This window comes from Treponema vincentii, assembly GCF_010365865.1.
Lineage (GTDB): Bacteria > Spirochaetota > Spirochaetia > Treponematales > Treponemataceae > Treponema.
In genome coordinates, this window is the sequence record NZ_CP048020.1 from 115,344 (window position 1) to 173,014 (window position 57,671).

Annotated in this window: 44 protein-coding genes, 2 tRNA genes and 1 pseudogene (2 of these 47 cut by a window edge); 24 read left to right on the forward strand and 23 right to left on the reverse strand. The window is 45.3% G+C overall.

The window, feature by feature from the left end:
• From GWP43_RS00530 to GWP43_RS00540, 3 genes are all read right to left on the reverse strand, one after another.
• A protein-coding gene (locus tag GWP43_RS00530) for a UvrD-helicase domain-containing protein (protein ID WP_162662004.1) crosses the window boundary here: on the reverse strand, positions 1–2,981 show its 5' portion. Its footprint begins 517 nt before the window's first position; the window shows 2,981 of its 3,498 coding nt (coding positions 1–2,981); the start codon lies at positions 2,979–2,981; its stop codon lies off the left edge, out of view.
• A gap of 127 nt (positions 2,982–3,108) precedes the next feature.
• The gene (gene dcm / locus GWP43_RS00535; RefSeq protein ID WP_203232424.1) at positions 3,109–4,401 is read right to left on the reverse strand and encodes a DNA (cytosine-5-)-methyltransferase; all 1,293 of its coding nucleotides are present in this window, start codon (positions 4,399–4,401) and stop codon (positions 3,109–3,111) included.
• A 68-nt stretch (positions 4,402–4,469) separates the two neighbouring features.
• Positions 4,470–5,189, reverse strand: a complete 720-nt coding sequence (locus GWP43_RS00540; protein ID WP_203232425.1) for a PmeII family type II restriction endonuclease — start codon at positions 5,187–5,189, stop codon at positions 4,470–4,472.
• Positions 5,190–5,380: 191 nt separating this feature from the next.
• Between GWP43_RS00540 and GWP43_RS00545 the strand changes: the two genes are divergently transcribed.
• Positions 5,381–6,055: a B3/B4 domain-containing protein gene (locus GWP43_RS00545; RefSeq protein ID WP_162662006.1), complete on the forward strand. Its 675-nt coding sequence runs from the start codon at positions 5,381–5,383 to the stop codon at positions 6,053–6,055.
• Between the two features lie 13 nt (positions 6,056–6,068).
• Here the strand turns inward: GWP43_RS00545 and GWP43_RS00550 are convergent, their stop codons facing one another.
• Genes GWP43_RS00550 through GWP43_RS00560 form a run of 3 tightly spaced genes read right to left on the reverse strand, consistent with a single transcriptional unit; the run spans position 6,069 to position 9,222 of the window.
• Positions 6,069–6,764: a DNA alkylation repair protein gene (locus tag GWP43_RS00550; protein ID WP_162662007.1), complete on the reverse strand. Its 696-nt coding sequence runs from the start codon at positions 6,762–6,764 to the stop codon at positions 6,069–6,071.
• Positions 6,765–6,798: 34 nt separating this feature from the next.
• Positions 6,799–7,974, reverse strand: coding sequence for a TraB/GumN family protein (locus GWP43_RS00555; RefSeq protein WP_162662008.1), 1,176 nt, complete (start codon positions 7,972–7,974; stop codon positions 6,799–6,801).
• A 9-nt stretch (positions 7,975–7,983) separates the two neighbouring features.
• The gene (locus tag GWP43_RS00560) at positions 7,984–9,222 is read right to left on the reverse strand and encodes a tetratricopeptide repeat protein (protein WP_230977792.1); all 1,239 of its coding nucleotides are present in this window, start codon (positions 9,220–9,222) and stop codon (positions 7,984–7,986) included.
• A gap of 445 nt (positions 9,223–9,667) precedes the next feature.
• On the opposite strand from GWP43_RS00560, the gene GWP43_RS00565 reads away from it, so the two are divergent.
• Positions 9,668–11,665 carry a hypothetical protein gene (locus tag GWP43_RS00565; RefSeq protein WP_162662009.1) on the forward strand — a complete coding sequence of 666 codons (1,998 nt, stop codon included), beginning with the start codon at positions 9,668–9,670 and terminating at the stop codon, positions 11,663–11,665.
• Positions 11,666–11,708: 43 nt separating this feature from the next.
• Here GWP43_RS00565 and GWP43_RS00570 read toward each other — a convergent pair whose 3' ends face one another.
• The 3 genes from GWP43_RS00570 to fusA form a co-directional block, all read right to left on the reverse strand.
• The gene (locus GWP43_RS00570) at positions 11,709–12,767 is read right to left on the reverse strand and encodes a hypothetical protein (RefSeq protein WP_162661900.1); all 1,059 of its coding nucleotides are present in this window, start codon (positions 12,765–12,767) and stop codon (positions 11,709–11,711) included.
• A 291-nt stretch (positions 12,768–13,058) separates the two neighbouring features.
• Entirely contained in the window at positions 13,059–13,742 is a 684-nt protein-coding gene (locus GWP43_RS00575) for a hypothetical protein (protein WP_162662010.1), read from the reverse strand.
• Positions 13,743–13,752: 10 nt separating this feature from the next.
• Positions 13,753–15,843: an elongation factor G gene (gene fusA / locus GWP43_RS00580; protein ID WP_162662011.1), complete on the reverse strand. Its 2,091-nt coding sequence runs from the start codon at positions 15,841–15,843 to the stop codon at positions 13,753–13,755.
• Between the two features lie 201 nt (positions 15,844–16,044).
• On the opposite strand from fusA, the gene GWP43_RS00585 reads away from it, so the two are divergent.
• The 10 genes and pseudogenes from GWP43_RS00585 to GWP43_RS00630 all read left to right on the forward strand — a co-directional run bounded on the left by GWP43_RS00585 (position 16,045) and on the right by GWP43_RS00630 (position 33,642).
• On the forward strand, positions 16,045–17,022 hold the full coding sequence (locus tag GWP43_RS00585) for a helix-turn-helix domain-containing protein (RefSeq protein WP_162662012.1): 978 nt from the start codon (positions 16,045–16,047) through the stop codon (positions 17,020–17,022).
• 626 nt (positions 17,023–17,648) lie between these two features.
• A complete protein-coding gene (locus GWP43_RS00590) occupies positions 17,649–18,266 on the forward strand; it encodes an MptD family putative ECF transporter S component (protein ID WP_162662013.1) in 618 nt (205 codons plus the stop codon).
• A 5-nt stretch (positions 18,267–18,271) separates the two neighbouring features.
• Positions 18,272–18,937: an energy-coupling factor transporter transmembrane component T family protein gene (locus tag GWP43_RS00595; RefSeq protein ID WP_162662014.1), complete on the forward strand. Its 666-nt coding sequence runs from the start codon at positions 18,272–18,274 to the stop codon at positions 18,935–18,937.
• Positions 18,938–18,949: 12 nt separating this feature from the next.
• On the forward strand, positions 18,950–20,557 hold the full coding sequence (locus GWP43_RS00600; protein WP_230977805.1) for an ABC transporter ATP-binding protein: 1,608 nt from the start codon (positions 18,950–18,952) through the stop codon (positions 20,555–20,557).
• Positions 20,558–20,791: 234 nt separating this feature from the next.
• A complete protein-coding gene (locus GWP43_RS00605; RefSeq protein WP_162662015.1) occupies positions 20,792–21,019 on the forward strand; it encodes a NifU family protein in 228 nt (75 codons plus the stop codon).
• Positions 21,020–21,213: 194 nt separating this feature from the next.
• Positions 21,214–25,863, forward strand: a complete 4,650-nt coding sequence (locus GWP43_RS00610; protein WP_230977819.1) for an Ig-like domain-containing protein — start codon at positions 21,214–21,216, stop codon at positions 25,861–25,863.
• A gap of 251 nt (positions 25,864–26,114) precedes the next feature.
• Positions 26,115–27,986, forward strand: a complete 1,872-nt coding sequence (locus tag GWP43_RS00615) for an MFS transporter (RefSeq protein ID WP_162662016.1) — start codon at positions 26,115–26,117, stop codon at positions 27,984–27,986.
• 96 nt (positions 27,987–28,082) lie between these two features.
• Positions 28,083–29,851: pseudogene (gene malQ, locus GWP43_RS00620) on the forward strand (4-alpha-glucanotransferase).
• Positions 29,852–29,927: 76 nt separating this feature from the next.
• Entirely contained in the window at positions 29,928–31,706 is a 1,779-nt protein-coding gene (locus GWP43_RS00625) for an ABC transporter ATP-binding protein (RefSeq protein WP_162662017.1), read from the forward strand.
• Positions 31,699–33,642 (forward strand): ABC transporter ATP-binding protein, encoded by a 1,944-nt coding sequence (locus GWP43_RS00630; protein WP_162662018.1) that lies wholly within the window; start codon positions 31,699–31,701, stop codon positions 33,640–33,642. The genes GWP43_RS00625 and GWP43_RS00630 overlap by 8 nt, the downstream gene beginning before the upstream one ends.
• 1,032 nt (positions 33,643–34,674) lie before the next feature.
• Here the strand turns inward: GWP43_RS00630 and GWP43_RS00635 are convergent.
• Both GWP43_RS00635 and GWP43_RS00640 read right to left on the reverse strand, forming a co-directional pair.
• Positions 34,675–37,002 (reverse strand): heavy metal translocating P-type ATPase, encoded by a 2,328-nt coding sequence (locus GWP43_RS00635; RefSeq protein ID WP_162662019.1) that lies wholly within the window; start codon positions 37,000–37,002, stop codon positions 34,675–34,677.
• A 165-nt stretch (positions 37,003–37,167) separates the two neighbouring features.
• On the reverse strand, positions 37,168–37,539 hold the full coding sequence (locus GWP43_RS00640) for an ArsR/SmtB family transcription factor (protein WP_162662020.1): 372 nt from the start codon (positions 37,537–37,539) through the stop codon (positions 37,168–37,170).
• 277 nt (positions 37,540–37,816) lie between these two features.
• On the opposite strand from GWP43_RS00640, the gene GWP43_RS00645 reads away from it, so the two are divergent.
• Positions 37,817–38,692, forward strand: coding sequence for an AEC family transporter (locus tag GWP43_RS00645; protein ID WP_162662021.1), 876 nt, complete (start codon positions 37,817–37,819; stop codon positions 38,690–38,692).
• Positions 38,693–38,741: 49 nt separating this feature from the next.
• Here the strand turns inward: GWP43_RS00645 and GWP43_RS00650 are convergent, their stop codons facing one another.
• The 3 genes from GWP43_RS00650 to GWP43_RS00660 are packed head-to-tail and all read right to left on the reverse strand — an operon-like array spanning position 38,742 to position 41,398.
• Positions 38,742–39,065: an HMA2 domain-containing protein gene (locus GWP43_RS00650; RefSeq protein WP_162662022.1), complete on the reverse strand. Its 324-nt coding sequence runs from the start codon at positions 39,063–39,065 to the stop codon at positions 38,742–38,744.
• Entirely contained in the window at positions 39,062–41,158 is a 2,097-nt protein-coding gene (locus GWP43_RS00655; RefSeq protein WP_162662023.1) for a heavy metal translocating P-type ATPase, read from the reverse strand. Before GWP43_RS00655 ends, GWP43_RS00650 begins: the two co-directional genes overlap by 4 nt.
• A 21-nt stretch (positions 41,159–41,179) precedes the next feature.
• The gene (locus tag GWP43_RS00660) at positions 41,180–41,398 is read right to left on the reverse strand and encodes a hypothetical protein (protein ID WP_162662024.1); all 219 of its coding nucleotides are present in this window, start codon (positions 41,396–41,398) and stop codon (positions 41,180–41,182) included.
• A gap of 219 nt (positions 41,399–41,617) precedes the next feature.
• Here GWP43_RS00660 and GWP43_RS00665 point away from each other — a divergent pair.
• From GWP43_RS00665 to ptsP, 3 genes are all read left to right on the forward strand, one after another.
• Positions 41,618–41,688, forward strand: a tRNA-Gln gene (locus GWP43_RS00665).
• A 72-nt stretch (positions 41,689–41,760) separates the two neighbouring features.
• Positions 41,761–41,831 (forward strand) — tRNA-Glu (locus GWP43_RS00670).
• Positions 41,832–41,907: 76 nt separating this feature from the next.
• Positions 41,908–43,665, forward strand: coding sequence for a phosphoenolpyruvate--protein phosphotransferase (gene ptsP, locus GWP43_RS00675; RefSeq protein ID WP_162662025.1), 1,758 nt, complete (start codon positions 41,908–41,910; stop codon positions 43,663–43,665).
• A 61-nt stretch (positions 43,666–43,726) separates the two neighbouring features.
• Here ptsP and GWP43_RS00680 read toward each other — a convergent pair whose 3' ends face one another.
• Together GWP43_RS00680 and relB are read right to left on the reverse strand one after the other, a co-directional pair.
• Positions 43,727–43,993 carry a type II toxin-antitoxin system RelE family toxin gene (locus tag GWP43_RS00680; protein ID WP_162662026.1) on the reverse strand — a complete coding sequence of 89 codons (267 nt, stop codon included), beginning with the start codon at positions 43,991–43,993 and terminating at the stop codon, positions 43,727–43,729.
• The gene (relB, locus tag GWP43_RS00685) at positions 43,993–44,214 is read right to left on the reverse strand and encodes a type II toxin-antitoxin system RelB family antitoxin (RefSeq protein WP_162662027.1); all 222 of its coding nucleotides are present in this window, start codon (positions 44,212–44,214) and stop codon (positions 43,993–43,995) included. The genes GWP43_RS00680 and relB overlap by 1 nt, the downstream gene beginning before the upstream one ends.
• A gap of 255 nt (positions 44,215–44,469) precedes the next feature.
• Here relB and der point away from each other — a divergent pair, with 255 nt between their 5' ends.
• From der to GWP43_RS00725, 8 genes are all read left to right on the forward strand, one after another.
• Positions 44,470–45,888 (forward strand): ribosome biogenesis GTPase Der, encoded by a 1,419-nt coding sequence (gene der, locus GWP43_RS00690; protein ID WP_203232455.1) that lies wholly within the window; start codon positions 44,470–44,472, stop codon positions 45,886–45,888.
• On the forward strand, positions 45,864–46,229 hold the full coding sequence (locus tag GWP43_RS00695) for a MerR family transcriptional regulator (protein ID WP_230977822.1): 366 nt from the start codon (positions 45,864–45,866) through the stop codon (positions 46,227–46,229). The genes der and GWP43_RS00695 overlap by 25 nt, the downstream gene beginning before the upstream one ends.
• A 70-nt stretch (positions 46,230–46,299) precedes the next feature.
• Positions 46,300–46,956: a hypothetical protein gene (locus GWP43_RS00700; RefSeq protein WP_162662029.1), complete on the forward strand. Its 657-nt coding sequence runs from the start codon at positions 46,300–46,302 to the stop codon at positions 46,954–46,956.
• Positions 46,957–46,976: 20 nt separating this feature from the next.
• Positions 46,977–47,765, forward strand: a complete 789-nt coding sequence (gene whiG, locus GWP43_RS00705; protein WP_162662030.1) for an RNA polymerase sigma factor WhiG — start codon at positions 46,977–46,979, stop codon at positions 47,763–47,765.
• A 10-nt stretch (positions 47,766–47,775) separates the two neighbouring features.
• The gene (locus GWP43_RS00710; protein WP_162662031.1) at positions 47,776–49,749 is read left to right on the forward strand and encodes a FapA family protein; all 1,974 of its coding nucleotides are present in this window, start codon (positions 47,776–47,778) and stop codon (positions 49,747–49,749) included.
• A complete protein-coding gene (locus GWP43_RS00715) occupies positions 49,730–50,065 on the forward strand; it encodes a hypothetical protein (protein WP_044015000.1) in 336 nt (111 codons plus the stop codon). The genes GWP43_RS00710 and GWP43_RS00715 overlap by 20 nt, the downstream gene beginning before the upstream one ends.
• 5 nt (positions 50,066–50,070) lie before the next feature.
• Positions 50,071–50,592, forward strand: coding sequence for a DUF2802 domain-containing protein (locus tag GWP43_RS00720; RefSeq protein ID WP_162662032.1), 522 nt, complete (start codon positions 50,071–50,073; stop codon positions 50,590–50,592).
• A gap of 56 nt (positions 50,593–50,648) precedes the next feature.
• Entirely contained in the window at positions 50,649–52,076 is a 1,428-nt protein-coding gene (locus GWP43_RS00725; RefSeq protein ID WP_162664702.1) for a nicotinate phosphoribosyltransferase, read from the forward strand.
• Between the two features lie 54 nt (positions 52,077–52,130).
• Here GWP43_RS00725 and GWP43_RS00730 read toward each other — a convergent pair whose 3' ends face one another.
• The 7 genes from GWP43_RS00730 to GWP43_RS00755 form a co-directional block, all read right to left on the reverse strand.
• Entirely contained in the window at positions 52,131–52,892 is a 762-nt protein-coding gene (locus GWP43_RS00730; protein WP_162662033.1) for a hypothetical protein, read from the reverse strand.
• 24 nt (positions 52,893–52,916) lie between these two features.
• Entirely contained in the window at positions 52,917–54,245 is a 1,329-nt protein-coding gene (locus tag GWP43_RS00735) for a PQQ-binding-like beta-propeller repeat protein (RefSeq protein WP_162662034.1), read from the reverse strand.
• A 63-nt stretch (positions 54,246–54,308) separates the two neighbouring features.
• The gene (locus GWP43_RS00740; protein ID WP_162662035.1) at positions 54,309–55,190 is read right to left on the reverse strand and encodes a hypothetical protein; all 882 of its coding nucleotides are present in this window, start codon (positions 55,188–55,190) and stop codon (positions 54,309–54,311) included.
• A complete protein-coding gene (locus GWP43_RS00745) occupies positions 55,141–55,869 on the reverse strand; it encodes a hypothetical protein (protein WP_162662036.1) in 729 nt (242 codons plus the stop codon). The genes GWP43_RS00740 and GWP43_RS00745 overlap by 50 nt, the downstream gene beginning before the upstream one ends.
• Positions 55,870–55,885: 16 nt before the next feature.
• The gene (locus GWP43_RS15125) at positions 55,886–56,020 is read right to left on the reverse strand and encodes a hypothetical protein (RefSeq protein ID WP_256481807.1); all 135 of its coding nucleotides are present in this window, start codon (positions 56,018–56,020) and stop codon (positions 55,886–55,888) included.
• Between the two features lie 335 nt (positions 56,021–56,355).
• Positions 56,356–57,222 (reverse strand): helix-turn-helix transcriptional regulator, encoded by an 867-nt coding sequence (locus GWP43_RS00750; RefSeq protein WP_230977824.1) that lies wholly within the window; start codon positions 57,220–57,222, stop codon positions 56,356–56,358.
• A 22-nt stretch (positions 57,223–57,244) separates the two neighbouring features.
• On the reverse strand, positions 57,245–57,671 hold the 3' portion of the coding sequence (locus tag GWP43_RS00755; RefSeq protein WP_162662037.1) for an endonuclease/exonuclease/phosphatase family protein. 623 nt of this gene lie beyond the right edge of the window; the window shows 427 of its 1,050 coding nt (coding positions 624–1,050); its start codon lies beyond the right edge, outside the window — the gene reads right to left on this strand; it ends in the stop codon at positions 57,245–57,247.

Sequence of the window (57,671 nt, forward strand, 5' to 3'; positions counted from 1 at the left end):
ATAGTTTTAGATTGAGCCATCGTTTGCGAATATTCCATACTTTGCGCTTCCTTACTTTGAAGCATTGCAAGCGGTGCTTCGCTTAAATGAAGCCACTGCCGGTCTTTTTCAAATTGAGTTGCCGGTATGACGCGCGGTTCCGCAAGCGGAAAGTTTTTTTCCGCAGCCTGCCGGTATAGGGCACGGGTTTCATCAAGATTGAAGCGCTGCCGGTCTTCTGCGGTGTGCTGTACTGCCGTGGCGGAGAGCGGTAACACTTCCGTAAAATGCACGCAGTTGATATCTCCGGATAGCGCCGGTAATAAGAGCTGAAAAAAACTTCGGTTATTTTCTTCCTTCTGAGGTTGTACAAGCTGTTGGCGGATTTCCTCCAAAGTGCGGGGCATTTCCGGTAGTTCCTCAATATCGCCGTCGGTTTCTTGCACACCGCTCATCAGCAGCCGAACCTTAGCCCGCGTAACGGCGACGTAAAGGAGCCGCTTTGTTTCGGCGAGGTGTTTAGCATTCGCTTCCTGCCGCAGTTCCTCAAAAAAGATATTGACGGAAGGATCGTTTTTTGTTTCCGGCGGCAAATGGATAACCGGCCCTAAATCCTTGTGCAAAAAGACCATGCCTTCCTTTTTTTCAGACTTTCCCGCATTGCCGCAGTCGGGAATACAGACAATCGGGAACTCCAAGCCCTTGCTCTTATGTACCGTCATAATTTTAACCGCGTCGCCGCCGTGTTCGAGCGGAATTTCCATATCTTCGACCCGCTCTTCCGCGTGAATATACGAAATCAGTGTGTCGATAAAAGCCGAAAGACTCTGCCCCGTGGCATCCGCTTTTACCGCAAGCGCAAACAGGTAATCATATAGTTCCAGATAGCGGTGGTAGCGCGGCTCCGTAAGCAATATGTACCGGTACCCTTCATCATACCACAGTGCGGTAATCAATTCGGCATTACTCTTTTTTTTGATAGAGCCTTGGAGCCGCTCAAAAAGAGCGCAGGCATTTAAGAAATACTGCCGGTCCTCCGCATCCAGTTCTTCGGCAGCGGAGGGAGTAAAAGGTTGGGATTCATGCTCAAGGCTGTGCAACATCAATCGGGTAAAAGAGCGGTCGCTGAGGCGGACAAACGGTGAGCGGAGTACTTGCGCATACACGGCTCTGTCATGCGGGTACACCGTTAAGCGGAGCAAGGCGCAGATATCGTTGAGCGGCGCGTCGTGGAACAATCCTTTTTGCTGTACGGAAATGTACGGGATTTTAAATGCACGGAAAAACCGCTCGTAGACTGCTTGATGTGTCGAAGCGCGCAGCAGCACGGCAAAATCCGACCATGTACAGGGACGGGTAGACTGTGCGGCATCGTCGTATACAAGGTAGCGTTCGTCATGGAGCGCGGCTATTTTTTGCGCAAGCGTATACGCCTCGCATTCAATCGGTTTGAGGAAGGCGGTATCGGTGTCGGCTCCTTTCGGGAAGCGTTTTTTGTCGATAAATAAAATATCCGTCTGAGGCGCTAAATTGGGAATCTCCTCCCTGCTGAGAATGGGGATAAATTCCGCTTCAAATGCAGGCACGGTGCCGATAAGGGGCCGATTGGTTTCCGAATAAAAGACCCGCATAAATACACTGTTAAAAAAGTTGAGCAATTCCGGTTCGGTACGGTAATTTGTTTGCAGGTTAATAGAAGCGGAACCGCCTCCTTGCCGTAAGTCCTGCGATAGCGTACGGAACACCGAAACATCGGCACCCCGAAACGCATAGATCGATTGTTTTTCGTCCCCGACAAAGAAAAGTTTATCCGGCACTAGTTCATCCGGCTTCGGTATTGATTGGTCGGTACGTTCTTCTTTTTCCGCAAGCAGGAACAAGAGGTCGCGTTGCAGGCTGTTATTATCCTGAAATTCATCGATCATAATCCGATGGGTTTGTTTTTTATAAAAAAGCCGCAAGTCGGGATCGATGATGAGCGCGTCAACAGCAAGCTGCGCAATATCGCCGAAGTGCAGTATGCTTCTCCGCTTTTTTTCGGCAATGAACCGTTCCTGCAAAATACTGCAAAGCGCGTATATCTTTTGCATTTGCTCTTTGTGTGCATAAAAATGATACAGACTTTGCAAGCGGCCGGAGCTTTCGTTCAGTTCACCGCAGAGCGCCTTGCACGCTTTTACGTCCTCATCCTTTTTTGAACCCATCGTTTTTTTAACGCTGCAAATTGCTTTCAGCCGTTCAAGAAAGAACGGTAACTGCGGATCGTTTAGTGTAAACGGGAATTCAGGGAGTTGCACGTATGCTTCTTTTACTGCGCTGATGTAGTTATCGGTTCCTTCAAGATGAGCGGCAATATCTCCGAGAATGCGTTCGGCTTGTTTGCGATAGCCGGTAAATAATGGTTCGGCAGCGGCCAGCTGATTCTGCAAGGCCTCAGAAAAATCAATCGGGCGGGAGACCGTAACGTAATCGTTTAATATTTTGACAAAGAAGTCGTTGATAAAATCGGTAATCGGTTTATCACCGAGCAGATATTGCAGGTTTGTGTCCGCGCGGTGCTCAAGGAAAAAATCAAGCGAAAGGTTATAGGCGAGCCGTTTCGATTCGGTAAGGTCGATGGTGAAATCGGGACTGATACCGAAGCGCCGGCATGCGGTTACGGCAATCTTATGACAAAATGCGTCGATAGTCATAATTTGCGCTTTAAAAAAAGAATCCAATGCAGCGCCGGCGCGGCTCCGCTGTACCGCATCATCGGTTCCCGCATACATCTTTTGCAGCTCCCGATAGATACGCCGGTGCATTTCCGCCGCCGCCTTGTCCGTAAAGGTGAGGGCAAGGATATTTTCAACCTGATAGTTTTTTTCGGTAATCAGGTACACATAGCGGCTTGCCAGAACTTTCGTCTTGCCCGAACCGGCTCCCGCCGCCACAACGGCATTCTCATCCGTTTTTACCGCCTGTTTTTGATGTTCGTTTAAATCTTTGCAAATATCTATCATATTTTCTGCTCACGTACTTAGGTGCCCTTTTGCTGAAATTTTTTTGTTTTTATATCATTAAAAATGTACCTCATTGTATACTGTTAATGGCAAAATGTTATGTTTTCGAGGCTAATATTCTACATAATTAGATAGCAGTTTTTTCTGTCTTGTATTCAATATTTTTACGCATTGTTTGTTTTTGTTGACTTTGATAATAACGATTTAAAAAATCTACAACAGAGTAGCCAACTTCTTTTGCTAAATTTACAGGAACAGCATTTCCAATTTGTTTGTATTGGTTTGTCATTGAACCTGTAAATTCCCAATGGTCAGGAAATGTTTGAATACGAGCATATTCTCTTACAGTAAAGGGACGCGTTTCATTGGGGTGGCAGCGTTCTGTCTGTTTTTGAGCTGGTGCACATGTTAATGTTAAACAGGGTTCATTCCAAGAAATCCTTCGCGCCATACCTGTTTTTCCACCGCCTAAGTAGTAACTACCTTTCATGTATTCTTTTTGAATTCCTATAGGCAAATCTCTCCAGTAACCTCCGGGAGGAACTAATTCTAAAACTTTTCTTTTCTTTTCAGGATATTTTTCTCCTTCCGATTCCGGGACATCACAATCAAATAAGGATCCTTTTTTTAAGGCATCTTTTAGTGTATAGATGTGTCTACTTGGTTTTGGATAAAAAAATTCGGTTGAAATATCATTTCTTATGCCAACTAAAATCATTCGTTCTCTTTTTTGAGGAACTTTATAATAAATCGCTTTTAAAATTTGGGGGGGTAAAACTGTGTAACCCAGTTCAGTAAGAACATCCGTCATTCCTTTAATTGTTTTTCCATTGTCATGAGAAAGTAGCCCCCGAACATTTTCTCCAATACAAATTTTAGGTTGAATTTCTTTTACCGCTCGCGCCCATTCAAAAAATAGAGTTCCCCGAGTATCTTCAAAACCTAATTTTTTACCCGCATAGCTAAAGGCTTGACAAGGGAACCCTCCTGTTACCACATCTGCTTTTCCATGGTATATCGAAAAATCTATATCATGAATATCGCCTTCAATAACATTCCAATGAGGGCGGTTTTTTCGCAAAGTTTCACAAGCGGCATGATCAACTTCATTTAGCATGATATGATGCAACCCTGCTTCCTCTAGTCCAAGTGCGAGCCCTCCCGCTCCTGCAAAAAGTTCTATAGATGTATAATGCTTATTCGGAATTACTGTATTATCAGCATCTCTTACATCCGGTAAATACAATTCTAATTGTTCACAAATTTTCAGTTCTTTTTCCGTATAAAATCTATATCCGGAAATTCCATTTCTCCTAGCTTTTAGTTTTCCTGAGTTATCCCAACGCCTCAGTGTGTCTTTGGAAACAGATAGTAAATCTGCAAATTGTTTAAGGGAATATACCTCTAATTCTCTTTTCATAGTAACCATCTTATGAAACATTATGTATGGTTATTTTATCTTGTCAAGAGATAAATGCTATAAGAAACTTATGATTCGGAAAGAGCTATAATTTCTTGTGTCTGTGCTAATTGTTGTATAACTTCATCTAGTTCGTCTTTGAAGTTGCTTGCAGAAACAACAGAATCAATAGTCTTTATTAATTCAAAATAAAAATTTTCTTCGCCAGTCAAATGATACCAGAAATCTTTACCGACAAGAACCGAAATGTCATGGTCTTTTGTGAGGCTTTTATAGTGCGTACTCAATTCTTCAGGGGATCCATAAATAACTCCTACAATTAAATCATCAAATCCGATTTTTAAAGAATTTGTTCTCGCTAAATGTTTTACTTTTTTAAAATGATTTGCAATCGTTTCCACATCATCCTTATTTATTGTATTTGGACCTGCTTTTAATTGACAATATTTATGAGAACCGTCTATTGCATCGTCAAATTCAATATCCATTCCGCTTGCCGTACTTGCAAAAGAGGAAAGTACCTCCGTTGTAAATTTTTGAATACCTGTGCCAAACGTTGTATTTATTGAAGTTCCAAGCACACGGGGATAAATTAAAGCTTTTGCAAGGCTTTCCGGTTTTCCATTACCGGTAAGAAAATGAGCCAAATAGGATGCAAGAAACGGATTCACATTAAATTTTTTAATTGAAGTTAGTTTTTGTGTGTTTACTTGGTGTTGCTCCATTATACTGGTTTTAAACCACTCTTTTGATTTTTCTAGGATCTCCGCTTTCTTATTGATATCCATAAAAGTCTCCTTCTCTGAAAAATTGAATTTATTGTATCAAAAAATCTATTTATTGTCTGTTCTAGTATGCCGTGCGGTTACTTTAAAAAACTTAAAGTCAATGGTATAATAATTCGGTTCGATCACTTCGTTGTCGAATAGGTTTAATCAATTCACTTATACCGAGCAGAAAATATGGAGGTACAACTGCTATGAAATTTATTATGGACGAAAGTATGTCAGCACTGGGAATTAAAAGCATTGTGGTCGGCATTGCAAAAAATGTAGATCCACAGGCGACGTTATCCGATGCATTTTTAAAAAAGCAAAAAGAAATGGAAGAATGGGCATTAAAGTGCGATATTGATGAAATATTTAATCATCCTGTCATTCAGGGATACACCGATATGCTGCAAAGTGTCGGGCGCAGCATCAAAAAATATATGCCGACCGTGCCGGCTCTTATCCGAAACATTCAACACCGTGGTTCTATCCCGCATATCAATAGTGTTATCGACATTTATAATGTCGAATCATTGCGTTCGCTTTTGGCAATAGGCGGGCATGATCTTGGAAAGGTAGACGGACAGATAGAATTTGCCGTCAGTAAAAATGAAGATGTGTTCTTGCCTATCCTATCGACGGAAAAGCATGTCGCAAAGACCGATTATATGTACCGCGACCTCAAAGGAATTATGGCGTGGTTGGATGTCCGCGATGGGGAAAACTATAAATTTGATGACAAAACAAAAAACGCAATCTTTATTATTCAGGGAAATGCCAACACTTCCGTAGAAATGCGTGTAGAAGCGCTCAAACGGATTCAAAGCGATTTAGCGGAGTGTATGCCTCAGCTGGAATTTGATATACAGGTTATCGAAGGTTAATACGGCACTACTGTTACACTTTCAACGTCCGTAAGTAGTCCTTTGTTTCCGGAGAAATCCGGCGGCTCTCTATCGCTTTTTGGATGGTTTTGTTGTGGGTAAAGGGGGCAAGCGTTTGCTTTTTGATATAGGGGAGCGCGGCGTCGTACTGTTTAATTAGCGCAAAACTGAAATACCACGCAATCATCATATTGATGTAATACTCATCCGATTTGACGCTGGCAACGAGTTTGAGCATTTCCGGTTTAAATCGGTCATCAAGGTAATTCGACAACAAGAGATTGATGGCATAGCGGACGGTATAAGTACGGGGCGACCGTATCCATATCAAAATTTTTTGATATACCTCATTAGAATATTTTTTAAAGAGGCGCGGTGCAAAACTGTCGCAGGTTGCCCAGTTGTCGATAAACGGTAAAAACCGTTCCGTTTCGGTTATGGCGGTATCAAAGTCTTTGATATTTTCGATGAGGAATGCGTGAAGATTGTTTTCTTCAAAATACCGATGCGGAAGGGTTTGCATAAAAGCGGCAGCCTGCTTCGGTTCCGTCTTAAACAGGTCTTTCGCAAATTTCCGTAAAAGAGGCGTCCGTATCCCAATCATGAGTTTCGGATCAACGGTGGGAATAAGTTTTGCATTAAAATCCCTATATGCCGTATCTTGCATCGCTAAAAGCTTATGTTGTATGGCCTCTATCTGTGTTCGCATTATTCTCTCCACGGCAATCGTACCGGACGCTTCCTTATAATAAGCCGCTTACCAGTGCGGGGACTGCGATAAAGTTACCGATTGCTCCGCCGAGGCTGGATAAAAGGAAGATCAGCAGGATGTGCGCTATTTTGTTTTTATACCATCCCTTGATGCTCGTTACATCGGTGGTTAGGTTCTCCATGTCGGCGACCTGCGGTTTCCGCACCCATGCTTGAACAATGCCGGTAAATAAGCCGACTCCGATAAACGGGTTAAGGGTTGCGAGCGGGGCGCCTAAGAAGCCGGTGATGATGCTTAACGGATGACCAAGCGCGAGCAGTGTTCCGAGTGCGGCAAGGCTTCCGTTCCAGAGCAGCCAGCGTACCAGCAACGCGCTTGACGCTGCGACGCCGCCTTTCATAAATCCCGCTGCAATAAGCAGTACAATCAGCGCCGGTAATATCCAGCCGGAAATTTTTGCAAAACCGCTTTTCGGCGGTACATCCGCAATATCGCTTACATCGTTCGGCGCTGTTCCGCTTTGCAGTTTTTCAAGATAGGCGGCGGTGCCTTCGAGGTGTCCCGCGCCTAAAACCGCAACGGTTTTCTTTCCCGCCGCATTCCATATTTTTGTCGCCAAATAGCGATCGCGCTCGTCGATGAGGGCTTCCTTTACCTGCGGCAAATATTCCGCCATTTCCGTCATCATGCTGTCCATTTCGCTTTTGTCTTTCAGCGCTTCAATTTCATCCGCGCTGAGTTTTTCGGTAGAAAAAGCGCTGCTAAGCAGCGTTGCCAAAAGCTTCGACTTACCCCACAAGTTGTTCTTTGCCCATGCCCGTTTGAGCGTGATGTGAATCGGACGGTCAACAAGCTCCGTTTTAATCGAAAGTTCTTTTGCGGCGGTAATAGCCGCCTTCATTTCATCCCCCGGCTTAACCCCGACATCGGCGCCGATCCGTTTCTGAAAAGCAGCAAGCACGAGATTAGCAAGCAGCAAAAAACCTTTTCCGGTTTTCAGCACTTCGACAATATCGAGTTCCTGCCACCGCTTTTCATCGGTAAGCGCTTTGTATCGCTGTTCATCCAATTCTACACAAACGCAGTCGGGGTGTTCATCGCGAATACATCGCTCAACATCATCGATGCTTTCTTTTGAAATATGCGCCGTTCCAAGTAGGATGATTTCTTTATCATTTAAAGTAATGCGTTTCAATGTTTGATTCATAGACTTATCCTATTTTTTTGTAGAGGTATCAGGATTTGTAGTGAGTTCACTTATTGCAAGTCGATATTCAAAAAAGGTCGGGGTTGGGGTAGTCTTAATTTCGAGCAGGAACTTTTCGGCAAGATGACCTTTTCCTGCAAGTCGGTAGAATTCGGCTAAATAGAAGAACTTGCGTAAGCGCTCCGTTTCGTCCTTTTCTTTTGTAATACGATTATTGGCATCGCTATCGCCGGCAAAGTCGACAAAAAGGCGGCAAAGATAGTAATCGGTTTCGCGCTTTGTACGGTCTATCGTTTTAAGATATTTTGACATAAAGTCTTTTGCTTCCGCTTTTTTATTCAGTTTATAGCTGCATACCGTTGCGGATAACGCATAATAGGTATTCGTAGGAGCATAGCGCAGGGCATTCACAAAGGCCGCGCGAGCGCCTTCCCAATCGTTTTTTTCAAACAATAAAATCCCGAGTCCTTCATACGCATAATAATATTGCGGGTAGAGTTCGGTTACTTTTTTGTAGTGCTTTATCGCGTCTTCTTTGTTGCCGAGGTCGTCATTTAATCCTGCAAGGTAAATATGAACAAAATAGGAATCGGGGACAAGTTCGATTGCACGCTTAAAAGCCGCACGGGCTTCTTCTTTTCTCCCTATTTGTAGATTATAAGAACCGAGATCCGTCCAATGCGGAGCGGCATCGGGTTCCAATTCGGTTGCTTTTTGTATATCCGCAATAGCTTCCGCCATACGATTTGTCTCCGATTTTATCCGCGCCAATTCGGCAATTGCAAGGCTGTTCTTCGGCTGATACTTCAAGACTGTTGTGTAGCATTGCTCCGCCTCCGGCATCTTGTTATCTAAATAATAAACCTTTCCACACCAAATAAGCGCTTGAATATCATTCGGATGTTTTTGCAAAATTTTGTTGAATATCTTTCCTGCTTCTTTATAGCTTCTCTGATCGTATAAATCGACGCCCTCTTCTTGTAATGCCTGTATGTTATCGGGATCGAGTTTTAATATCTTTTTTAAATATGTTCTTCGCATTTTTTTGTCGTTTTTTGCTTGAGCAACCATTGTCATGGTATACAGTACATTGAGGTCGCTGGGATATTGCTTTTCCAATGCTTTTGCCGTTGCTTCCGCATCCTTTATCCGTCCGGTTGAAATGAGTACGGCTACCTTTAAATTCCGTATGGAAAGAGAAGCTCTGTCTTCTTCGGGTAAAGTGTCAAAAAAGTGCGATAGCTTCATCCCATTTTTGCTCGCTTAACAATGCACTTAATTGTTGTCCGAATATGACTCGCGGTGGAATTTCCTCCTTAGCTTCCGCCTTATTGTCGGAGCGTGCGGATTTTTCGGTCCCTTGCCGATTGGATTGTGTATGAGGCTTTGCTCCCTGTGCGCTCAAACAGAAAAGCATACCGATTATAAGGTAGATACATACGGTTTTTTTTTTGAAATACTTCTATACAAATGTTTCATGAAGACTCCTACGGAACGGTGATTAACTAAAACTAAAGAAACTGCTCAAAGCCTTTCGCTTTTGCATAACCCCGCTAGTCTACCCAAGTTTTCCAATCTGGTCTAGCGGTTATGTTAAACGGTTTCAACAGCAGTATATCATAAGAAAACTTTCCGTCAGCCGTGGCGGTTTTACTGTTGCAATTATTATCCCCTTTTATTAGACTAACAGCGTATGAAGCATATTGCAGGTAGAATAGTTGCATATACCGTCCTTTATTGTAGTGTTATTTTCGGTATTTTTGTTCTTCAGTTTACCAAAGGGCAAACTTTTTCTTTAACGTTAGGGTCTATGACCGTTACGGGCAGGCAGGAACGTGCCGAGTCGGGCAAAATGATTCCTCTTTTACCCCTTCATGTCGTCTCGAATGGGCTGAATTTATATATCAGTGAGCAAAATCCCGTGTATGCCGTGGACGAAGGGGATATCACTTCTGCGTTGCGCGTTTTGGCATATCAATTTTATGAGGCGGAAGCGCGATTTTCGGTACATTGTTCGGATGATGTTGTTATTTCATTTTTTTCAGAAAGACGCGGCGATGTTGACAGCCTCATGGTCGAAGCTGTACTTCCCGAAGGAATAAAAAGAATATTGCTCCCATGGAAGATTACTCAAAATGCCGGTATTGAACGTGCAGACGGTAAGATTTTTGTGCGTTCCGGTAAAAAACAGTATACGTTTACCGGCAGTTTCGGTTTTGACACGGATGGAGAGGATACGGCGGCACAGTTCGAAGAACCTCATTTGGTGCTTGCCAAGGGGCAACCGTTTGCCTCTTACAAAACCTATTTGCCGCTTGAAGAATTGGATATCACAACCATCCCATCGATGGTACAGGCTTCTGCGGAATCTTATACGGCAGCGCTTAATAGTTTTTCCTCGGCGGTTGTTCATGCAGGGACGCAGGCACTTTCGTCTAAACGGATAACGGAGAAAACGTTGATAGCATATATTGCCGAGATGGGGCAGCGCGGTAAATTTGCCGGAACGATGGAAACAGCCCCTGCTCAAACGCTTGCACGAAACGTACGGACATACCTTTCAAATCCTTTTTATGATAATGTGCAGGAAACTCATGTAGGATTGATTGCCGACGATGCAAAAAAAAGGGAACGGTACGCCGCGCTTATCACGGATAATTCGCTTGAAATTTTTGAACAAGACGGCTTAATACCGTTTTTAACCGACCGCGGCTCTAAGCGCAGCATAGAAGGTTTATTCCGGTTGATAGAGAAGATGGATGTTGCACAACTTAATGCACGGCAGGCTGCGGGCGTGTTGGAAGTATGGCTCGATTGTACGCATTACTACCCCGAACGGAAAACGTTGTTTGAAGATTTGCTGCCAGTGTGCGAGAAAAAAATTACCGATGCTCTGTTGTTGATCGATGAAGGGTTGTACTTGAGTAATGACGGTACGTATATCGACAGCGTTGCCGCTTTAGCTTCTGCACGGATATTGATGCGATACGGAACGGAGCAATCTTCGGTATGGCAATCCGTTGCACGAATGCTGGTAACTTCTTTATTAAGATACTCAGGTGAATCGGCCGGGTTGCCCGTAGGACTTACCGTAACCGGCAGTAAATCGACACAGTTGGTAATTACGGCCGATGACAGTGATGTACTGGATGTCGGCACGCTCTATCCTCTGCTGAAGCCGGATAACAGTTGGTATCCCCATGCCCAGTCACTTGCTTTACAGGCGGAGGCCGGTATTTGGGCATGGACATGCGCACAGAACATCGAGGTTTTAGAAAACACTTCAAAAACCTTAGTATTACGAATCCGATTCCCGGAAGGGCAATCTCACTATCTTACCTTGCACGGTATTAGGCCTTTCTACCGGATAGAAATGTATGGCATCCCCTTTAGAAGCGATGCTCGCTTCGAGATGTATAATTCTTCGGGCTATGCGTACAATGCCGGCAGCAAAACGTTATACTTAAAGATGAGACATAAAAGCGAATACGAAACCATACGCCTTTTGCTCGGTTCGGCTCCGCAGGAGTCTGCTTCCGTGCGGCCGGCACCGCCTGCTACCGTTTCAAATACAAGCACCGGCGCCGCTCCTTCTACGGAGGCAGCATCCTCTAACCAAGCGGCGGGCACAACCGGGACTGCTTCGGTACCACAACCGGAAAATCCCGCTCAACCGGATAATGCAGAGTAAACCTGTTCCGAGACTTCCGTTTCGGAACAGACAACCTAGGGCTTTATTCCGTCCATGTATATGAAGCAACAGAGCTAAAGGCGCTTGTATTATCATCTGTTTTATTGCCGTCGGCGCTTTTTACCCAGAAATAATACGTTGTACCGGAAACAAGCTTGTGGATATCTGCATACACTTTTTTTGAATTGCTGTCCACAGAGTCAAGTTTTTTTGCCGCCGCCTTATCGTTTGTGGTTCCCCAGTATACATGATACCAAGCGCTTCCGGTGGAATTCCACGTAAGTTTTATTCCTGAATATTCTCCGGCGCCCTCTTTTGAAGCGGTAAGATTTGCCGGTACCGGTAAATCTTGGTGCGTTAACGTACAACTGACACCATTGCTGAAGTCGCTTGTCTGGTCGGTATTGTTATAACCGTCGGCGCTTTTCACCCAGAAATAATATGTACCGGAAGCCGAAAAACTCTTAGAATAACTTGTTGATGAAACCGTATCGCTTAATAATATGGCAGATGCCGTGTTATTGGTTGTCCCATAATAAACCCAGTAGTATTTTGCTCCGGTTGTAGTCCAGCTCACCGTAATCGTATTGAGCTTTTCCGTGGAAAGCTCCGCTTGTACGTTCGCCGGTACTTGAAGTGTCGTGTAGGTAAACGATAATGAGGCAACATTACTGAAGCTGCTCAAACTGCTTGAGGATGTAAAATCGTCGGCAGCCCTTAGCCAAAAATAGTAGGTACCTGTCTCCGATAACGTGGTGGAATACTTTGATGAAAACGTATAATCAGTCAAAACTTTTGCTGTAGATGAATCGTTACTTGTGTTGTAATACACCCAGTAAGTTTTTGCGCCGGTATCTGTCCACGAAATAGTTATGCCATTAACCGTGTTACTGTCAAGTTCAGCCTTTACATCCGTCGGCGCATACACCCCTTTTGCAGTTGGTGTTCGTGTTGGATTATTAACGGGTCCGTTACATCCAATAACGGCACAGAGTAATAAAATAGCGCTTATAATGGAGATGTATTTTTTTACTCTGTTATTGGCAGTTTGGATATCCGCAGGATGATTTTTTCCTGCCGGACGTTTTGTCGTATTCGGCATTTTTGCCCTCCTCTTTTGTTAAGGTGTTCCAAACGATGGAGTTGGTTCATGTTTAGAACTTCTCTTCCATAATACCCCAAAAAAAAAAGAGTCAAGAGGAAAACAAAAATGGACGGGGCAAACGCATCAGACATTTTTTAACAACCCCGCAGCAGAAGAGAGGCTGCTCAACCAGAGTTGAACTGTTGGTTCAAATGGTCACTGCATAAAAAAAGCCCTGCCGATATAATCGACAGGGCTTTTCGATAGCCTTTATGGCCTCGGTGCGCTTAGCTGGAGCTATAAGGAAAATTATTTTTCCGCTAACAACATCGTTTTGGTATCAAGCTTGCAGCCGGTATCAAAGTCTGCTTTGCCACGGGCTTTTAGCGCATAGATTTTAACTGCTTCCGGTGCGGGTTCCAAATACAGGATAACATCAAGATCATTAGCATACGGTTTCAGATCAGGGTGGATAACCTTTTCGCGTACGTCTGCGGAAGCTGTATACCAAACGAACATGCCGGTCTCTTTTGCAAAAGCTTTTATTTGCTGGATCGCTTCAGGTACCGCTTTTGAAAAATCAAAATCGTCGATCATCAGTGCGGAAGGTTTGGAACCGATTTCAAATAGTGCTTTTACGGTTTTGATAATCTGGGTTGTACGCACGATATCTTGGTTAAAATTCAGCACGATGCGCCGTGCGATAACCTCAGATTTTAATTCGGCAGCTTTTTCAAGGTGTTTTTTCTCAGCTGTTTCGTCGAACATATTGTTATACCATGTAATGGCATAATCGGTTTGCTGACTGAACGAGATATGTACAATCGGTTTACCTTGCAGCAACTGATCCAATCCGAGCTGAACCAGCATGGAAGTTTTTCCAACGCCTCTTTTAGCCGTTACAATGCCGATTTCTCCCGGCTGTAACGCCCCTCCGAGCGCTTTTTCAAAATTACGAACAGCGCTGCGTTCGATTAAATCCTCTTTAACCATTTCCCGCCTCCTATTTTTGTTGTTCCGCTTTGCGTTTTTCTTCATACGCTTTAATTAATGCTTCCGTAACACTCTGGGGAGCTTTGCCGTACTTCGCAAATTCCATTGAGTATTCAGCTTTACCCTGCGTTGAAGAGCGCAAAATGGTTGAAAAACCGAACATTTCGCTTAACGGGACTTCCGCATCGACACGGGTAAACTGTTCATCCTCAGTGGATGCTAATATTATACCACGACGTTGGTTAATAAGTCCAAAGATATTTCCTTGGAATTCCTGCGGGCCTTCAATAGAAACCTTCATAATCGGTTCAAGCACAATCGGATTGGCTTTTTTATACGCTTCGCGGAAAGCGCCGATAGCTGCAGCTTGGAATGCCATATCGGAAGAGTCTACCGGGTGTGTTTGACCGTCGTTGATGGTAACCCGCACGCCGACAATCGGGAAGCCAATCAGCGTGCCCTTCTTAACGGCCGCTCTAAAGCCCTTATCGCAAGACGGAATAAATTCCGAAGGAATGGCGCCGCCCTTAATCTGATCGACAAACTCGTAGTCTTGCTCGGAGGTAGGTTCGATAAAGCCTGCAACACGGCCGAACTGACCGGAACCGCCCGTCTGCTTTTTATGGGTGTAGTTAAAGTCCGCACGCTGGCTGATCGCTTCGCGGTAGGCAACCTGCGGCATACCGGTTTCTACCTCGCACTTGTATTCGCGGCGCATTCGTTCAATGTATACATCCAAGTGGAGTTCGCCCATACCCTGAATAATCGTTTCGTTCGATTCGGGGTCTACATACGTGCGGAACGTGGGGTCTTCTTTGGTAAAGCGGTTCAACGCCTTGCCCATTTGGTCGGCGGATTTCTTATCTTTGGGGGTAACCGACAGCGAAATAACCGGATCCGGCACAAACATAGAGCTCATCGCGTAGTTAAGGTCTCCGCCGCAGAACGTATCGCCTGATGCGCATTCGATACCGAAGAGCGCGACGATGTCTCCCGGGCCGCCTTCGGTAATATCTTCCATTTCGGCGGAGTTCATACGGACAAGACGTCCGACCTTAAACTTTTTACGTGAACGGGTATTGTACAGTTCGCCGCCCTTTTTTAGCGTTCCCTGATAGATACGCACATACGTCAACTGACCGTATTTTCCGTCTTCCAGCTTAAAGCCGAGTGAAACAACCGGATCGTCAGGGTTGGAAGTCAATACAACCGGCTCTTCGTTTTTATCCAAATTGAGTGCCTTGTTGGTAATCTCCGTCGGATTGGGCAAGTAGTACGTTACAGCATCGAGCAATGGCTGGATACCTTTGTTTTTATAGGCTGAACCGAGGAACACCGGTACAAAAGCTTCTTTTAACGTACCGGCGCGTACCGCTGCACGGATCATCTCTTCCGTTTCGGCTCCTTCGAGGTATGCTTCCGCAAGCTCATCGGAGAACATGGAAGCTGCATCAATCATTTCTTCGCGGTACTTTTTTGCTTCATCCAAAAGATGAGCAGGAATTTCGGCAACACGGAGTTCGGTACCGCTGTCTCCTTCAAAATACAGCGCTTTCATCGTTACGAGGTCGATAACGCCTTCAAGTTTATCTTCAAGTCCGATCGGGAGCTGCATCATATAGGCGTTCAAGCCGAGCTTTTCGCGCAGCTGCATCCGTACCTTTAACGGGTTGGCGCCGGTTCTATCGCACTTGTTGACAAAGGCGATACGCGGGACATGGTAGCGTTTCAACTGGCGGTCAACGGTGATAGATTGAGACTGTACGCCGGCAACGGAACACAGTACCAAAATAGCACCATCCAAAACGCGCAGGGAACGCTCAACCTCGATGGTAAAGTCGACGTGTCCGGGAGTGTCGATAACGTTAATGGTGTGATCTTTCCATTTTACCTGTGTCGATGCGGACTGAATGGTGATACCGCGCTCCCGTTCCAATTCCATATTGTCCATAACGGCGCCGACACCGTCTTTTCCGCGTACCTCATGAATGGTATGAATACGGTCGCAATAAAACAAGATACGCTCTGAAAGGGTTGTTTTTCCCGAATCGATATGCGCACTTATACCGATATTTCTCATTTTTGAAATATCACTACTCATAATTCTTCTACCTCATTTCTATAGATTTCTACGTCAAAAAACCGGCAGTTAAAAAATATCAATTTTCGTAAACTGCCTATAAGCAAGATTATAAATTATACAGGAAACGGTTTTTGATTGCAAGAGTAAAGTTTTTTAAATTCATTTTTTATTGACATATATAGAGATTGTATATACTCTTAAAAAAATTGAAGGCCTAATATGAACTCTTGTGTACACGCAAACGAATGGCACGGGACACGCGCCGCTATTGTATCTAATACCAACTCGGTAACGGAATACGCTATTGCCTGCGATACACCGAACGGGCGTATGAAAACCTTTCATTTATTCCCGGGGATCGATTATGCACTTACAACTTTTGAAGCGACCTCATGTGATTACCGAAAAGAGCCGGTGTCGAATATTCTGGAAATAGCCTATTGCAAATCAGGCAGGTTTGAATGCGAATATAAAAGCGGTTACTTTACATATATCGGGGAAGGTGATTTTGCCATCGGTGTTTTGGAAGCTCAAACGGAAAAGCCTTATTTCCCGTTAGGATATTACACCGGCTGTACAATCATTATCGATGTCAAAAAGACAGGCACGGTTTTTCAGAATACTATCGAAGGCATATCCATTGACCTAGTGGCACTACTGCAAAACTATTGTCCCGACAATAAATGCGCGGTTATTAAAACACCGCCAATGCTGCTCCGTATATTCAATGAATTATATGAAGCATCTCAAGAGTGCCGCTTTCCCTCTGATACAACAAACGGCTACCTGCGGCTGAAAGTTTTAGAGCTGTTGTTTTTATTGCAGCACTATAAACCGCAAAAGCAGTCTGCGGCACACACCTGTTTTTCAGGAGTATATATAAAAAAGATAAAAGCGATTAAAGCTGATATTACGGAACACTGGAGCGAAAATCCGCGGTTAAAAGATTTGTCGCAAAAATACGGCATCGGTTTAACGGTAATGAAAGACTGTTTTAAGGCGGTATACGGAAAACCGATTTATGCTTTCCAAAAAGAATACAAAATGCAAAAGGCGGCGCAGTTATTACACACTACGGAAAAATCGATTACGGAAATTGCCTCCCTAATTGGATACGAAAACCCGAATAAGTTTTCTTCCGCTTTTAAGAATACATTCGGATATTCTCCGCGGGAATACCGGCAGGATAATTTATAATTGATACTTTGTAATGGTAATTATTTTGGGCGTTCCGGTTCCCGTCGGGCTTTACGCTTATAGCTTTTTGCTGCGTTTGTATCATTTCAGCAGTGTTTCTCCTCACGTCGAAAACTGCATTTGACTGCTTTCGGCAGCAAAAAGGCTATCGCTGCAATCCCTAACGCCTCTGTCTGGAACTACCGCCATCCATGGCGGTTATGAATGTACACGGATGTTCATTCTTTGTCGTGCCTGCGTGTGTTTTTTGTGCGCTCCTAACATCTGTACCATCTATTTCAAAAGGCTAACGGAAGGTTTATCTTCAAGCCTCTCTTCTGTGCGAAATTTTGCATAAAATTTCGCACATTTTTCCATCAAAGGGGTAAACGCATCAGGCAGAATAGATAAAAATCGCGGAAAAATTGAGACAGTGAGACCATTTGAACCGCGAAGAGGTTCAACTCTGGTCGAATAGTCTCAATTTTTCTGCGGGGATATTAAAAAAACAGCCTGATGCGTTTACCCTGGCCAATTTTCACGGCTTTTCGGATAGGTTTTGGCTGAATGGAGTGGAAAACAGCTGTTCATTGCCGCTATAGTATTCTCTTGAGTTAGCAGGTGCTAACTCAAGAGGAGGAACTAATATGGAAGTAAAAACAGACGGTTCGGCACGGTTGCGGTTAAAGGATATTATCACGCTTTCGATTTTTAATATTGCGATGCTGGTGATTATGGTTATCGTTAAGATGGTTATGACAATAGCGGCAACGCCTGCGCTCGATTACCTTTTTTACGTCGGCGTGATGGCTTTTTTCTGCGCACCGCTCTACATTGTTATGTCAAACAAAACAGCAAAACACGGAACATTCCTTGTAACGGCAATTTTTTGCGGATTGATGATGGCTGCGTTCGGTTCGGCATGGTTTTCTGCAGTGATGCTTGTAGTAGGGCTCATCTGCGAGCTTTTGATGCTGGGCAATAATACCTACAAAAATCCGGTGCGGAACGGTATCGGCTATGTGGTATATTGGACGCTGTACGCATGGGGTAGTGCAATTCCGCTATTCTTTTTTAAGGACTGGTACTTAAAGAGCTTAGGTGATTCATATACCGAAGAAGGCAAGCAAGTATTGATTCGCTTTTACGGTTCGCTCGATATGATGCTGCTTATCGGGTTGATTTCAGCGGCACTTGCGGCTGTAGGATTTTGGGTCGGTATGCTGTTTTCCAAAAAACATATTCAAAAAGCAAAGTTAGCGTAAAGTCAGTGCGGAATCTCGACCCTCGAACACACCTTGCTATTGTGCTGTGTGCCACGGCCGTTTGGTTTTTCTACGAGCGGATCGGACAAATGCATTGCCTGTGCCTGCTGGCAGGCTGTTATCTGCTGCAGGTAAAAGAAGTACGGACTGCGTGGCGTTTGTGCTTGTTCTATACTATTCTCCAAGTACTTGCCCGGATCTGTGCGCCGCATACAGCGCTGCTCTACGTGATTCTTCACACCTTTGCCCGCTCAATTCCGCTCGTGATGTTTGCTGCCGCCATTGTAAAAAGCAATCCGAGTAGGCTGATGGCAAGCTGGCAAAGCCTGCATATTCCTAAGTCCGTGACGATTATGCTCTGCATGATGATGCGCTTTTTTCCGGTACTGCGGAAAGAGATGGCGGCGATTCGGGAGGGGATTAAGGCACGGGGATTGTTTCCTCATTGGCATGATTATGTCCGTCATCCGGTTATTGTGTATGAAAGTTTTTTTGTACCGTTTACCGTTCGCTGTTTAAAGCTGTCGGCGGAATTGGGAGCAGCGGCTGAGCTGCGCGGCTTGGATGCTCCCCAAAAACGAAGCAGCATGTATGCCATTCCGCTGTCTGTCTACGACTACCTTACGGTTGGACTATACGGTACCGCAATGGTTCTCATTGCCATTGTGTGAAATACGGTTGCTATGTCTATGATTACGTTTTGTGATGTATCGTTTTGTTATGGGGAAGCGGAGCTTGCGGCAGGGAATCGGCAGGATGCTTGCATTGAGGGCATGTCCTTCGATATACGGGACGGGGAATGCGTTGTTTTGTGCGGAAGATCAGGGGCGGGAAAAAGTACCGTGTTGAGGCTGATCAACGGTTTAGCTCCGGCATTTTACGAGGGAACGCTGCATGGTTCGGTGCTGGTTGCCGGGAGAGAACCGGCGTCTATGCCGCCTGAGCAGCGAGTGCAAACATTCGGGGTTGTGTTTCAAGACCCGCGCAGTCAATTTTTTATGAACAGTGTGCAGGATGAAATTGCGTTTTCCGCAGAGAATATCGGACTGGAGCCGATGTACGTGAAAGAAAAGGTACGAGAAGCGGCTGCACTTCTTAACATAGAGCCGCTGTTATGCCGAACCGTTGATACACTGTCAGCAGGGCAAAAACAACGGGTAGCGATTGCTGCAGCGCTTATTTTATCGCCTCAAATCTTGATCTTAGACGAACCTGTTTCCAATTTGGATGCGGATGGTATCGAAATTCTTACCGGTCTTTTGGCGGAGATTAAAAAGCGGGGAACGACGATTATCATCAGTGAGCACCGGCTGCACACATTTTTAGGAATTGCAGATTCATTTTTGCATATCGAAAACGGCAGGGCTGCACACCGGTGGACAGCAGATGAGTTTTGCCGTCTGCAGGAAGGTGAGTTACGGCAGTTCGGCTTCCGGTATCCCGGTATGGCGAACTTATCTTTGCGAACAAATAACATTCATACAACGGAAGTGATAGGACAACCTGAAAGCGCCGCACTAAACGAAACACCGAAAAGAGCAGCAGTAGAAACGTCAACACCGGATCCGGTTGTAAAATTACCGGAAGCGGCAAAAATAGAGCCGGATACATCGCAAACTGCTTTATGTGTGTCGGATGTAACGTATTTATACCGAAATGTCCGATATGCGGAAGATAGCAGCGAAAAAGGCAGCAGTAAGGAAAGGGAATGCGGTATACGGAATATCAGCCTTGTTTTTCCACAGGGCAGCGTTACTGCACTGACCGGAAAAAACGGTGCCGGTAAAACAACCCTGTGCAAGGTACTGTGCGGACTGCTGCGGCAGCAGAGCGGATACATTACCCTGCACGGACAAGAACTTTCGTGTGCACAGCGGCGGCGTATGAGCTATTTTGTGATGCAGGATGCCGATTATCAGCTGTACTCAGACAGCGTGATCAATGAGCTGCTATTGGGGCAAAAGCCGTCTCAAAGCGTAAAGAACCGAGCAGAAGAAGCGCTTGAGCTATTCCGCTTGCAGGCGGTACGGAACCGGCATCCTGCATCGCTCTCCGGCGGAGAAAAACAGCGGGTGGTAATTGCCGCGGCGTATTGCTCGGAAGCACAGCTCTTTGTGTTCGATGAGCCGACCAGCGGCATGGACGGCGAAGGTCTTTTGAGTATGGCACAGTGGGTTGATGCGCTTGCACAGGCGGGGAAAACCGTTGTCATTATCACCCATGATGAGCTGCTAAGTGAACTCGCTTGTGATTATAGGATAAGGATGATGGCTGCCGTAGCTATTTCTTAACGCTCGCCCGCGCAGCTTTTACGATAGATTGCTTCTCATATTAACTATTAACCGCACTTATAGTATAAAAGCTGCTTAATCTGTAACTATTGCCGCTAGATACGGTTATAGCGTATTAGGACTCTTTTAACAATCGGATGTTTTAGAGATGTTTACTCTATAAAGATTTCTATTATATAATATGCTATAATTATAATGATAAGCGCATTCTGCGTGCGTAAAAAAGGAGGAAGTATGGTTACAGTCGATCAAATTCAAAAGGCTCTGGACGGTATTCGTCCTCATTTGCAGGCTGATGGGGGCGATGTGGAATTTGTCTCAATGTCTGATGATGGTGTCGTTTCCGTCCGATTGAAAGGGGCTTGCGGTTCTTGCCCAATGGCTTTGATGACGTTAAAGTCCGGCATCGAAGCTCAATTAAAAGAATCCTATCCCGATGTAAAAAAAGTTGTCTCCGTTTGATGTTCATGCCTCAACCGATTTGATATATTCAAGTTTTTGGGGTATTGTGCCGATACAATAAAAGGGTGTTTATGCAATAATGCCCTTAATCAAAATTAGTATAAAAGTTGTAGCCTACCGGTACTTTCTGTAGGTTTCCGGGGAAAGCTTCCGTATTAAGCGAGAGCTTATTTGTTTTATCTTAAGGAACTTTTATGAAAAAGCTACTGCTCTGTGTTTGTCTATTTCTCTCTCTGGTCTCATTTCTATCTGCGGGTGGTAAAGTTGAAACTCGTACTGTAGATAACCCTGAAAGCTGGGATGAAGCCTTTGATCTTACTGAGAAAAAACCGGGTAAATATAATGTACTTGTTACGGCTGAAGACTCGGCTGGTAATATCGGAGAGGCCGGTCCCTTTAATATATATATTGATCCCCGCTCCGATCAGCCTGTTGTGTCTATTACCAACCCCGTCAAGAATATGAATATTACGGGAACTTTTAGTGCCTCCGGTACCTGTTTTGATGATGATGGTATTGATTATATTGAAGTAGCGTTGGATGGCAATGAACCTGTTCGTGCAAAAGGCAAACAGTTTTGGACGCAGACTTTCAATACAGCTGATTTGCAAGAAGGCGTACACCGTATTACTGCATGGGGCACCGACATTAACGGGTTAAAGAGTGATGGGGTTTCGGTTGAGTTTAATTTGAACTTGCATACGCCCGAAACCTTTGTAACAAGTATGGATGACGGCGCCTTGATTTCAGGCAAGAAGGTGTTAGAAGGAATTGTGCGAGATGGAAACGGTGTAAGCAAGTTATTTTATTCGCTTGACGCCGGGCATACTTATACACCGCTTGCTCTTAAATATGATAAAAAAGCAGGCGTTTCTTCCTTTAAGCTTGACCTTGATACACGTAAAATGCCAGAGGGGCCGACCGTATGTTGGTTTAAGGCTGTGGATAAATTAGGGGCCGAGGGTATTTCTACGTTTTTATTCTTTATTGATAATACTCCCCCCGTGGTTGATTTCTTTTATCCTGCCCCCGCGGAAAGGGTTAGCAGTGTTTTTGGAATAGCAGGCTTTGCAAGCGATTCGGTAAACCTCAAGTCTTTATCGTGGCGAATGGGAAATCAGGCAGGAGATTTTGAACTGATTAAAGGAAATTCTTATTGGGTTAAAGAATTCGATGTGAGCAATTTTTCAAATAAAACCGAGACGGTCGAAATTACTGCCGAAGATGCAGCCGGCAACATTACGAAGGTAATGCGGACAATTACGATCGATAAATCGGTGGATATTCCACGCCTTACAATAGCGCAGCCTGCTGCTAATGCCGTTACCGGTAACAGTGTGTATCTTGCCGGTTCAATTGAAAGTGCCTCAGGGGTCTCTGAGATACGCTACAGGCTCGATCGGGAGGAAGAAATAACTGTGCCTGTCAGTATGGGTGCGTTTGGTGTTCCTGTTACCAATATTGCAGGAGGGGCGCATACGATTTCGGTTTATGCCGTTACCCCCCAAGGTGTAAGAGGTAATACCGAAACGGTATCTTTCTCGGTAATAGGTACGAAGCCTGTTATCGGACTTGAGGGAACCTCTGGTGTCGTACAGTCGGTAGTACCTGACAGCCGCACTCCTGTTACAATAAATGTTAGCGCTGGGGCAGGACTTGATTCAGTTTCATATACTGTTGCAGATAATGCTGAAATTCCGGTTTCCATAAGGAAAGGGGCTGCAAATACGCTTATCCGGATTCCGATTGATGCTTCATTTACCGGCAGGGTGGTGCCCGTTGCGGTACAGGCTTCTGATATATATGGTCGGGCGGTTGCTCAAACGATTTTAATAGATTCGCAGACGACTTCGGAAGGAGAAGCTTTTGTATGGGCGGAAGGAAATAAATCTTCTGATGGAACTTTTATTTTATCCGATAACAATACGTTAACAGCAGTGTATCGCCCTGCAGGAGGGGCGGAGATTGCTTCTGCCGAATTAGCTGGTTCTACAATACCCTGCGAACTATCGTTTTCAGGTCACATCATTGCTCTCGCAATTACTGAAGAAGGCTTGTATAAAAATGTACGGATTACTGTTACCGATACGGAAGGCCGTACCTTCACATCTTCAGGTATTAATATCCTCATGGATAAAACTGCTCCGGTAATTAAGCTGGCGCTTACCGAAGAACCGCGCTTTATAAAAGAATCGCTGGAATTAGCCGGCACAGTTTCCGATATTTCTGCATTACAGTCAATAACATACACGGTCGGCGATTCCGAGGCTCAACCGCTTTCTTCCGCTAAGTTTTCTCAGAAAATCGCTTTGGGAAATTATCCTGACGGGGTTATTGTCGTGGGTGTACATGCAGTCGATGTGCTTGGACAGAAAAGCTCTGCGTATCGGACATTCTATAAAAACTCACAGGGGCCGCAGGTGTCACTTATTCTCCCTCGTGAAGGAGATAAAGTTAACGGCTCTATTTTGATGGTTTTTAAACCGGATAACTATTCTGCGCTCGAAAAGGTCGAATATAAACCGGAAGGTTCTAATCGTCCATGGGAGCTGATAGAAATTTCCCCTCTTCCCCACAAGATTATCGGTACGGCGTCCGCACCGATTGGTAAGGGAATGATGTTCCGATTTACAGATAAGGCAGGGAATGTCTCAACATATAACGAGTATCCTTTTGAAATAGATACTGAATCGGATAAGCCGGTTATTGAAGTACACTTACCGGAAGAAGATGCTATTGTCGTAAAAGATTTTGTCCTTTCCGGTATTATACAGGATGATGACGGCGTTTCGAAAGTCTTTTATCAGATTGACAACGGTGCAATCAAATCTCTTGAAGTAAAGAATACCTTTACGGTTCCGCTTGCTTTAACCGATTTTACGGATAATGAACACACTATTTCGATTTATGCCGAAGATATTTACGGCGTTAAGAGCAATGTGTTTAAACGGAAAGTTCGGGTTTCTCTTGCACCTCCGTCAGTTGCGGTTCAGGCGCCGGCAAGTACATCCATAGTAAAAGATATTATTTCTATCAAAGGAACTGCAGCCGATAAAAACGGCATCAAGTCAATTGAGGTGTCGCTTGACAACGGGAATACCTATTCTAAAGCAGAAGGTGGTGAGAACTGGCACTACGATTTTAATACTGCTGTGATTGCCGATGGGACTCATGTAGTATTTATAAAAGCTATAGATCAGTACGGCGAAGAATCTCGAACCTCTACCTTGGTAAACATTGATAATACAGCGCCGGTTCTCAAGTTTGAATATCCAATTCCCGGTGGAAAATACGGTAATGACCTTTTTATTTCAGGGCAGGTATATGACGAAACCGCCTTAAAAGAAGTTGCTGTCCATATAAAAGGGTTACAAGGTCAGTCGGTACCGGCAAAGTTTTCAAATACGGTGCTAGAGCCGAAACTTATCGTCTCCAAGACTATCAATGTTGCAGATCTTCCTGAAGGATCTTATAACCTCGAAATTGTCGGTTCAGATGAGGCCGGAAATGTCACCAATATTGCCCGAAATTTTGTCATTGATCGTAGTAATGATAAAGGAAAGATCGAGCTCCTTGCTCCACTTATGGGAGAAACATTGGTAGGCGAGTTTAATATATATGGAAAGATATCCAGTACGATTTTCCCTGATTCCGCGACCTTATATATCGATGGTGCGGAACGTGGTACAGCCACTATTTCTCCGACCGGTTATTTCAATTTTAAAATAACGCCTGAAGGTATGACTGAAGGTCCACATAAAGTATCGGTTAAAGCGGAAATTGTGAAAAACAAGCCGGAAACTTCTGCCGTACATTCGATAGTTTATAAGGCTACAGGTCCATGGATTACGATTGATAATTTTGCGATGGGTGATTTTGCCGTCGAGCGGCCGTATTTGAAAGGCAGGGCGGGATACACTCTTTCCGAGGAAGAGGAGCTATTGCTCAAAGATAAATCTACGGCAGTCGGTATTCGCGAGGCAATTGCCGCAAAGAAATTAGTTGCTGTAGAGCTTAGCTTTAATAATGGTAGAACATTTATCTCTCTTGGTTCAAAAGCTAACTGGAGGTACCGGCTTGAAACCGGAGATATGGCAGAAGGTGAGCATTTCCTGCTCGTGCGTGCCCGGATGGCAAATAATGAAACTGCTGTTTGTCGTATGGTGGTAAGTATTGATAAGACTGCTCCTGTTGTTACGTTGCTTACTCCGGATGAAGGCGGGACCTATAACCAATCTTTGAGGTATGCAGGATTAGCAACCGATGATGTTTCCGTTACCAATGTTGCTTTGTCCTTACGGAAGGGCGATAAATACCTTTACGGCATACCCAAGGTCATACAAGGGTTGCATTTTGATGTTGGTTTCTGGGGTGCTACGTTGTGGAATGCAGGAGTTGGATTAAGTTTCTTCGGAAGCAATGTGAAATTACAACTTCATTATGGGCAGTTTTTGCCCTCGCAATGGAATTTATTCTATAAGGGTGAAAGCATGCGATATGGCGGACACGTCGTCAGTATGAAGATCCTAGCAAATGTATTCGAGCTACCTTTTGAATCTTTCGCGGGGCCTGATTGGTCGTGGTTATATATGACCGGTGCTTTAGGGGCAAATTTCTCGGTCTTTACAAAAACCCAAAAGGGAAAACCGCAAGTCCTTGCAGCTATGCTTGCACAGATAGAATTCCCTCGCGTTAAGCTGCCAAAGAAAAAGATAAAATATTTTAGAAGTTTCGCTGTGTATACGGAGGGGGCAACTTTGGTTTATCCCGACCGATGTCAGCGAAGGATCATCATCCAAGATAAAGGGTGTTCGTCCGCATATATCGGTCGGTCTTCGATTTGATGTATTCTAAAGAAAATAGGGATGTCTGGAAACTTGTCTGCTTTTTTAGGCATCCCCGCAAGTTTAAAATTAAGTCTTATGCAATAATGACTTAATTTTAAACATTGCATCTAAATCTAAGAAAACTGTCCGAAAACTGTTTTGCAGTCTGCCTTAACGGATATAATAAATCATCTCCTTGCAGAAAAAAGTCGATTGTAATATATGAGAGTCTATTGTATGATAAGACCATGAAAATAAAAGAAAGACAAATGACATGGCGTACATACCTTGCCTATGGCGGCGGGGATTTGTATGGCGGCGGTTGTTTTTTTATTGTTACGACATTTTCAATGTATTATTTGGTAAACGTCATCGGGGTGCATCCCGCATTGGCTGGCTTAATTCCGGCAATCGGTAAGGTATGGGATGCGGTTTCCGACCCGATGATGGGGTATATTTCCGATAACACCCCGCGGACGAGGTTTGGCAAACGGCGCGTATGGTTTTTAGTTTCTATTCTTCCCATAGCCTTATCATTTATCCTTATTTGGTTTCCGATTACCATTGAAGGGCAAACAGGCAAGTTTATCTTTTATACCGTTGCTTATATCATCTTTTTTACGGTTTCAACCGTGTCTTATATTCCGTATGCAGCGCTCAGCGCCGAAATAACAAAAGATTTTTCTGAGCGGAATAAGCTGAACAGCACTCGACTGATGTTTTCGTTTGTTGCAACGTTGCTTGTCGGGGTGCTGGCGCAGCCTATTATTGACCATTTTAACGGAAGTGCTCAGGGGTATTTTATCATGGGATGCGTATTTGCACTCATTTTTGCACTCCCATGGATACCGCTTTATTTTGAAACATGGGAACTTCCTCAGAATGAATCCGCAGAAAAATCAACTCAATCGTTTATAAAAAATTTCTTATCGCTATTTCAAAATAGGTCATGTAGAATTCATATTGCGATGTACGTGTGTTCTTTCGGTGCGCTTGATATTTTTATGTCATTTGTACTTTTTTATATTGTCGACTATTTAAATAAGGGAAATATTTTTGTTATTGCCCAGGGGAGTCTTTTAATTGCTATGATGGTGATGTTGCCGGTGCATAGCTATTTTATCAACCGGAAAGGGCATAAGCCTGTTTACATTACAGCGCTTACCGTATTCATCCTCGCTATTTTATTGATGGGGCTTCATACTCCCACATCCAGCGGCGTGTGGCTAATATTGAACATGGTACTGATGGGAATAGGCATAGCAGCGAATAATTTAATTCCTCATCAACTGTTGCCGTTTATTTCCGATATAGACCGTGTGATGAGCGGTAAACAGCGTACGGGTACATATTCAGCGGCGATGACGCTTGCGCGGAAGCTGTTTTTAGGTTTGATTATCATGCCGACAATCGGTGTCGGGTTGAGCAAAATCGGATATAAAAATCCGGTGCCTTCAATTTTGACGCAGAGCCAATTTGCGGAAGCGGAAGCACTTTGCAAAAGTACGGCGACATCGTTTTCGAAAATAGAAAAATATTATGCTCTATATGAAGATGGCAATTTGCATTTGAAGTACGCCGGCAAAGATACGGACGGCATAATAAAAAGTATCTATAAGAAACACAAAGCCGTCGCGAGTACTGAAGTGATTTCTTTTTTTGAAAACACTGATTCTTTTACAGAGATTCCGACAAGTATATTTGATGATTTTATCCTACCGTCTTTCCATACTGCAGACTTTGCACAGGTCGATAATAAATTTCTTGTAGCGTCTTCGTACGAGAAAGAAGGTACCATGTATAAAAAAATAATTCCCATTGGTTTTTATACAAAACCCGATTTATATGATTTGAAAGTGTTATTGGATGCGATCGATTTTAAGTATTCGGGTATTGGTCAGGCGCAAAAGCCGCAGCAAAAACAGGAAACGCTCAATAAAATCAGATTGATGTTTATCGTGTTGCCTGTCTGTATGCTACTGCTTGGCATTTTGTTTGCTTCACAATTTAAAGTTACACCGGAGAATCATCAAATCATTTTAAACGAAATCAAACGCCTTGAAGCTGGCGGTAGCAAACAAGATGCCGATGAAAAGACAAAAGCTGTATGTGAGTTATTAATCGGGAAAAAGTATTGCTGAATGTCCGAATTTTCAAAATGAATATTCCGACATTCCTCAAACATGGAGTTATCAAAAGTGCTTCTATTTAGCTGCAATCTAGCAACAGGAGATACTATGCTTTCAAAACTTTTAAACCGTTCTGCAGGAATACTGCTCCATCCGACTTCCCTTCCGAGTAATGAAGGGATTGGCACACTAGGCAAAACCGCCTATAACTTTATCGATTGGCTTCACTCTGCGCACATACGACTATGGCAGGTACTACCGCTCAGTCCGACCGGTTACGGGGATTCTCCTTATGCGGCATTTTCGAGCTTTGCCGGGAACCCGCTGTTGATCGACTTGGAAACACTTTCGGAGCAAGGATATTTGACTGCCGATGATATCAAGCTGCCGGAGTACCTTTCTACAGATGGTAATATCGACTTCGGTTCGGTAGTCTATTGGAAAATACCGCTCTTAAAAAAAGCCGCATCAGCATTTCTTAACAGGATTAAAGACGGTAGTACCGCCGACACAGAATTGAAGGACGCATTCCGGCGTTTTCAAAAGGCGAATAAACATCTTGATGACTATGCGCTTTTCATGTCGATTAAAGAAGTATACGATGCGCAGGCAGTTCAAGAAGGTGTATCCGGAAAACTGTGGAACAACTATTGGCCGAAAGCCCTTGCCTGCCGCGACATGGAGACATTAAAACGTTGGGCGCAGGAACATCGGCATGAGATTGACCGATATAAGGTCATTCAATTTTTCTTTTTTGAGCAGTGGACGCGGCTTCGGCACTATGCAAACGAAAAAGGTATTTCGATTATCGGGGATATCCCGATTTTCGTAGCACCGGATTCTTCGGACGTATGGGCGAATCAAAAACTTTTCCAGCTGGATGAAAACGGCGTACCGACAGCGGTTGCCGGAGTACCGCCCGACTATTTTAGCGCAACGGGGCAGCTGTGGGGAAACCCGCTCTATAATTGGGAGGCGATGAAGGCCGATAAATACCGCTGGTGGATTGACCGCATTGACGCATGTTTGGAACTCGTCGATTATATTCGTATCGATCACTTCCGTGGTTTTGAAGCGTATTGGGCGGTACCCTTCGGCGCTCCGACTGCGGAAAAAAGGCGAATGGCTGCCCGGCCCCGATCATCATTTTTTTGAAGCGGTACAGCGCGCCCTACTCAAAAAGAACAGTGAATATGCCAAAGGTTTGCCGATTATTGCCGAAGACCTTGGGGTTATTACCCCCGCAGGTGGAGCGTCTCCGCGACGACTTCCATTTGCCGGGAATGAAAATCTTACAGTTTGCTTTTAGCGCCGCAGAGGTACGGGAAGTTGGCTTTACCGATGCCTTTTTACCGCACCGGTATACGCAAAACGCTGTCGTGTACACCGGTACTCATGACAACACTACATTGCGAGCATGGCTTGATACGCTTTCGCGGGATGATTTTGAAGTACTGCTGTTCTACCTCTATGGTGAAAGACCTGCCGTAGAATTGCTCGACGAGCTGTTTTCGGCGGAGCATACTGAAGCACGGAATAGTACGTCCGAACCGGCAGAGCATACCGCAGTACGGCACGGCACAGCCGATGCGGCGTCTCCTGCAGCAGATGATGGGACGGCTTTGCAAGCCGCTGCTTTTAAAGACGATCTCTGCGCCGAACTGATTAAGCAAGCGTTTTTCTCGGTAGCGGTTTTTGCCGTTATTCCGTTCCAAGACCTGTATGCGCTGGGAGCGGAAGCGCGCATGAACGAACCTTCTACCCTTGGAAAAAACTGGACATGGCGCATGCCGCGCGGTTTGCTTACCCCGGAATGTGCCGAATGGCTGAGCGATTTAGTTATCGCATCCGGGCGGTGCGGGATAAAATGGATATAGTAGAACAAAAAGGCAAAAATACATAGAACCCTTAAAATGTGTACTAATTTTTTAGACTGTGCTACGATAAGTCATCATGCTGAAGACTTTATCAAAAAGCCTGCGGGAATATAAACGGACATCTGTTATCGCAGTGCTGCTGACAATTACGGAGGTGGTGTTTGAAATTATCATCCCTTCCTGTATGGCGTATCTCATTGATTTTGGAATTGAAGCTGGTGCAATGCAAACGGTGTTCAAGTACGGGGCGGCGCTTTTGGTCTTTGCGCTTATTCAATTACTGACGGGGGTGTTTTCGTCGGTTACCGCAGCAAAGGCGTCAGCAGGTTTTGCGGCAAATCTGCGGCAGGATATGTACGACAACGTGCAGACTTTTTCTTTTTCCAACATCGACAAATTTTCACCGTCTTCCATTATAACGCGGCTTACCACCGATGTAACAAACGTGCTTAACTCCTATCAGATGCTGGTAAAACTTGCTGTGCGCGCACCCGGAATGATGATCTTTGCGATGATTGCATCGTTTAGAATCAGTACGAACATTTCTCTCATATTTCTCGGTATGATTCCGCTGCTGGGACTCGGTATCTTTCTTATTATCCGGAAGGTGCATCCGATATTTAGAACTGTTTTTAAAACCTACGATAAGCTCAACAATGTGGTGCAGGAAAACATACGCGGTGTCCGGGCGGTAAAATCCTTTAACCGGCAGCAGTACGAAATTACCAAGTTTGAAAACATTTCCGAATCGATTTACAAGGGCTTTTCAAAAGGGGAGCGGTACATTACGCTGATGATGCCGATGGCGCAGCTGTGTATTTATACCTGTATGATTTTGATTTCGTGGTTCGGTGCAAAGGAGATTGTTGCGAGCGGAAACAATGCTGCACAGGGGCTCACCACCGGATCGCTGATGGCGCTGTTTTCGTATGCCGCTCAAATTATGATGAGCTTGATGATGTTTTCGATGGTTTTTGTGATGATCACCATTTCCCGTTCTTCCGCAGACCGCATTGCAGAAATTTTAAATGAGCAGCCGGACATCACCAATCCTAAGCATCCCGTGATGGAGGTAAAAAACGGAGAGATATGCTTTACCAATGCCGATTTTATGTATACTGCGGATGCCGATAAAAAAGTAATCGACAATGCGAACCTTGTTATCCGGTCTGGAGAAACGGTGGGGATTATCGGCGGCACGGGTTCTTCCAAAACCTCCTTTGTACAGCTCATTCCCCGCTTGTACGATGTTACCTCCGGTTCGGTGAGCGTGGGCGGTGTGAACGTAAAAGACTACGATGTAAAAACGCTGCGGGATGCGGTAGCAATGGTCTTGCAGAAAAATGAGTTGTTCGCCGGTACGGTAAAGAGTAATTTGCAGTGGGGGAATGAACACGCAAGTGATGAGGAAATTGCGGAAGCGTGCCGCCTCGCCTGCGCTGCCGAATTTGTCGAAGCAATGCCGGATGGGTATAACTCCCGTATCGAGCAGGGAGGCGCCAATGTTTCCGGCGGACAAAAACAGCGGCTCTGTATTGCGCGGGCGCTGCTCAAAAAACCTAAAATTTTAATCCTGGATGATTCAACCAGTGCGGTAGACACCAAAACGGATGCGCTGATTCAAAAATCATTTAAAGACTTCTTACCCGACACAACAAAGATCATTATTGCGCAGCGGATTTCTTCCGTACAACATGCGGATAAAATTCTCGTATTCGACAACGGGGCAATTACTGCGGTCGGTACGCATGATGAATTGCTGCATACAAGCGCCATCTATAAAGAAGTCTTTGAAACCCAACAAAAAGGAACTGATGGTATCGCTCCAACGAGAATCGGAGGTTCCGATGTCTAATATGAAACCTGCTCACGGTGCAAAACCGGCAACAAACCCAACCGCAAAACCGGAAATGAAGCTTTCCATGCCGACCGTCAAACGGCTTCTTTCCTATCAGAAACAGTACAGGGGCATCCTTGCGGTTGTGACGGTCTGTATTTTATTAAGCGCAGGCGCAACCGCCGCCGCCTCTCTCTTCCTGCAGGTATTGATTGATCAGTATATTATGCCGCTGCTTGCACAAAGCACTCCGGTGTTTACCGGACTGTCGCGTGTACTGCTTTTGATGGCGGCGGTTTACGGCACCGGTGTCCTCTGTTCATGGATTTACAGCCGTTTGATGATCAATGTGGCGCAGCGGACACTCAAGCGAATCCGTGATGAGATGTTCGCAAAGATGCAGCGCCTGCCGATCCGGTATTTCGACACGCACACGCACGGTGATATTATGAGTCGCTACACCAACGACACCGACACACTCCGGCAGATGATTACACAGTCAATGCCGCAGTTTGTTTCTTCCGTGTGTACGATTATCGCCGTGTTCTGTGCGATGCTGTATCAGAGTGTGTACCTGACGGTCATCGTTGTCGCTTCCATCTTTTCTATTTTGAAAGTGATTAAGTTTGTCGCAAAAAAGAGCGGCTTCTATTTTGTCCGGCAGCAAGACACGCTCGGACAGCTCAACGGCTATGTTGAAGAGATGATAAACGGACAGAAAGTGATTAAAGTGTTCTGCCGGGAAGAAGCGGTAAAAGCTGAGTTTAAAGAAAAGAACGCCGCATGGCAGGAAAGCGCCGCAAAAGCAAATGCGTATGCAAATATCATCATGCCCTTTATGAATGCGCTGGGATATTTTCAGTATGTGATTGTCGCGCTTGTCGGTGCGTGGTTTGCCATTGCAAAAATTCCCAATCCGACTATCGCCGGTATCAACACGCTAACGCTCGGCACCATCGCTTCATTTTTAACGCTGTCGCGGAGCTTTACCAATCCCATTTCTCAGCTATCCAATCAGCTCAATTCGGTGATCAATGCGGTTGCAGGAGCCTCGCGGATTTTTGCGCTGATGGACGAAGCGCCGGAGGAAGATGCCGGTACCGTTACGCTTGTCAACGCACGGGAAGAAGCAGGTACCTTGTCCGAAGCGGCGGAACACACGGGTGTATGGGCGTGGAAGGAAATACGTGAAGACGGCACGGTTTCTTTAACCCGACTGACCGGCAAGGTGATTTTTGAACATGTCGATTTCGGTTATAGCCTTGAGAAAAACGTGCTGAAGGACATAAATCTTTTTGCGGAGCGCGGACAAAAGGTTGCATTTGTCGGCGCGACAGGTGCGGGTAAAACAACGATTACCAATTTGATCAACCGCTTCTACGATATTAACAGCGGGACTATTACCTACGACGGCATACCGATTACCCGCATTAAGAAAGAAGCCCTGCGGCGTTCGCTCGGTATCGTATTGCAAGAGGTGAATTTATTTACCGGCACTATTATGGAAAACATTCGCTTCGGTAACTTGGATGCCACCGACGAACAGTGTATCGCAGCGGCAAAACTTGCCAATGCGCACAACTTTATTATGATGCTGCCCCACGGATATGACACGGTTATTGAAGGCAACAAAAACTCCCTTTCGCAAGGGCAGCGGCAGCTCTTATCCATCGCCCGCGCCGCAGTCTCCGACCCGCCCGTTATGATATTGGATGAAGCAACCTCTTCAATCGACACAAGAACCGAAGCGCTTATTCAGAAAGGTATGGATAGGCTGATGGAAGGCAGAACCGTTTTCGTCATCGCCCACCGCCTTTCCACCATCATGAACTCCGATGTTATCATGGTCTTGGATCACGGCGAAATTATCGAACGTGGCACACACGAAAGCCTTATTGCTAAAAAGGGTATGTATTATCAACTTTATACGGGAGCCTTAGACTTTGACAAATAGGCGGGCATCTGCGTTGTCGCTTAACAAAAAACACTCCTCGACGTACAACAAGTACGACTGCGGGTGTTTTTTGTACGCTCCTAGCATCTGCTCCACCTATTTGTCAAAGCGCTGGTTAGGGCCGGGGTATCTCCTTCATCGCTTCTGTTTAAATCAGTGGCATCCTTGCCGCTGCTGAAAATCCTCAACGTATCAGTACCGCCACGGCTGGCGGTGTTTCTAAACAGCAGCAAGTTTTTCACTAGAAAAACTTGTCGTTGAAAAGCGTACACGGAAGTACGCTTTTCAACAGGCCTGCGGTTAATTTATGCTCGCGCCTATTTGTCAAAGCGTTGGCTATACAAAACCGCCATGGACGGCGGTGGTTCCAAGCAGTAGCGAGATTTAGGCTATGCATAAATCTCGACGTTGAACAGTGTACACGGACGTACACTGTTCAACAGGCTATTTGTCAAAGCGCTGGTTAAGGGCGGGCATCTCCTTCATCGCTTCTGTTTAAATCAGTGGCATCCGTGCCGCTTCTGAAAATCCTCGACGTATCTCAGAAGCGACACGGATGTCGCTGGTTCCATACAGTAACAAGTTTGCAATGCAAACTTGCAGCCCAAAAATGGGCAAGGATGTCCATTTTTGGGCGAGGATGTCCGTGGTTCTAATCAGCAGCGTGTTTGCGCTGCAAACACGTAGGTAGCAAATGTACAGGGATGTACATTTGCTACCGTGCCTGCGGGTGTTGTTTATTCAGCGCCTTGTATCCGGCACCACTATTTTCAAAAGGCTTACGGCAAGAGGTATTCAGTACCGCCACGGATGGCGGTGGTTCTAAGCAGTAGCGATGTTTTTGTGTAGCAAAAACTCGCGTTCAAAAATTGACAAGGAGGTCAATTTTTGAACTTGCCATGGAGGGCGGTGGTTCCACGCGGTAGCGAGATTTGGGCTATGCACAAATCTCGTCGTTGAACAGTGTACACGGACGTACACTGTTCAACAGGCTATTTGTCAAAGCACTGGTTAGGGGCAAACCGTAACAACCTACCGTCGTGCGCGCAACGAATTGCATACGGCAAGGAGTGCGACGCCGACATCGGCGAACACCGCTGCCCATAAACCGATAATACCCAAGGCGCCGCCTGCCAAAAAGGCGATTTTAACAACAAATGACATAACGATATTTTGTTTGACGATTTGCCGTGTAAAGCGTGCCGACTTGATTGCCTGCGGAATAAGCTGCGGGTTATCGGTCATAAGAACGACGTCGGCGGCTTCGATTGCGGCGTCGCTGCCGATTCCGCCCATCGCGATACCCACATCCGCGCGGGCAAGGGCGGGCGCATCGTTAATTCCGTCCCCGACAAACACGCAGACGGCGCGGGCATTGCCTTTCTTCCGCTCGTCGCTGATTGCTTCAAAGCGGGCGACCTTTTCATGCGGCAAAAGCTCGCTGCTGCAGCGGTCAAGCTGCAATTCGGCGGCTATTTTTTCGCCCGTGCGTTTCGTATCGCCGGTCAGCATCTCAAGATATCCGACGCCGGCACCGCGCAGTTCCCGTATTGCCTGTGCGGATTGCGGTTTAATGCTGTCACTGCAAATAATACAGCCGGCATAACGCCCGCCGTAGGAAAGGAATACCTTTGTTCCTTCGATTTGGGCGATGGAAGCAGGCTGTTTTTCCGCATCACCGAAGATGAACAGCGCGGAACCGGCCGCAAGTTCCTGTCCGTTTCGCAGCATTTTAACACCGGAACCGGCTTTTTCCGTGTATTGCCGGAGTTCGGCAGCTTCTTTTTCAAACACGGCTGTTTTTTCTTTGCCGAGCCGCCCTTGAATAGCGCCTTTTATCGCAACGGCAATCGGATGGCCGGAATGATACTCGGCGATATAGGCAAGCTCAAGCAATTCCTCCGTGCTGAATTGTTCGGCAGGAAGAATATGCTGTACCGTTAAAACACCGGCCGTCAGTGTGCCGGTTTTGTCGAATACAACGCTGTCCGTTTTGGCAAGCGAGTCGATAAAATCTGCGCCTTTTATCAATATACCCTTTTTTGCCGCGCCGCCGAGTCCGCCAAAGTAGCCGAGCGGAACGGAGATAACAAAGGCGCATGGGCAAGAGATGACGAGGAATACCAATCCGCGTGAAATCCACGGAACAAAGGCGCTCCACGAAAGCGGGCTGCTATATACAGCCGAAAGTACAAGCGGCGGAAGGAGCGCCAGCACGACTGCACCGATCGTTACAATCGGCGTGTATACCCGCGCAAAGCTCGAAATAAGCCGCTCCGTTTTTGCCTTGCGGTCTTGCGCATGTTCCACCAACTGCAGCATTTTGGCCGCAGCGGTATTTTCCGCCGCTACGGTGGTTTTAATCACCGCAAGCCCGTCCGTATTGACGAATCCTGCCAGTACCGTACCGCCTTCTTCAATAAAACGCGGAACACTCTCTCCCGTCATCGATGAGGTGTCAAAAGAACACGCTCCTTCGACCAGTATCCCGTCAAGCGGAACCTTTTCTCCCGGTTTTACAAGGATCAGCGTACCGATAGGAACATCTTCCGGAGCTACAATGTCAGGATCATCCCCTTCATGATGATGCCCGCAGCAGCACTCTTCGGCATGATTATGCGTATGTTCGTGATGATGTCCTTCGCCGTGCTCATGTTCGCGCTCGCATTCTTCATGTTCATGATGATGTTCATGGCCATGCTCGTGTCCGCATTCGCAGTTTTCCGAATGACTATGGTGATGTTCACCGTGTTCGTGCCCGCATTCGCACATCTCGGCGTGAATGTGCTCATGACTGTGATGGTGATCATCATCTTCATGTTCATGACCGCAACAACTATGTGCATCGCTGTGTCCCGATTCGGAGTCGGCAGGATTACGGTAGAGCCGGACAAATTCGGGACGCAAATCCATCAAGTTGGTAATGGAACGGCGGGACTGTTGAACGGCGGCCGCTTGCAGCAGCTCACCCAAGTTGTAAAACAGCATAACGGCGGCGCCTTCCGACCACTCTCCGAGTATGAATGCACCGAGTGTCGCAAAGGTCATCAAAAAGTTTTCGTCAAAAATACTTCCTTTACCGATGGTCTTTAGCAAGGTTTGAATAACTTCCAGTCCCGCAGCAAGCCACGAACCGACAAAAAGCAGTGATGAAAGTGCAATGGAGTAAGAAGCGCCGCTGAACTGAACGGTCATTTTGAAAGGTTCGGAAGCAATTTTCAATACAATCCCGGCGATAAAAAACACCGCCGCTACACTAAATCGGATAATATCGTGTTTATCCCACAAACTGTCATGATGATGTTCATCATGATTATGTGTTTCGTGTATATGATTACATGCCATACAACTACAAGCCATCTTACCTCCTATAAAAACTTTTGCAGGATGTTTAAACATCCGAAAAGGTTTTTAGTCGTGCGCGTTACGCGCACATGTAAATAATCAAGTTTGCAGCGCAAACTTGAGACAAAAAGCGCTGGCGATATTTTAGACAGCGTTTTTTGTCATCTCTCCTCCTTCGGCTCAGCGGCCTTCCAGAATATGCTCCATGCCGACGCTGTATAAGATGCCGACATGATTGTCCTCTATAGAATAGTAGATTTGTTTTCCCACCCGCCGCGAACGCACTATTTTTGCTTGTCTGAGGATACGCAGTTGATGAGAAATTGCCGAAGCGGATATTTCAAGTACCTCCGCAATGTCGGCAACGCACAGCTCACCCGCCATTAACGCGGATACAATCTTGATACGGGTCGAATCACCGAAATTCTTAAAAAAATCACTCAATGCGGTCATCGTGTCCTCGTTGGGGATCTTTGAGCGTGCATGAGCTACGGCATCGGGGTTAAAATACTCTGCCGCTTCGTCACTCATCGGTTCTTCTTGGTTTTCCATTGTGCGGCCTCCTTACGTCAAGGGCAAACGTTGTAGGCATTTTTTGCCCTGTTCAGTTCGTTTAAATCACTCTGCTTATTCAAATGAGCAAGACAGGTGTTATATTAAACAAATATATGAACAGATGTTCAATTGTCAGTTTGATTATATGTGTAGGTGAGGATGCTGTCAAGATCCTATCTTTTGAAAATATGTGGGTATCTCTATTTTCAAAAGATAGGAAAATATTTAAAATATTACTGATATGTTTACCTGTCTGCTGTAAAAAGGGGGAATAATGGCTGTTAAAATAGTGCTTCCGTTTTTGTATCTCGGGTTCGGTTTTCTTGTGGGAAAAGCGCCGATCGATATAAAAAAGCAGACGGCATATTTGCTTACCAGAGTAATTATTCCGCTGATCATTATTTACAATATTTCAACGTGCCGTGCCGACTTATTTGTCAGCATATTCGCTATGATTATTATGATGACGGTAATGATGTATATGAGCCGGCTTTTTAGCGCCGATGCCGTCGAACAGTTATGTTTTTTCTATTTAAATATCGGGTGGCTTTCATTGCCGATTGTTGCAACGGTATGGGGAGACAGTGCTGCGACCGCCGTGCTCTCGCTGTATATCGGCAACTCTCTTTTCGGAAATTCCATCGGCGCCGGTATGTTGATCAATAACGGCGCTGCAAAGGTCGATATAAAACGGACGCTGAAATCTCCGCCCGTGGCTGCGCTCATTATTGGCATTATCTGTATTCCTTTCGGGGATAGTATCAAACTCTATTTGCCGCCCTTATATCGAATACTTAAATTAGTCATGAGTATTTTAGGAATGGGTGTACTCGGTATGTGGCTTGCAAAGATTAAGCTTGAAATCAAGGATTTAAAACTAACGCTTAAACTGGCGATAATGCGGGCTCTTACAGTCTGCTGTCTAATGACGCTCTTTATCTTTATTGCGGGGCTGCTGCACTTGGGATTAATAACCGCCAACAAGCAGGCGTTGTATATGATCTGTATCTTGCCGCCTGCCGCCAACATTATCGTGCTTGAAACACATTACTGCCATACGGGGAAATCTGCGGGACTTACCGCGTGGGGAACGCTGTTAAGCTTAGTGCTTATCCCGATATATATTGTGGTAACAAAACTGCTGTTTTAAACCATGACAATCGCATCAGGCTGTTTTTTTAATTGTCCTGCAGAAGCGGTTACGCCGTTTCCCAGTTTTTGACGTATCCTTCCAGTTCGTCCAGCATTGCAAGAATGATGGCTTTATTTTTTTCAGAATACATTTCAGCCTCTTTCTCCAGCTTTTTAAAAAACGGGAGCAATGAAGTAAGCTTCGCTATCGGTACCTTGGTCGGATGGTACTTTATCAACACACTTCCGGTAACGGGATTATGTTCAATCTCTTTGATGATTGATGAAAGCGCCGGAGCTTTCAGGATGGATAATGCCCGCTCGGTGATTGCGGTGTCTTTAAAGACAGGCGCCCTCAGCCGTATGCGACCGGGAAAAAAGCCGGTAATCATCGCGCGTCCTTTAACAACTTTTGCATGGATTCGATACTGACGGCAATGGTCAGCGAATTATGCAGCGTCGCCGCGAGTGCGGGTGGGATAAGACCGAACATACCGGCAAACAAGAGCAGTGAATTGCCGCCGATAATCAGCTTGTTGTTTTTATCTATCCGTGACAGCGTTTTTTGACCGAGCTTCCGCACCGTAATTAAACCGGAAAGTCCGTCGTCGGCCAATACGATATCGGCAGTATCGCCTGCGATGGAAGAACTGTTGCCCATCGCAATGCCGACATCCGCGGCGGAAAGTGCAGGCGCGTCGTTGATTCCATCACCAATCATAATTACCTTATGTCCGGCATTTCGTGCTTCTTGCACATACCGCACCTTATCTTCCGGCAGCGTCTGCGCATGATATTCCGTGATACCGGCCTGAGCTGCAACCTTTGCAGCCGCTTGTTCGGCATCTCCTGTAATCATAACGCAATTGCGTACACCCAAGTGTTTCAGCTCGGAGATGGTTTCTGCAGTACCTTCCCGGGCGGGATCTCCAATAGTCAAAATACCGGCGAGCTGTCCGTCAACCGCTAAATAGAGTAATGAATAGCCTGATTTTTCCGCAGACTTCTGCACGCGGGCTATTGCTTTGGTGGTCGGAACTTTTTCATCTTCAAAAATAAAATGAGCGCTTCCGATACAGAGCCGTTTGCCTTCTAACGAGGACGCGATACCGTGTGCGACAATGTATTCTACCTTCGCATGACGCTCGGGATGGACAAGGTTTTGTTCTTGAGCGGCTCGTACCACGGCTCTCCCCAACGGATGCGGAAAATGTTCCTCAAGGCACGCAGCGAGCCGCAATGCTTCGTCTTTTGTAAAGGAACCGAATGGGTGCACTCCGGTTAAGACAGGTTCCGCATAGGTAAGTGTCCCCGTTTTATCGAAGATAACGGTATCGGCAAGCGCCGCCGCTTCCAAATACTTTCCGCCTTTTACGGAAATGCCGTGCTCCGCCGCTTCCTTCATTGCGGAAAGAACGGCGATAGGAGCGGCCAGTTTCATCGCGCAGGAATAATCGACCATCAATGTTGCAACGGTTTTGGTGATATTCCGCGTAAATAAATAGGTTAAACCGGTCAACAGGAAATTAAAGGGCACTACTTTTTCTGCGATACGTTCCGACCGTTTCTGAGCGGCGGCTTTTAAGGATTGCGAGCGGTCGATCATCGCGATGATATTGTTTACTTTTGTTTCAGAGCCGACCGTGCGTACGCGGATGTATAGCTCACCTTCCAGCAAAATAGTCCCTGCAAAGACAGTCGTGCCACTCTTTTTTTCTACCGGCAGCGATTCACCGGTGATGCTCGCCTGATTCACGAGCCCTTCACCTTTTTCAACATTCCCGTCTGCGGGGATTTGGCTGCCGGCGCGGACAACGACGAGGTCATCTTTTTTAAGTGCGGAAGGAGGAATTGTTCGTTCTTCATTTCCTTCGATAAGATGTACCGGCTCGTTTGAAACCAAAAGCGTTTGCGCCAGATTATTGTACGATTGCCGACGGGTCAGCTCTTCAATTTCTTCTCCCATATCGAGCAACGTTGCTACAAAACGAGCAGTCTGCGCCTTACCGTCAAGAACTGCAACTGTCAGCGCCGTTGCATCGAGTAAATCCGTGCTAAAGAATTTTCCTGCAAAGATGGACTGCGTCGCTTTCATAATGCGCGGCACAATTCTTTTGTAGAGCAACAGGTTGCGTATCGGCATCGGGAGAAGTGCTCGTACGGTAACGTCAAAGAGCGTGGAGGCGAGCACATCGAAGATGCTTTCAGGCATCGGGACTTTTGCAACGGAGTCAAGCAGGCTTTCATCGGACAGGTATTTATCGGAAAGGACTCGGAATAAGGCGAGCACCTCAGCTTCCGAAAGGGTCTTTATGTCGTAATAAACCAAAAAAGATGCGACTTTGGGATTAACTTGAATGTCGGTTATTCCTTCTTGCACCGCGATGAGTGTCTGCGCAAGAATAGCTTGCCGCGGCGAAATTTCAACCGCATTGTAGTGCAGTCTTATTCTGCCGGGCAGAGAGTGTTTAACGGTTACGTTCATTGATAAATTGATAAAAAGTTCTTATGCGTTTTGCGATTGGTTATATGCAGCTTCGGCCGCGATATCCTGTGCGTCCTCTTTCACCGATTCCATAAAGGCAACCGCATCCTGTTTGAGCTGCATACCTTTTTCCGTAACGGCTACACAGGCCTTGCGGAATGCCGGAGTCCGAATAAGAGCAGCTGCAGCCAATCCCGCTGCAACACCTACACCGAATGCAACCCATTTATTGGAAAACATATCCTACCTCACTTATTTCATATTTAAAATCTGCCGTCAGTTTTGCTGATAAGGCATTTTATATTTCCACGATACCAGTTTTTGTTGAAAAACACAATAAGATGCGTTTGTTCTATAATCAGAGCCGCTCCCCTATCTTTTCCGGTTAGATTTAACGTGATACAATGCGTATTCTTGACACGTAGTAGTAATATATGATAGTATACCCTCCGTCAACTTTCCCCGGTTGTGTAATGGTAGCACCGCAGATTCTGGTTCTGCTTGTGGGGGTTCGAATCCTCTCTGGGGAATGTGCCGAAAACCTCTAAAAATAATCATTTTTAGAGGTTTTTGCTTAGTAAAGCACCCGATGCTCTGTTTTAGTCCCTTCGTCTATCGGTTAGGACATGAGATTCTCAATCTTAAAAGACGGGTTCGATTCCCGTAGGGACCGGTCTCTTCCTATCGTATTGTTGCATATCAAATTCGGTTATATATGCAAACCTCATCATTTTTTCTATAATACTTTTATGAAAAAATTTACCGGTTTACCTGTCTGTGGTGGGCTTGTTGTGGGGCGGATTGTGTGCATCCCGGAAAAAGCCGTACAAACGGCGCCTGTTTACACAATTACTGCACAAAATATTAAATCCGAACAAGAGCGGTTGCGCACTGCGGTGCAAGCTGCCCAAGAGGAGCTGAGGCAGGCGCTTATCGAATACCGGACGGCAGATGCTGACACTAAATCCCCCGAGCAGACTATTTTGGAAACCCATCAGGCAATGCTCGCTGACGAAGAGTTTATCCGTGCAATTTATGCAGAAATTGAAACTTCGCTGATGAATGCCGAATCGGTACTCAAACGGAAATTGGATGAAGTTATAGCCATGCTAACCGCCTCGGGTGACAGCTATCTGTGCGAACGGGCGGTCGATATTCAGGATGCATATGAACCGGTTTTTTCTTATTTAAATCCCCAACATAAGCAGACTCCCTCTCGGTTTGTAGGGGTATTGCCTGACTCTTTGCTTGCGGCGCGGGCGTTCAAGCCATCCGAAGCGCTCGAAATAAAAAAACTTGCACCCTGTGGAATTATTATGGAAGAAGGGGGTGCGACCAGTCATATTGCGATTATGGCACGAGCGTGGAATATTCCGACGCTGATTGCCGTTCAGGGACTTATGGATTCGGCAAAGAGCGGAATGTATGCCGTGCTGGATGCTACGAATGGGACGTTGACTTTGGAACCTAATGCGAAAACTATTGCACAAATGGAAGCCGTTGGCAGCGACCGGATTGAAGCACCCGGAGAAGAGCAGGATTATACGCAAGTGTATACGCAAGACGGTATTCCCGTTCATTTGAGCGCAAACATCGCACTTACAGAGGAATCAGAACTGCCGTTCGTGCAGAACGCCGCCGGAATCGGGCTCTTTCGGTCTGAGTTCTTGTTTTTAGGAACTCAAGATATTCCCGATGAAGAGCATCAGTACACAGCATACCGTACCGTTTTGGAACGAATGGGCTCAAAGCCGGTGCTGATCCGCACCTTTGATGCCGGCGCCGACAAGATGCTGAAAGAGCAGGAAAATCTTTTGGAGCGAAATGCGCTGCTCGGTTGGCGAGGAATCCGGTATTGTCTAGATCGTCCCGAAATTTTTAAGCCGCAGCTGCGGGCGCTGTTACGGGCAGGTTGTGCCGGCAATCTGCATATTCTTCTTCCGATGATATCCTGTAAAAAAGAAATCACCGCGGTGCGGAATTTAATCAAAGAGATTGAGCAGGAGTGTGAACAGAATCGGATACCGTATAAGAAAGATATTCCGGTGGGCATTATGATCGAAGTTCCTTCCGCCGCAATCTCTGCCGACTTGTATGCACCGGCCGTTGACTTCTTTTCTATCGGCACCAACGATCTTATTCAATACACGATGGCAGCGGATCGGGAAAATCAAACCATTGCGCATTTAGCCGACTGTTTTCAGCCCGCAGTGCTGCGGCTTATCCGGCACGTTATCAAGGCGGAACCGCTTCTGCACCGCACCGGTGATTCGCGCGGCGGATTTGTGTCCATGTGCGGAGAGATGGCTTCTAATGCGGAGGCAATTCCGCTCTTACTTGGGATGGGCTTGCGGCGGTTCAGCATGGCAGCGCAAAAAATCCCTGAGATTGCGCAGCGGATTGAATCTATCCGGATTTCCGATGCGGAGGCTCTCTGCGAAGCTGTCAGCCGGCTGGATACCGCTGAAGAAATCCGTCGCGAAACAATGAAGCGCTTTCCGCTGTAGGGCAGCACGGTAAATAGACAGGCTTGGTAGAACCGTGAGGGTGCAGCGTATTTACAAGAGACTACTGATCGTAAACCGTCCTTCTATGGCCGACAGTTAGAGCAAGAATAACAAGTTCATTGTCTTGTATCGCACATATCAGCCGATAATCTCCTATTCTGTATCGCCACTGTCCGCTTCTATTTGCTGTGAGTCCTTTGCCATGTACGCGCGGATTTTCCGAGCCTTCAAGGTTCTTATCAATCCATGCAGCTATCATGCGTTGCGTATATTTATCCAGTTTTTTAAATTCTTTATCAAATCGAGCAGTCGTTTCAACCCTGTACATTACAAACCTAACTCTTTCTTGAGTTCAGAAAATGGACGGCTTTTTTTCCCGGTACTCACATATTCTTGATATGCCTCCGCAGCAACAGTAATATCATATTCATCTTCAATTTTTTCAAACAATGCATTCTTAAAAGCTTCTCCCAATGATACCGAATGCAGTTTTGCATAGCTATTCGCAATAGCTCTTTCTGCTTCTGTCAACCGTATTGAAAACGCCATACTATCACCTCCTCAACGTAGGATATTGTACTATATTGATTCAATTTGTCAATATTTTTGACAGTAGGTATCAGCAAGGAGGTCAATTTTTGAAAGCAAGTTTTTGGACAACCTCGAACATCCTGATGGGTGCTTGAGAGAGCTGCGGTAATTTTCTATAATTGCAATCCGGTAAGTGTGTAAGGAAATATAATGAGCAAAAATCACAGGATAGATGTCGCCAGAGACGATGAGGCATTCGATGTAGATACGGCCATGTATAGTGATACGGATGCGAACATAGAAGCTGCGGGTGCGGAATTCGACTACCGCAAAAAATATGAGAACACGCCGCTTGTGGTGATAGCAGGGCGTCCGAATGTCGGGAAATCTACCCTGTTCAATCGCTTTTTGCGGAAGCGCCGCGCCATTACCGATCCGACGCCCGGCGTAACCCGCGACCCCATCGAGGCACAGGCAATTATCAACGGGAAACCGGTACGGCTGATGGACACGGGCGGTTTTAAGCTGACCCGCAGCGGCGACGAAAAAGAAGACCAGATGGATGAGCTGGTTATAGAAAAAACGCAGGAAGCGCTCCGCCGTGCCGATAAAATTCTTCTATTATTAGAGGCCTCTGCACCCACTGCGGAAGACGAAGAGTTTATCCGCTTTCTGCGTCCCTATTGGGGTAAGCTCATCACTGCGGTGAATAAAACCGAAGGCGGGCGCGGCGAAGCGGAAGCCTATAACTACCTCAGCTTCGGCTTTCCGACACTCTTATGTATCAGTGCCGAACATGGGGATAACATCATGCCGCTTGCCGAAGAGATAACCAAGGGCTTGGACTTTTCGCGTGTACGCGAAGCGCCCGCCGACACTGCGATCCGCATCGCACTCATCGGTAAGCCGAATACCGGCAAGTCCACACTCAGCAACTACCTAACTAAGACTTCCGCATCGATTGTGTCGGAGATTGCCGGTACAACGCGCGATGTGGTGGAAGGAGAGTTTTTCTATAAAGACAGACAGTTTATCATTCAGGACACTGCCGGGATTAGGCGCAAGGCAAAAGTAAAAGAGGATATCGAGTATTACTCGGTTGTCCGCGCGATGAAGAGCTTGGAACATGCCGACATTGTCTTTCACCTGATCGATGCGGAGGAAGGGCTCACCGAACAGGATAAAAAGATCATCGTGCAGGCGACCAAGCGGGGACTGGGTGTTATCTTTGTGTTGAATAAATGGGATTTGGTGAAAGGCGAAAAAAAATTCCACGATGCGGAGCAGCATATCAAGATTATGTTCGGCAAGATGGAATATGCGCCGATTGTTCCCGTTTCCGCACAGAAAGGGAGCGGCATTCCCGACCTGCTCAACACCGCGCTGGAACTATTCGACCAACTGACAAAAAAGGTAGAAACCTCTGCGCTCAACCTCGCGCTCAAGGACTGGCTTGAGGCGGTACCACCTCCGCATGGGCAGCGCAATTCTTTCACGCTCAAGTATATGGTGCAAACCTCCGCACGGCCGGTTGAGTTTTTAATCTTTGCAAATAAACCCGACCTTGTCTCGGAATCCTATCTCCGGTACATCACCAATCGGATACGGAAAGACCTCGGCTTTAGCTCAATCCCCTTTTTAGTACGGGTAAAGGGTAGTCGGGTAAAATGGGAAGACCGGGTAAAACCGTGACAGGCTTTTCCATCGGCGAAGTTGAAAAGATAACCGGTATCAAGGCGCATGTTCTCCGCTACTGGGAACAAACGCAGCCCTTTTTGCGTCCGCAAAAGGATGAGCAGGGCAGGCGGCTGTATACCGATCATCACCTCGATTTAATCTTCCGTATGAAGTATCTGATTGAGGTGCGAAAGTTTACGCTTGAAGGTGCAGGCCGGCAGCTCCTCTCCGATCTTTCCGACAAGGGCGGGAGCAGCCGGATTACGGAGCTTTCCGGTATCCGCAGCGAATTACTCGATATGTATCGACTTTTGCAAGGAAGTAAAAATGTGTTTAAGCCGATATCTGAAGATTAACAAGCAAGTCCAGGCAATGCCTTGACGAGAGATAGAAATTCGCATAAGCTATTGAGGTGGAGGTTTGTCCGTGTTGAAGCTAAAAGCTCCCTTAATCATTGCCGGTACAACATGTGTTTTATCTATGCTTATCGGACTGATAAGTGGGGTTCGATTCTTACATATTTTGGGAAGAGGGCTTATTGCCGGTGTAGGAGCAGGAAGCTTTGTGTTCTGTGCACGGATTCTTTTAAAGCGATTTATCCCCGACCTTTTTGCACCTCCTGTTTTATCGGATATCGCTGAAACGGCAGATAGCTCTTCCGGATCAAATATTAATATTACCCTTGATGACGACTTGACGGCAGTAGCTCCTGCAACAGCAGGAGGTAATATGGAAACTTCTGCAACACCGAGCGCCACAGCGGGAGCGCAGGCAGAGTCTCAAAGCTCGGAGGCGTTTTCTGATGATTCTGCTACGGGCTCTTCAGATAACGATACTATATATGAAACGCCTGTAGATTCCGATTCTTCCCCTCTTTCTTTTAGCGATAGCTCTGAAGGTGATGGTGGCTTATCGGATTTACCTAATATGGGCTCATTTATAGATGATGATTTTGATGAAAATATCGATGATAGTGTACAACCGGATAGTAGCGGCTTTTCTATGACCGGTATTCAGACCGGCGGTACTGATAGTAAAGTAATGGCTCAGGCAATTAGAACCGTTTTAGCAACTGAGGATTAGAGGGTGGATGTTGATATAGTATGGGAAATATCAGTTTAGACACGAGACCGGAAGATGAGCTTTGGCTTGAGTATAAACATACACAAGACCCACAGCTTCGTGAGTTTTTTATTATAAAATACGCACCTCTTGTAAAATACGTTGCCGGTAAGGTTGCCGTTGGTATGCCGAATAATGTTGAGTTTGATGATTTAGTCGGGTACGGCGTATTTGGTCTGCTGGATGCTATCGATAAATATGATCCCGAAAAGAATGTGAAATTTAATACTTATGCAGTGACGCGGATCCGCGGCGCTATTTTTGATGAATTACGCTCAATTGATTGGGTTCCTCGTTCGGTACGTCAGCAATCCCGTGAAATTGAGGAAGTAATAGCGGATTTGGAAGCTCGGTTAGGGCACGGTGCGACCGATTCGGAAATTGCCGAAGCACTTGGCATGAGTGTCGAAGAATTCCATCAAGTTTTATTAAAAATTTCAGGTACCAGTATCATCTCCCTTACCGATTTACGGTTTGGGTCGGATGATTCCGAACAGACGCCTGTTGTAGACAGTATTGAAGCGCCGGCTTCGCTTAATCCCGATGTCATTGTAGAACGAGAAGAAATGAAGCGAATTATCGTGGATGCAATTAACGAACTTCCCGATAGAGAAAAAAAAGTATTAATCATGTATTATTATGAGGATATGACATTACGGGAGATTGGGAAAGTATTAGAGGTAACCGAATCGAGGGTGTCTCAGATTCATACCAGTGCAAACCTAAAACTTAAAGCAAAATTGAGCAATATTCGTAAGGGTATCCGTTAGGAGCGTTGCTATGATACATTTTGAACAAATTCGGGAGCAGATGAAGGAACAGTACGAAAAGGATTCCTCCCGTTTTTTTGTTGAAGTTACAGGGCAAACCCTCGAAGAAGCAATTGACAATGCTGCCGTCGAGCTCGGTTTACGCCGCTCCCTTATCGACTATGAAATTTTACAAAAAGGGGCTTCAGGTTTTTTTGTCTTAAACCCCAAAGAATGGAAAATTCGTGCTTACGAAGCACACAAAGTGCGTAAACCTAATGTTCATGCGGAGGTCGCTGCTGGCCTCAGTACGGAAGAATTACCGGAAGAAAATATGGATAGGGACGGAGCTGCGTATGTATTCTGCGCGCCCGACGGTGTATTCCTGAAAGTTACGCCACCCATCGGTAACGGCAGAAAAGTAGCGCTTGCCGATGTCGTGGAACGAATACGCGATAGAAATGTGGCTGTCCCGCCGGATGAAATTTTAAAACCGATTGTTAAAGCCTGTGCGGATGAATATGTCAGAATAGGACATTATGAATATGTGCCCGGTAACGATGCGCTGATGTCCGTTGAAATCAGCGATGACGAGATGAAAGCATATCTTTTTGTGTCTCCACCGATGCCCGGCGGCGCCGATGTGTCGGCAGATATGATTATCACCTTCTTATCAAATAATCGTGTCATTTCAGGTGTTAATGAAAAAAGAGTTAAACAATTCCAAGATAGTCCCGTATATCGTGAAAATTATTTAATCGCAGAAGGAACGCCGCCGCAAAAAGGCGCCGATGCTAAGATCCTTTTCAATTTTGAAACCGATAATACGCAGCTGCGCCTAAAAGAAAACAAGAGCGGGCAGATTAATTTTAAAGAGCTCAATCTTATTCAAAATGTCATTGAAGGGCAGCCGCTTGCCCAAAAGGTTCCTGCTGAAGAAGGGAAAAGCGGAAAAACCGTTACCGGAAAATACCTACCCGCTGCATCCGGTAAAGATATAGCTATCCCATTGGGAAAAAATACTCGATTAGCCGAGGATAATCTGACGGTTGTTGCCGAAACGAAAGGTCAAGTTTTGCTGATAAAAAACAAGATCAATGTCGAGCCGATTATGACGATCGAAGGTAATGTGTCGATCAAGACCGGGAATATCGTGTTCCTTGGTACGGTATTTGTTAAGGGAAATGTTGATGACGGCTTCTCTATTAAGGCTGCGGGTAACATCGAAGTAAAAGGTACTGTCGGAAAGGCATCGTTGGATGCGGAAGGTGATATCGTCGTCAGTCAAGGTATTGCCGGGAAAGAAGGTGGGCATATCCGTGCGGGTAAGTCGATATGGTCTAAATTCATCCAAAATATCGAATTGGTAGAAGCGGGAGATATGGTTATCGTATCGGACGGTATCTTAAATTCAAAAATTATTGCTAATCATAAAGTTATTTGCCGTGGAAAGCGTGCTGATATCATCGGTAGTCAAGTAACCGCGTGCGAGGGGGTGTATGCTCGAAATCTCGGTAGCCCTGCAGGCGGTTCTGATACGGTTATCAGTGTCGGCTTCGATCCACGCAGCAAGGAGCGACTTGTCATACTAGAGAAAAATCTGCTTGCTTCCGAGAAAGCGCTCACAGCCTTAAAGCTCGATTTAAAATCGCTTGAAGGGCAAAAAAAGATTCTCAAAGAGCTCTCCGAAGAGAAAGAAGCATTGCTTAAAAGGAAAAAAGAGTTACGCTATATTAACGAAACGGAAATTAAGGAGCTGCGAAACGAAATAGAACGGATACGAGATTATCTTGCTGCGCTAAAAACGGATGGACGGGTTTCTGTTTCAGGTAATATTTATACCGGTGTTCGGATTGTTATTAAAGATATTATCGAAGATGTACGGGTTGATTGCAAGGCAACGACATTCTTTTTGCAAAACGGTCTCGTGCGGTATGGCCCTTATGAGGACTATACCAATGATGATGACGTAAAGAGGACGCCCAGTGGGTATTCAACCGATTGATCTACAGACACTTTATACTCAACTTGATAAGGTCGGAAAGCTTCAAGGAGACGCACGGCAGACGTTTGCTGCAGAATTCGAAAACAGTCAGCAAGCTAACAAAGAAGATGCCGCGCGGCGCCAGCAAACGGTACAGAAAACCGAGGCTACAGGAGCTGAAAAAACGGCGATAAATAAAGACGGTTCAAACGGTTCTTCAGGAGGGGCATTTAACAATACTCCTCAACAGCAAAAAAATGAAACGCCTCTTACAGACGAAAAATCATATTATATTCAAGATCCCTTGCTTGGAAAAAAAATCGATATTTCAGGATAATTCCTATGCTTATTGTTGCCCTCATACTGCTCTGTATTAATATTATTTTAATGATTGTTTTTTATCGAAAGACATCACATAACTTTTCGCAAAATGCATACCGCGACCGTATTCGGGAAGAAGTAAATCGGCTTATTATCGATATTGAACATGAATCGGATCATGCGGTAACGGTACTTGAAGATAAAATTCAGCAGATAGAGAAGCTCCTTGCCGACACGGACAAACATATCGCGCTTGTCGAGCAGGAGCATGAAAAATGGCGAATGCAAAAAGATTTTCTTGGCTCCCGTCGGACTTTGCAGCAAGAAGATACTGAACCGGCAGTCGATACGAAAAAAAATACCGTGATGATTTATAAAAAACCTATCGGCATCCCCGAAGCTGCGGCAAAAGTCTCGCCTCTTTTGAATCCTCGGGAACAAGTTGTCGAACTGGCACGACAAGGATTCTCGATCGACTTTATTGCCGAAAAAATAGATCTCCCTCTTGGTGAAATTGCACTTATTCTCTCTATAGGAGGATAGGTGAGGTACGAAAATAGATCTCAAAACTATCGGGCAAAACAATTATAGGAGTGATGATGATTACCAGTGCACTTTTTTCGGATCTCTATGAGCTGACAATGGCTCAAGGTTATTTTAAACGCCAAAACAATCGGCCGTGCGTCTTTGATATGTTTTTTAGGCGCAATCCGTTTAAAGGAGGCTACGCGGTTCTTGCAGGTCTTGAGCCGTTGCTCGAAGCGATTCAAGCCTTTCACTTTGATGACTCCGATATAGCCTACCTTGCGACTCTCCATCTTTTTGATGATGACTTTCTTAGCTATCTCAAGGATTTCCGCTTTTCAGGTTCGGTGTGGGCAATGGATGAAGGGAGCCTTATATTTCCCAGCGAGCCGGTACTGCGTATTGAAGCACCGATTATCGAAGCATTGCTTCTCGAAGGGCTTATCCTCAATACTATCAATTTTCAAAGTTTGATTGCAACAAAGACCGCCCGCATCTGGCTTGCGTCGGGGAAGTCTTCTATTATGGAATTCGGCTTGCGGCGTGCACAGGGGCCGGACGGCGCGATGAGCGCTACCCGTGCGGCTATTATCGGCGGGGCGGCCGGTACCAGCAATACACTCGGCGGAAAGCTTTACGGCGTACCGGTGATGGGTACTATGGCTCACGCATGGGTGATGTCTTTCCCCACTGAAGAAGAGGCGTTTGAACAATACGCCGCCATCTATCCCGATAAGTCGGTATTCCTTATCGACACGTACAACACGCTCGGTTCCGGCATCGAGGCGGCAATAAAAGTCGGGAAAAAACTGCAAGCGCAAGGGAAAAACTTCGGCGTCAGACTTGATTCAGGGGATATGCAGTATTTAAGTACCGAAGTACGGAAACGGCTCGACGCCGCCGGTTTACCCGAAGCCAAAATCTCCATTTCCAACGAACTAACCGAAGAAATTATCGAATCGCTCATTTTGAATAAAGCACCGATTGACTCGTGGGGTGTCGGCACTCACATGGTAACCGGCGGGCAAGAGGCTTCGTTTACCGGTGTATACAAACTTGCTGCGCGTCAATCCGATGACGGAACGTGGTTGCCGGTTATGAAGCTGTCGGATAATCCTGCAAAGATTACCAATCCGGGTATTAAGCAGGTGTGGCGGCTCTACGACAGTGATGGATTTTTTAAGGCTGATATTATCGGTTTGTATGATGAAACGCTCGATGCCGAAGCAATGAACACCTACTATCACCCGTTGAACGATTATCAAAGCTTTTCGTTTAAAGCGGCAAAGGCGGAACAATTACTCCACCTAAAAATTACCGACGGCGTCTACACCGGTAAAAAGGAAACACTTCAAGAGCTACATCAGCGGGCAAGCCGACAGCTGGAATGTTTACATCCGACTTCCCGCCGCCTGCTCAACCCGCACATCTACAAGGTGTCGCTTACAAAGACGCTCTTTGCAATGAAGCAGAAGCTGCTGCATTCCCTGCGCCGCGGATAAAACCGTATCGTCTGCAGCAGCTGTATAATCCGGCTGCTGTCCGGGCGCATTCCATCAATAATTGATACTCAACGCTAAGCCGAATTGGTTGGGAGCGATGATAGGTACGGTATGAATAGACACTTCCGCTTTTGCCGGAGTCAGCGCTTCTTTAAGCGTTCTATTGTATTTTGATGTATGCACACTTACGCTGATAATGGAAGCAAGTTTGTTTGCCAGAAAGACGCCGAATCCTGTTTGAACGATTATTTTGGAGATTTTCATTGTCTTATCAATTGATGAGAATGTGTCCGCTACTTGTTTGTCGTCTTGTCCTAATAGTAGAGCCGGTAATAAAAGAACGTACATAAGCCCCCCTCCTAAATAAATAGAGCCGGCAGTAACTATGGTACCGACTGCAAGGCTGTCTATTACCATATGTGTTATTCCGCCGACTCTATCTTTATTGATAAAGTTACCGATACCAAAGCCGAGTAAACAATTAAATAGGAGCGGTTTCACATACCCCAGTCTGTATTGTCCTTGTATATCAAGCCGCCGTCCTTCGGGCAGCAGCAAGGCTTGCTGATTGATGAGCGCTTTGTTTTTAAAAAGTCCATCCTTAATCAGGTCATCAATCCGAATTTCTGCCATTGCCCCTTGTACTTCGGCTATTTTAGCAGGGGACATTTCCGATAAGGTCTCTGCCCCTATCGTTGTTTCTTGGGCAACGGTATTGCTTTGAACTGCTTCGTTTTCTTCTGCTTGAAGTAGCCCTTGCGGATAGGCCGTAAGAGCTATGCAGAATATAGTGCATAGAAATACATCTTTTTTCATATTTATCCTCCTTGTGTATAGGATTTACACCCGTATTGCGCACAGGGTCGCGCGGTTCGTTTTAAAGTTCTTGTTAAAAAAGATGAAGTAATCTTTATACAGCACATTTGCCTCGTTCCCCCATGCGATGATACTTTTATCCACACCTAACAACTTCCCTGTCTTTGCATCGAATACCCGCAGCCCGTCTATATGGGTTACAATATACGCTTTCCCATCCTTTACTACCGGATACGTACTGCTTGTTCCGCTTACCGGATGGAAACCCCACAGGAATTTAAGCGTCTTTGCATCGATGCAAACGAGAGAATATACAAGGTCTTTAGACATTCCTGTTTGCGAAGCGGTTTCCGTGGAACCTACGGTGGTGTAATACAATCTGCCGTCGTCATACCAAATACCGCATAAAGATACGGTCGGAATCATCAACGGCTGCGTGTATGGCGGGTCTTTTTCATCATCGTATCGGGTAAGGACTTCTCCGGTATGTTTATCAACTCGCAGTAAGGCTGTTACATCAAGCATGTACAAGATATTGTCTTTAATAATCAAATCATTGTTAACTCTTCCTTGCAATCCATGTAATTCTTTTTCCCATTTTACCGTTTCACTTTGTAGATCAATTGCTACCAGTGTGCTGTATCCATCAGGATGTTTTATGTTAAAAGTATTAAAGAAAAGTATATTGCCATCGATGATTGGTGCTGACCAGAAGGTACATTGGCGCCAATCAGCTTTGGTGTATAGACTGCGCGGAACACGGATTTGTATTGCCCCGTTTTGCGTGTAATCGATTGTATCTAAATCAAGTTTTAAAAGGTGTGCATTAATAGATCCGGGGTCTCCTGCACTTCCCCAATACAGCGCAGTTCCATCCGTTACAATTGTTTTAAGCTTATATCTATTGTGAAGCGCTTCCTGTTCCGTCGTTCCTACCTGTATCCGCGCTAATCGTGTACCGTCAATATCTGAATAACAATAAATAATACCATTTTTGCGCATAAAATAGAGCTTATTATCGGCTTTTACGATATTTGACGAGTACCATTGATGTCCATCAAATATTTGATCTGCCTTCCATACATAAGCGCCGGTTTCCATATCTATTTTTATCAGCTGTACTCCATCCTCTTTTTCTCTTTCAATATTCTGAAGAAGGTATAAATAGTTGTCTGCAGTGTATGCTTGAGAATGAATTTGCATTCCATCCAGTTTTAGCTGCCAAGCATAATTAGGAGTATAGGACGGTTCTCTTTCCGTATCCTTCTGTTTATTACTATTGAACAGCAAATCGCAGGAAGAACATGCGGTAAGCAATAAGGCTGATAAGATAAAAAGTGAGTATTTCTTCATAAGTGTGCTCCCTTTGAACTGTTGCGGCAGCAACAGCTTCTGCAACAGTTCCTATTAAAGTTCTTACCGAATCCCTTTTCCTTGCTCTATCATACTCGTAATCTCCTCTTGCACTTCTTTTGGCGGCATACCGGTACCGTTATAATTGAAAATTTCCGCATGATTGTAGTTAAAGGTTTCATAACCCCTCGTCTGGTCTCCTACAATTTTCCCGTGTACACTCTTCGGGATATACTGGCTTTCCTTTGCAACAAGGCCGTCGTGTTCGGATGAGCCGAGCAGGTTATTTACGCGGCTGTCGAAGTTCCAGCAATATTCACGCGCCTTGACACAGGCTGCCGCATAGCGGGGACTTCCCGTAAATAAGCCGACAATCCCCACGCATTTTACAATATGAATACCTTCCGCAGCGGCAAAAAATCCTCCTGTTACGTTCAGCACTGTACGTATACCTTTTTCTGTACTTCCGGCTATACTCAATACATTGTTTTTTGTACCGGCGATATAGCCTATCGGAATGTTTTCAGGTAGTTTAGACGTATGCTTATATCCAATGTATGTGCTATACACAGGACTATACTGCCAACGCAACGCCCAATACTTCCATTCCCAGCGGTTTGTTACCCTTTCCCATCCCAAGTGCCGGGTCGTGCCGGTTTGTACCTGATAGGAATACGGTTTTGATTCTATAACATTTTGCTTTATAAAATCGCTTTGCGGTATCATATCCCGAATTTCGCAGTAGTCATTTAAGGTAGCTTGCTCTGCTGCTGCTGTTGTTGCTTGTAAAGCCGGTTTTACCCATTGGCTTAGTCCAGGGTGCTTATCTAATATGAAATTAATGAGCCACCACCCCAATTTATTGAACTCTCGTTCATCAAAACCGGCAAAATATTTACCACAACCATTGATATTTCTGGAAAACAAAATAACCGTAATTATCATCTACAAGTAAAGGAATCGTTTCCAAAAGCCTGATGGTTTTTATTGATGTGTTCGGAGTTGAGCCTAGTGAATATGTCCTGAGTACTGCATCCCGTTCCGGTTCTGTACTGTTAAAATAAATTGTTGTTAATGCATCTTTATACTCATCATTATACATGGTGCCATTTAAAATACTCTTATAATCAGCAGCATTAATCCTTAATTTTAATTTCGATTTTATGATCATAAAAAAACTGCGAGGATTTGAATTATATCGCAAATCCATGTATGCTGCTTTTCCATTTTTGATAGTAATTTTTTTCCCGTCTTTGAAAACTATTGGATAAATATTCTCAGATTCAGAAAAATTATCAATATCTTGAAAGTAGGTTCCGGGAACAAACTTTGAAGATACATAACCGATTTTTCCCTCAGCGTAAAGTTTACTAATATCTTGAAAACTTTTGTTCAAAATGGGATTGCTTTCTTCAATTGGCTGAATATCATTAATGGAACATTTATTAAAGACAGATTTTGTTTTCTCAGAAATAAATTCAACAGTTAACGGACTTTCTGTCATGTTCAGAACATAAAACTCTGCCGTATGTTCACTCATATCCGTTACTTGTATGCATGAACTAAAGGAAAAACATAAAACAACAACTAAAACCAATGCACGTATAAAATCTTTTATTTTCATTTATAACCTCTCTTTTCTAAAATATTCCAACGCTCAGCTTTACCCTGCTCAACGGTTCATAAAGCTGCGATGTCCCGTCCACTGAATTTTTGCAGGACGCTGCTACAAGCAGAGCCGACAGAATAAAAAGATACAATACTTTTCTTTGCATAATCACTCCTTTGCATCCGTACGTGCAGTTTACAAACTGCGATTTGAACAAGTTCTTGTTCATAACATAAACACTCGCCGTCCCAAAACCGAACCGACGCGTATTCCGCTTCTCTATACTCAAGCGTAAAGGAGCTTTTCTCTGTCGTCAAGCGAAAATTCTGCAAAGAACCGGAGTTCTTAAAAAAAAAGAACTTTCGGTTCTCTTTTTTCGGGGTTGTTTAAAAAACGGTCTGACGTGTTTGTCTTGATGACCTTATTGAATTAATTCATGCTGCTGTATAAAAATGAGAAAGGCATGATAATTCGCAACGTTCAGCGCTTTGTAAATTTCGGTCATTTCTTTTTTTTTATCACCGATTCCGAAATACAAAGTTTGTCGCCGATTTGTTTGAAGGTAATACCCTCCGCCGCTAAGCAAAGGCATTGATGCTGCCGCTCGGTTAACCGGAGCGAAGATACGTGGATGGGAGTTTTTCGTGTATAATAGTGTTTTAAATCATCTGCAAACAGGACAAACAGGGCAGCTGCCATAAAAAAACCAAGCCCAATGTGCAGCAAGGAAAGCATAAAAGCGGTGCTCCCATGCCGAAACCACTGGGTAATCAAAACAGCTGCAAAGCTGCCGCCTAACACACTAATCTTATATCGGATATATGTTTTAAAGAAATTCGCTTTTAATAGAATGAGTAATCCCGCCAGATATAAAGAAAGTCCGAGCAAATTGCCGCCATGATAAATATTGACCAATCCTGCAATCAAACACGGAAACGTATACAGGATGATGAAGCGGGGTTTGATTGCGATATAACCGAGCATAACCGCACATAAAATATTGGATAATCTGATCAGCCTATCTGACGGAAGAACGGAAATATACTGCAATACAATGACGGCAACGGTAACGGGTAGCATGATAAGAGCCACAAGCCGGGATTTTTTTATGAGAGTTTGGGTATAGATAAAATGCCGTATTTCTTCTATAGGTTGTTTAGTGCGCATAGAAGCATTCCTCTTGCCGATCGGTATTCCATATAGCATACCGGTTAAAACCGGAACCGTAAAGTCCTTGCCGATGGCTTTTATCAATGCCAATACCGCGGGATGAATTGCTTGCGGACAACCCGGAAATAACCGGTACCCGGACAATCCGCAAGCTGATTCGTGCGAGGGGATTGATTCCTGCCGTTTTTCTACCGCCACGGATGGCAGTTGTGCCTCTCTTTTAATCGCGTATTTCGAAGCGGAAGCCGAGCGGTAAATGGTCTGAATACCCTTCGCCGGTCAGCACATTGTATCTGACCGGTTTACCGTCTTCAATCAGCGGCGGTTCATACAATACAAAAAACAGCAGCGGTTCGATATAAGCCTGTCCCGTATCCGAAGCGTTTTCTGAAACCTCGTAATCGCTCGTACCACTCTCGTAGAAAATATGATCGATTTTCTCCCACGAATTTTTAAAGTAATAGCTGCCGTTCGGCTGTGCGCCCGCTTCGTTCTCTGTTCTATAGCTCGATACGTTCCAACACACCGGAAAATCAGACAGCTGATTAAATTCTTCCAATGTCTGATTAAAGTCTCCGCATACGACAAAGGGGATATCCGGATTTCTTTCTCTGTGTTCTTGAATTTTTTTTATCAACTGAGCTTCT

Bases quoted from the DNA above. Each gene is read 5' to 3' on its own strand.
- dcm (WP_203232424.1), bottom strand. From the start codon at position 4,401: ATGAAAAGAGAATTAGAGGTATATTCCCTTAAACAATTTGCAGATTTA.
- GWP43_RS00540 (WP_203232425.1), bottom strand. From the start codon at position 5,189: ATGGATATCAATAAGAAAGCGGAGATCCTAGAAAAATCAAAAGAGTGG.
- GWP43_RS00545 (WP_162662006.1), top strand. From the start codon at position 5,381: ATGAAATTTATTATGGACGAAAGTATGTCAGCACTGGGAATTAAAAGC.
- GWP43_RS00550 (WP_162662007.1), bottom strand. From the start codon at position 6,764: ATGCGAACACAGATAGAGGCCATACAACATAAGCTTTTAGCGATGCAA.
- GWP43_RS00555 (WP_162662008.1), bottom strand. From the start codon at position 7,974: ATGAATCAAACATTGAAACGCATTACTTTAAATGATAAAGAAATCATC.
- GWP43_RS00560 (WP_230977792.1), bottom strand. From the start codon at position 9,222: ATGAAGCTATCGCACTTTTTTGACACTTTACCCGAAGAAGACAGAGCT.
- GWP43_RS00565 (WP_162662009.1), top strand. From the start codon at position 9,668: ATGAAGCATATTGCAGGTAGAATAGTTGCATATACCGTCCTTTATTGT.
- GWP43_RS00570 (WP_162661900.1), bottom strand. From the start codon at position 12,767: ATGCCGAATACGACAAAACGTCCGGCAGGAAAAAATCATCCTGCGGAT.
- GWP43_RS00575 (WP_162662010.1), bottom strand. From the start codon at position 13,742: ATGGTTAAAGAGGATTTAATCGAACGCAGCGCTGTTCGTAATTTTGAA.
- fusA (WP_162662011.1), bottom strand. From the start codon at position 15,843: ATGAGTAGTGATATTTCAAAAATGAGAAATATCGGTATAAGTGCGCAT.
- GWP43_RS00585 (WP_162662012.1), top strand. From the start codon at position 16,045: ATGAACTCTTGTGTACACGCAAACGAATGGCACGGGACACGCGCCGCT.
- GWP43_RS00590 (WP_162662013.1), top strand. From the start codon at position 17,649: ATGGAAGTAAAAACAGACGGTTCGGCACGGTTGCGGTTAAAGGATATT.
- GWP43_RS00600 (WP_230977805.1), top strand. From the start codon at position 18,950: ATGTCTATGATTACGTTTTGTGATGTATCGTTTTGTTATGGGGAAGCG.
- GWP43_RS00605 (WP_162662015.1), top strand. From the start codon at position 20,792: ATGGTTACAGTCGATCAAATTCAAAAGGCTCTGGACGGTATTCGTCCT.
- GWP43_RS00610 (WP_230977819.1), top strand. From the start codon at position 21,214: ATGAAAAAGCTACTGCTCTGTGTTTGTCTATTTCTCTCTCTGGTCTCA.
- GWP43_RS00615 (WP_162662016.1), top strand. From the start codon at position 26,115: ATGACATGGCGTACATACCTTGCCTATGGCGGCGGGGATTTGTATGGC.
- GWP43_RS00625 (WP_162662017.1), top strand. From the start codon at position 29,928: ATGCTGAAGACTTTATCAAAAAGCCTGCGGGAATATAAACGGACATCT.
- GWP43_RS00630 (WP_162662018.1), top strand. From the start codon at position 31,699: ATGTCTAATATGAAACCTGCTCACGGTGCAAAACCGGCAACAAACCCA.
- GWP43_RS00635 (WP_162662019.1), bottom strand. From the start codon at position 37,002: ATGGCTTGTAGTTGTATGGCATGTAATCATATACACGAAACACATAAT.
- GWP43_RS00640 (WP_162662020.1), bottom strand. From the start codon at position 37,539: ATGGAAAACCAAGAAGAACCGATGAGTGACGAAGCGGCAGAGTATTTT.
- GWP43_RS00645 (WP_162662021.1), top strand. From the start codon at position 37,817: ATGGCTGTTAAAATAGTGCTTCCGTTTTTGTATCTCGGGTTCGGTTTT.
- GWP43_RS00650 (WP_162662022.1), bottom strand. From the start codon at position 39,065: ATGATTACCGGCTTTTTTCCCGGTCGCATACGGCTGAGGGCGCCTGTC.
- GWP43_RS00655 (WP_162662023.1), bottom strand. From the start codon at position 41,158: ATGAACGTAACCGTTAAACACTCTCTGCCCGGCAGAATAAGACTGCAC.
- GWP43_RS00660 (WP_162662024.1), bottom strand. From the start codon at position 41,398: ATGTTTTCCAATAAATGGGTTGCATTCGGTGTAGGTGTTGCAGCGGGA.
- ptsP (WP_162662025.1), top strand. From the start codon at position 41,908: ATGAAAAAATTTACCGGTTTACCTGTCTGTGGTGGGCTTGTTGTGGGG.
- GWP43_RS00680 (WP_162662026.1), bottom strand. From the start codon at position 43,993: ATGTACAGGGTTGAAACGACTGCTCGATTTGATAAAGAATTTAAAAAA.
- relB (WP_162662027.1), bottom strand. From the start codon at position 44,214: ATGGCGTTTTCAATACGGTTGACAGAAGCAGAAAGAGCTATTGCGAAT.
- der (WP_203232455.1), top strand. From the start codon at position 44,470: ATGTATAGTGATACGGATGCGAACATAGAAGCTGCGGGTGCGGAATTC.
- GWP43_RS00695 (WP_230977822.1), top strand. From the start codon at position 45,864: ATGGGAAGACCGGGTAAAACCGTGACAGGCTTTTCCATCGGCGAAGTT.
- whiG (WP_162662030.1), top strand. From the start codon at position 46,977: ATGGGAAATATCAGTTTAGACACGAGACCGGAAGATGAGCTTTGGCTT.
- GWP43_RS00710 (WP_162662031.1), top strand. From the start codon at position 47,776: ATGATACATTTTGAACAAATTCGGGAGCAGATGAAGGAACAGTACGAA.
- GWP43_RS00720 (WP_162662032.1), top strand. From the start codon at position 50,071: ATGCTTATTGTTGCCCTCATACTGCTCTGTATTAATATTATTTTAATG.
- GWP43_RS00725 (WP_162664702.1), top strand. From the start codon at position 50,649: ATGATTACCAGTGCACTTTTTTCGGATCTCTATGAGCTGACAATGGCT.
- GWP43_RS00730 (WP_162662033.1), bottom strand. From the start codon at position 52,892: ATGAAAAAAGATGTATTTCTATGCACTATATTCTGCATAGCTCTTACG.
- GWP43_RS00735 (WP_162662034.1), bottom strand. From the start codon at position 54,245: ATGAAGAAATACTCACTTTTTATCTTATCAGCCTTATTGCTTACCGCA.
- GWP43_RS00740 (WP_162662035.1), bottom strand. From the start codon at position 55,190: ATGATAATTACGGTTATTTTGTTTTCCAGAAATATCAATGGTTGTGGT.
- GWP43_RS00745 (WP_162662036.1), bottom strand. From the start codon at position 55,869: ATGAAAATAAAAGATTTTATACGTGCATTGGTTTTAGTTGTTGTTTTA.
- GWP43_RS15125 (WP_256481807.1), bottom strand. From the start codon at position 56,020: ATGCAAAGAAAAGTATTGTATCTTTTTATTCTGTCGGCTCTGCTTGTA.